Below are 56,988 nucleotides of genomic sequence, written 5' to 3'. Positions count from 1 at the left end.
CTTCGGCGGCGACCCGGGCACCGTGACGATCTTCGGCGAGTCGGCCGGCGGACGCTCGGTCAACATGCTGCTGACCTCGCAGCTGGCGCGCGGCCTGTTCCACAAGGCCATCGCCCAGTCCGGCGGCGGCCAGACCCGGCTGGAGAACGTTGTCGACCCGCTGCCCGGCGGTGGCTTGCCGGAAGTGGAATGCCGGGCGCGGGACTGGGCGCAGGCGCAGGGGGTGGCCAATGACGCCGATGCGGCAGCATTGCGCCGCCTGCCGGCCGACGTGGTGGCCAGGTTCGATCCGCGCGACCCGTTGCCGGAACCGGTGGTGGACGGCCAGGTGCTGCCGATGCAGGTGGACCTGGCCATGGCCAGGGGCCTGCACGCGCAGGTGCCATACCTGGCCGGTTCCAACAGCTACGAGCAGGGGCTTCTGCGCTGGATGCCCCGCGCCGTGCAGGCGCGCCTGCGCCAGGAGGAGGCTTTCGTCCCGCGCATCGAGGCCGCCTACGGCGCGCAGGGCCCGGCACGAGACACGGCGCTGGCGCAGTGGTGGGGCGAGGCCGGATTCAACGGGCCGGCGCGTGCCTTCGCCCGGGCCATGGCCGCCGCCGGCAACCCGGCCTGGCTGTACCGCTTCGCCTACGTGGCCCACGATGCACGCGGCACCTCGCCCGGCGCGGTCCACGGCGCCGAAGAGGGCATGGTCTTCCACAATGAGACCGCGCCGAACCGCTATGGCCACAGTGCCCGCGACAGCAAGATGGCCGCGTTGTTGAACGACTACTGGGCGCAGTTCGCGCGGACCGGCGATCCCAATCGCCCGGGCCTGCCGCCGTGGCCGCGGCTGACACCGGACAGCAATGCCCTGATGTGGTTCGGCAATGACGGCGCGCGTGCCAGGGACGAGCCGGCGGCGGCGCGACTGGATCTACTGGACGAGATTTTCCGCGAACGGTCGGCAGGCTGGTAGCGACCATGCACCGCATCGCGCTTCCGGAGTGGGCAGTGGCACGCGGCCGTCCCGTCCACGCGCTGAGTCAACTGGACCCGGCGCGCACCGCGTTCGTGGGCATCGACATGCAGTGCGCCTTCACGAGCGCCGGCCAGGTCTTCGCCAACCCGCACGCGCTGGACATCCTGGACAACGTCAACCGGTTGGCGCGTGCCTGCCGGGTGGCGGGGGGGAGCGTGTGGTGGACCCGGCAGACGGTGGACGACCACGACCCGCGCCACGCTGATCCGCACTGGCTGCGCCTGGCCGGCGACGCCTCGGTGGCGACGGCCAAGGCGGCGCTGCGCGCCGGTTCGGACGGCCACGCCCTGCACCCGGGCATCAAGGTGCGGCCGGGCGACGCAGTGATCGACAAGTTTCGCTACAGCGCCTTCCTGCCGGGGTTCTGCGACCTGCACACGCGGCTCCAGGAGACAGGTGTGGACACTCTGGTCATCGCCGGGACCCTGACCAATTGCTGCTGCGAGAGCAGCGCACGCGACGCCTTCATGCTCGGCTACCGGGTGCTTTTCGCGGCCGACGCCACCGCCGCGGTTAGCGACGAGGAGCACAACGCGGCGCTGCTGAACCTAGCGGTGATGTTCGCCGACGTGCGCCGCACCGATGACATCGTGGCGCTGCTGGCCCGGTAGGAGCAACTGTGTTGGGTGGGAGCCGCTTCAGCGGCGATGTGGCCTTACCGGGAAAGCCCTTCGCAGCTGAAGCGGCGTCTACGGCCGCATGGCTCGGGTTTGTCCCCTCTCCCCCCGCTTGCGGGGGAGAGGGCCGGGGTGAGGGGGAAAGGGGCGACGGCCATGCTGACGATGGCGCATCGACACCGGAGCCGGCTGCGGTTTGCTGGGCTTCGTTGGTTTCAAGCGAAAAGCCCCCTCATCTGCCCTACGGGCATCTTCTGCCCCGCAAGCGGGGGAGAAGGGGCGGTTCCTGAAAGACAGTTGCTCCTACCAGACGGACGACGGCATGCGCGCGGCCATGGCTCACGAGGCCTGCCCGGGGCGATGGCGACCGCACAGGGCCAACGCGGTCAGCGCGTACCACTGCGTGCACTGGATCATGTCCTCGATGCTCGGCAGCCAGCGCACCGGTCCCATGGTGACGGCGGGGATGCGATTCATGTTGAACACGTTGTGGTCGCGCCACATGCTGGAGAACACCGGGTGCCCCACCTGCACCGGGCCGCCGCGCACCTGCCGGTGGGCCAGGTCGATGGCCTGGCGCAAGGGTTGGACCGCCTGCGGATCGGCTTCGAAACCGGTGCGCACCGCGTAGGGCTCCACCTCGCAGTTGTCGATGCCGGCCGCACGCAGGACCTGCTTGAGTTCACGGTCCACCTGGCCCACTGTCTGGCGCGGCCCGGTGATGATTTCCAGGTACAGCGAGCAGGCTTCGCTGCTGGCGCCGATGGCCTGCGGGTTGCCGCCGCGGATCGCGCCGATCTGGACCTTGGGCACCACCGTGCCGCCGCCGGGACTGTGGTAGGTGTGCTCGGCTTCGTAGCGCTCGGCCCAGGCGGTCACCGCGGCCACGAGCTGGCCCATGCGCACGATGGGGTTGTCGCGCGGGGTCCGGGCGTGGTCCAGGATCGGGGTGAAGATCGCCTCCCCGTACAGGGTGATGCGATAGTAGCAGTAGCCGCAGGCGGCCCAGTTCAGGCCGAAATCGGTGCCCTCGGCGGCGATGGCGAAATCCGGCGCCACCCCGCCATGGGCCAGCATGTATGCCGCGCCCAGTTCGCGGCCGGTGTTGGCGATGCCCTCGTGGCCTTCGGTGGGCTCGGGCTCCGGGCCGATCTCGCCCGGGCAGGCGGTCAGGTACAGGGTGCCGTCCAGGGCGATGCCGGCGCGCTTGAGCGCGCTGGCCGCCAGCAGGAAGCAGGCCATCGGGCCGCGATCGTTGGCGACCGCGTAGCCATGGAAACGCTCGCCTTCCAGCCACGATTCCAGCCATTCACGCTTCTCCGCGCCACCGGGTCGGTAGGTGTGCCGGTCCACGGCCGAATAGAAGGGACTTTCGGTATCCAGGTGGCTGGTGAACAGCAGGCTGGGGCCGTCGCCATGCCCGCCATAGCGGCCGACCACGTTGAAGCGGTCCTCGACCAGGCCGACCTTGCGCGGGTCGAAGCCTTCCTCGCGCATCCAGGCGTGCACGTACTCGCCCGCTGCGCGCTCGCCACGCATCGGGCTGGGGATGTTGCACAGTTGCAGGATGCGCCGGACCAGCTCGTCGCGGTCGATGCTGCGCCGGATCGCCTCGCGCTCCTCGACCGTGACCTGGTGGCAGACAGCGAAGGGTGGCGCGGAGGTCATTCATTCCACTCCGGAGGCCAGGGGCATGCGCTGCGCGGCATCCGGCGTCGCCGGCCGCTCCCCGTGCTGATCCCACGCCTGCTCGCCGCGCGCCTGCGGCGCGCGCAGGAACAGCAAGGTCGAGACGGTGACCATGGCCAGCAACCCGGCGAAGACCACGTACAGCGGCGTGTAGCGGCCCAGATGGTCGGCGACCAGCCCGGCGGCCCACGGCCCGATCACCGCCACGGTGGTCATCATCGTGGCCATGGCCACCATCGTGCCGGAGATGGCGCTGCCGAAGTAGCGCAGGATCAACACGTGCGCGCATAGCCAGCTCAAGCCCCAGCCGATGCCAAACAGCAGCGCGAACACGAACGCGGCCCAGGCGGTAGGCACCGCCGCCAGCAGGACAAAGCCGGCGCACTGCAGGGCCAGACCCAGGATCAGCAGCCCCTTGGCATCCCGGCGCTCGGCGATGCGCCCGGCCACACCCTTGGTGATGGTGCCACTCAGGGCCAGCATGCTCATGGCCAGCGCGCCGGCGGTCTGGCTGGCGTCAACGAAGGTCAGCTGGGTCACCAGGGTCGAGTGCATGGTGGTCACCACCGTCTGCACCACCATCATCGCCAGGGCGATGACCACGAACTGCCGGCTGGTCAGCGCCTGGCGCACGGTCCAGGGCGCCGGCGCGGGCACGGGGCCCTGTGGTTCCAGCAAGGCGCCGACGTTGCGGACTTCCTCGACCGAGCGGATGCGCGCCACATCGCGCACGCAGGCCAGGCAGACCAGCGACAGCAGCACCGAGGCGCCGGCGATGATCTGCCAGTAGGTCTGCCAGTTGCCGCTCAGGGCGACGATGCCACGCACCGCCGGCGGGCCGACGACCCCGCCGAACGCACCGATCATGAAGTAGTAGCCCATCATCCGCGAACAGTGGCGCGGGAACCAGTTGGCCAGCAGGTACACCGCCGGGGCCGGCGCCAGCAGGGTGAAGCCCACGCCCATCAGGCAGGTGCTGAGGAAGAACAGGCCGATGCCCTGGGCCATCGATGCCAGCGCGAATCCCGCCGCCAGCACCAGCGCGCCAATGCACATGGTCCAGCGCGAACCGATCCACTTCATGGTCAAGGCCGGCAGCGGGCTGGACAGGCCGCAGGCCAAGCCCAGCAGCGAGAAGCTGAAACCGGCCGCCGCCTGCGACCAGTGCAGCTCGCCGACCATGGTGTAGAGCACAACCGCCAGCGAGGTGAATGTAGTGGCGGTCGCGAAAAAGAAAGCTAGCGAAACTGCCAGCATGATCGCATGCTTGCGCTGCATCTCAAGACTCCTGCGTAAGGCGTGGGGGCGCCGCCGGGCGGGCAGGCCAAGACACAGTGGCGCCAAGGCCGCTGTCCATCTTGACCTGCGGCGTCCTAAAAGTTGCTTGGGCTCGCGGCGCTGGATCCGGCCGGCCCGCCCCCGCGAAACTGGCTCGTCCTGGCCGATGCTGGTTGCGATCGGGACGGTATATGCGCGCAGGATCCGGGCTGTCGCGTTGCTCAAAATTTTCCGTCTCTATGCAGCGCGCGGCTTCCGACTGTGGTGGTTGGCGACGACCAGGCCGATGCCATGGCCATCAATGGCCATTGACATGACAACGCCGTCAAGAGGAATGTCTATTGCCACGTCGTCCACGCTTCGCGAGCCCGCGCATGCTCTGCACGGCCCCTTTACTTCCCCTTAGTCTCGGCGCTCGCTGTGCGCCAATTTTTTCAGGGGCGACACCATCACGCCAGTCGACATTCTGACCAGCCAGCGGGTGTGGCAGCCGGTGCATCCAAACCTGCGCATGCGCTACTTACGGCGCGCGGATGTTCTGAGCACGCTTTGGTCCACCTGGGACGCCAAGAAGCAGGTGCGCAATCGCGGCGGTAGCACCTTACGGCGGCCGGTACCGCCATGATGCCAGCCGTTCCACGATGTCATCAGCGGAAAGCCTTTCCTCATGCCTGGTCCGCCGGCGCGCATGGACTGCGGGAATGGTTGGCGTACTACTTCCGCATGCCGGCCTGCGGTCGGTGCCGTGCTGGATGGCCCGTTCGTGACGCACGTGGCACCCCTTCCCGGTTCACCGTCAGTGGCATCCGCTACGACGAGCCGGCGCTGGACGCGTTTGCTCTGGCCGCAAAGAACCGGTAGCCGCTTGATCCGCCGGCCCACGAACCTGGGCGGCCGCGGAGGGGCGACACGCTCTAGTGCGCCTGCGGTCAATCTGGCCGGCGGTGTTTTGCCCTACGATCAAAAGTGAAGTGCGCGAGCGACCAGCGCATGCATCCGCCGCCACACACACACGAACATGTCAAGCCGGAGTCCCGCATGAGAAACGGTTTTCGTAACGATGCATTCTTCGACAGCATGGAGAGCTCGATCTTGCCGGTGGAGATGGCCGAGTCGCTGCCGCCGCTGTGCTACACCGACCGGGATTTCTACGAGTTCGAGAAGGAAGCGCTGTTCAACCACGAGTGGCTGTGCGTGGGTCGCGAATCCTGGGCGTCCAGGCCGGGAGACTACTTCACCACCGCCATCGTCGACGAGCCGATCGTGGTGGTGCGCGACCGCAGCGGGCAGCTGCGCGCCATGTCCTCGGTGTGCCAGCACCGGGCCATGCTGGTCGCCGAAGGATCTGGCAACGCTCGAACCTTCACCTGTCCATACCATCATTGGGTCTACGGCCTAGACGGTAGCCTGCGCGGCGCCCCGGCGATGGAGCGCACGTGCCAATTCCAGAAGGAGAGCATCCGCCTGCCCAGCTTCCGCCTGGAGACCTGGCAGGGCTTCATCTTCATCAATTTCGACGACAAAGCTGCTCCCCTGGCGCCGCGCCTGAAGCACCTGGACACGGTGCTGGCCGGCTACGACATCGCCAGCGCCGAAGGCCCGGCGCCGGAGATCGGCACCGCCTATCCGTTCAACTGGAAGGTGATGTTCGAGAACAACAACGACGGTTACCACGCAAACCGCCTGCACCACGGCGAGTTCCACGACTACGTGCCCAGCGAGCTTGCTTGGTTCCCCGACGATTTGCCGGCCGACACCGCAGGCTACTACCGGCTCAACGGCACCTTGCACCGCGACGCCAGCTTTAATCCCACCCAGCGCGCGCTGATGCCGGTGTTCCCGGGGCTGTCGGAGGAAGAGCGCGACCGCATGGCCTTTGCCAACGTGCCGCCGACTCTGTCGTTGGTGCTTACCGCCGATGCGGTGATCTACTTGATGCTGCGCGCAGACGGACCCGAGAGCCATAAGCTGGACTTGGGCCTCCTGTTCGCCCCCGGGGCAATGCAAGATCCGGAGTTCGAACGCAAGATGGAGCAGATCATGAAGCGTGCCCTGCAGATCAACAGCCAGGACGTGCACGTGGACGAACTGGTGCAGGTAGGCATGCGCTCGCGCTTCGCCCCGCGTGGGCGCTATTCTTGGCAGGAGGGCGCGCAGCGCCAGTTCAACACTTGGCTGGTGCCGCGCTACCGCGCTTGCTGGGAGCGCATGAAGCGGTCCGCGGCGGCGGCATGAGCCAGCCGCCGCGCATGCCGATGGTGTTCTTCGGCCACGGCAGCCCGATGAACGCGCTGGAGGACAGTCCGCTGACCCGGGTCTGGCGGGTGCTGGGGCGCGAACTGCCGCGGCCCAGGGCGATCCTCTGCGTGTCGGCGCACTGGCTGACGCGCGGTACCGCGGTGACCTCCACCGAGGCGCCGAAGACCATCCACGACTTCGGCGCGTTCCCACAAGCCTTGTTCGACGTGCGCTACCCGGCGCCGGGCAGCCCGGCGCTGGCCGCGCGGGTCGCCGAACTGCTGGCGCCGCGACCGGTGTTCGCCGACCCGGGGCAGTGGGGGCTGGACCACGGCACCTGGTCGGTGCTCGTGCATGCATATCCCGACGCATCGGTACCGGTGGTGCAGCTGAGCATGGACGCCGGCATCACCCCAGGCGAGCGCTTCGCCATCGGCCAGCAGCTGGCGCCGCTGCGCGAGGAAGGCGTGCTGATGGTCGGCACCGGCAATGTTGTCCACAACCTGTCGCGGATGAACTGGTCGGCCGTCGATGCCCCGGCCTACCCGTGGGCGCAGCGCTTCCATGACTACATCGGCGCTGCCGTGCGCCAGGACCGGCCGCAGGCCGTGATCGACTTCGAATCGCAGGGCGAGGACGCGCGCCTGTCGGCGCCCACCCCCGATCACTTCTGGCCACTGCTGTACGTGCTGGGCGCGCGTGCGGCCGGCGAGCCGGTGCGGTTCGAGAACGACTTCATCCAGCATGCTTCGCTGGGAATGACCTCGATGGTGTTCGGCGGGTGAGGCGAGTCTGGACACGCCATGACGAGGCGCGTTCCGCGCAGGCTCCTACGACCAGGCTTCGATCACCGCCGCGGTATCCACCAGCAGGGCGCAGTTCCTGGCCAGCGCGTCGAGCGAGGACAGGTGCAGGCGCGGGTCGTAGGCGCCGGTGGCATCGGCCACCACGAACACGTTGAAGTCCCGGTGGAAAGCGTCGCGGACGGTGGAATCGACACAGCATTCGGTGGAGAAACCGCAGACCACCAGTGTATCAATGCCGCGCTCGTGCAATTGTCGTTCGAAATCAGTGCCATGGAAGCTGGAATACAGCAGCTTGCTGATTTCGATGTCTCCCGCAGCCGGCGCGATGCGGTAGTAGTCCACGCCGGGCGTGCCGGACCTGCACAGGTCCAGCGCTTCGGAGGGCATGCCCTGGCGTTCGTAGAACAGGCGCAGCGCGCGGCTGTCGGTGGCCCGCTCGGTAACGACCCGGACCATGGCCACGGTGACATTGGCGATGCGCGCCGCGCCGATCAACTGCTGGATACGTGACAGCGGCGCCTGCAGCGGCGCCATGTCCACACCGGCCCGGCCCAGGACGCCATCGGCGGCGACGAAATCGTGCTGCACGTCGATCGCGACGAGCGCGGTATGGGCCGGCTCCAGCATGGGGCGCAGGCGCCCGGAATCGACCAGCGGCGCCGGCCAGGCGGGCGTGTCCGGGGCCGTGCTCATTGCGCGTGCCCGTGGGGGAAACGCTCGCGGATGCGCGGCAGAATACCCTGCGCGAACAACGGGATGCCGCGCAGATAGTCGGGGAAGATCAGCATTAGGCCATCCAGATCGCAATCATCGAGGATCTTCATCAGGTGGGCACCGACGGACTCCGTCGAGCCGGCCACATATTCGCTGATGAAGCCGCTGCGGGCCTTGCGGGTGAAGGCGTTCTCCTTGCCCACTTCGGCATCCAGGACGCCGTAGGCGCGCATCACGCCGCGGAATGCGCCTTCGTCGAAACCCTCGCGGTAGTGCTCGACCATGGCCTGGGCCTGCTCGTCGGTGTCGGCGATGACCAAGTTGATCATGGTGTAGGTCTTGATCTTGCGGCCCGAGGCAACTGCCATCTCCTTGACCATCTGGCTCTTCTTGGCCAGATCGTTTAGATCGCTGGCGCCAAGGAAGATCGCGTCCATGTGGTCAATAGTGAACTGCATGCCCTTGGGCGAGGTCCCGGCACAGACTAGGAACGGCCGCGGCCGTGAGATCGGCTTGGGGTCGGACTGACAATCATCCATGTGGAAGTACCGGCCGTCGAAGTGCACCGCTGGCTCGCTCCACAGCCGCTTGATCACCTCGACCCACTCCGCGCCTAAATCATAGCGGGCATCATGGCCGATTTCGTCACGCCAAGCGCCCATCTGCGCGAACTCGTCCTTGTAGGAGCCGGTGACCACGTTAAGGCCGGCGCGGCCCTGACTGATGTGGTCCAGTGTGGTGATCATCTTGGCGGTCACTGCCGGGTTCTGCAGCAGCGTGTGCACCGTAGCCCACACCTTGACCCGGCTGGTGACGGTGGCCAGCGAGGCCATCAGCATCTGCGACTCCAGTGAATAGCGCCAGTGCTCGGTCACCCCGCCGTAGCCGCGCCACTTGGCCATGGCCATGATGAAGTCCAGCCCGTGCTGCTCGGCGAGCTCGGCGACCTTGCGGTTGTAGGCGTAGGAGCCGTCCAGGGTCGGGGTGTTGGTGGAGATGATCCAGCCGCCGTTGGCCATCGGCATGAACACGCCCAGGTCTTTACCGCCGCGGTCCGACGGCAGGCCGAAGTCGATGGCCGGGGAGAGTGTGTGTTCGATCATGGCAGGCCGTATCCGGATGAAATTGTCCGCCAGGATGCGGACTGCGGCGGGCGTCGGCTTGAGCACCGGCGTCAAATCTGTTGATCGCCCACGGTGCAGATCCCCAGCCGGCGGAGCCACGCCCGTCCAACTATTGATGCGTGGCTGAGCAAGATCGCCGCAATCGCCAGTGGGCAGACTCATTGGCACTGAGGGGCGGGCGTCGGATTTCCCTTTCGTCCCGGCACCGAATCCGAATCCAAGGAGCCAACGTTGAGTAGCACACTGGCAAGCCCCACGGACACCACGCTCCCCGGTGCCCTGCACAAGCTGGAAGCCACCCCTGAGAACGTACACTGGGGCTATTTCGACGCGAGCATCGCGCCGGCGCTTCGGGTCAGGAGCGGTGACCTGATCCAGGCCGAGGCCATCACCCACCACGCTGGCGACGCGCCGGAGCTGATGATGGACGAGAAGATCACCCGGATCTTCCGCGAGATCGACCCCAGCGACCGCAGCCCCGGCGTGCACATCATGACCGGGCCGATCTACGTTAAAGGGGCCAGGCCTGGCGACATGCTTGAGGTGCGCTACTTGCAGATGGAACCGCGGGTGCGCTATGGCTCCAACCTGGCGGCCCACTGGGGCTACCTGTATAAGGAGTTCAGCGAGCAGGAGCGGGTCACCATCTACCAGATCGACTCCAACTCGCAGAACGCCTTTGCCCTCTACGCCTACGATTTCGAGGGCAAGTACGAGATACCTGGCACGATCACGGAGTGCCCAAGATGCAAGCGCCAGAGGGCCCTGGACGGGGTGCGCATCCCGGTGCGCCCGCACCTGGGCACCGCCGGGGTGGCGCCGGATACCAAGGGCCGGGTCAGCACCATCCCGCCGGGCGCACACGGCGGCAACATCGACAACTGGCGCATCGGTGCCGGCAGCACTATGTTCTACCCGGTGCAGGTAGACGGCGCGCTGTTCTCCATCGGCGACCCGCACATCTCCCAGGGCGACGGCGAACTCAGCGGCACGGCGATCGAGTCTTCGCTCAACGTGCTGTTCCAGGTAATCTTGCGCAAGGATTTCCAGTTCCCCTCGCCGCTGCTGGAGGCGCCGGACTGCTGGATCGTCCACGGCTTCGACGATGACCTGAACGTAGCCATGCGCAGCGCCTCGCTAGACATGCTGCAGCTGCTGACCGAGGAGCAGAACCTCTCGCGCAATGACGCCTATTCGCTAATGAGCGTGGCCGCCGACTTCGGCGTGACTCAGGTGGTCGACGGCCGCCAGGGTATCCACGTGCGCATTCCGCGTGGGGTGTTTCCCCCGAAGACGTAGGCCACGCGGGAGCAGCTGCCTGCTCCAACGTAGCATCCGCCTTGTAGAGGGCGGAGTTTGCTCCGCTGGGGCTTTCACTGCGACCTGGCTGGAAAGCAGCGGGAGCAAGCTCCGCTCTACAGGTAGATGGGAGTCCCTGTTCCACGGCGGCTCGGCATATCAACTTTCACAACCCCACACGGGATCCACCACATGAGCAACCAAGCCCTCCAGGTCCTGAGCAAGCGCCGCACCCAGTACGCGCTAGGGCGCAATGTCCAAGCCAGCAAGGAGGAAGTGACTTGGCTGATCAAGGAGGCCATCCGCCAAGCACCTTCGTCGTTCAATTCGCAGAGCTCACGCGCGGTACTGCTGTTCGGCGCACAGAGCGAGAAGTTCTGGTCGCTGACCAAGGAAGCCCTGCGGGCGATGGTGCCGGCGGATCAGTTCGCCTCCACCGAGGCCAAGATGGACGGCTTCGCCGCCGGGGTCGGCACTGTGCTGTTCTACGAGGACCAGGAAGTTATCAAGAGCCTGCAGCAAACCTATCCGCTGTATGCCGACGCGTTCCCGGGGTTCTCGGCGCACTCGGCCGGTATGGCCCAGTACGCGGTGTGGACGGTGCTGGCCGACGCCGGCATCGGCGCCAGCCTGCAGCACTACAGCCAGGTAATCGAGGCTGCCGCGGCCGGTGCGTGGAACGTGCCGGCCTCATGGGTGGCCACCGCGCAGATGCCGTTCGGCTCCAACGAGGCTCCCATCGGCGAGAAAAGCTTCATTGACGACACTACCCGGTTCATCGTTGCTGGCTGATAGGACTGGCCCAGGCATCCGCACGGCTCGGCCCTTGGCCAGCAGCCATACGCTGCGCGACATGCTGAACCACTAAGGCGCCGGCGGCGGGCGCAAGCACGGGCGATGCTGATGCGGCGAATGGGTATCGAGACGATCTCTCGAAAGCCAAACAGCAACCTCCGCCACCGGAAGCCCAGGCTTCCCGCGCTCGCGGCTGGAGGATCGTGCCAGTCAGGTCCGTGAAAGCTATGCTACCCACTCGGACGGTGAAACGCCCTGAAACGTAAAATCACGTCTGCCCGATGAGGTCGTGAACTCAGGTGGTAGTCATCATGAAACCCGTTGTGCAAACCAACTTCGCGAAAATCCTGGGCCGGAAGGCGGGTTGGGCATGGCGAGGTTGCGTGGGTTTGGATCGCCTGGCGAATGGATGGCTGGTGGCTCAAGGATGGACGCCGAACGTTGCCAAGGTCGTTCTCGCGGTACTCAAGCTCGCGGCGCTCGGGATACTGCTCTATGTCGCGTTCTGGCTGGCGTTGCTGATTGGCGGCATCTTGGCTGCGGCTTGGATCGCAAGGCAAGACAACACGGAAAGCGATCCCGATTTTCTCGGTCGCAAGGCAGAGGAGCGCGATCATCGCGAAGGTCTGTTCTATCACCCAACGATGCACAACGACGGTTCAGACCCGCGGTTTGAAGACGACTGATGTACGGCAAGCTACTTTTTGGCAGCGCTGATCACTAAATTCGATCCCTTGCCACCTGCTTGCCCCGCGTCCCTGGTCCCGTTTGCCAAACCTTGAAGCATGCCGCCAGCACGAACACCTACCCAGCCCAGTGCGGTAACCCACAAGCTCGGCAGTACGAGGAACATTGTCGCTATGACGAAGTTCAGCAGCATGTCCCCGAAGGCGTTGTTCAGGCCGATCAGGGGATCGAAGTTTGTGTGCGGCCTGTCGGCGCCAAACCCCCAGCCGTAGAGCGCGTCCAGGATCGTGCTGTCGATCCAGCGCGCGAGCTGGAACCAGAAGTCAACGAAGAACAGCGCGAACTGGACGCAGCTCACCGTCACCACCGTCTTCAGGTCGTAGGTGCCGATCAGCAGCACCAGCGGGATGCAGATGACCAGCGCCATCTTGAGCAGTGACAGCACCATCGGCAGCGCCTGGCGCACCACGTCCATCGCCGGAAAGAAGCCCAGCGAGCCGACGGTCAGCCCCAGGTCGCCCGCGCCGCGCGTGACGATGTTCGGCAGCGTCTTCTCGATCTGCCCGCCGTAGTCGGTGTAGACGGCGCCCTGGTTCATCTTCTGCTGTCGCGGCGAGATCACGGCGCGGATCACCGAGTCATTGACCTCGCTCTGCGACAGGAAGCCCGCCCAGTGCCCGATGCGGGTCAGCAAGTCCGGGTCGACCTGTGCCAGCAGCCGGCTGCGCAGTCCCTGGCCGCCATCGGCCCACCACTGTCGGCAGGACGGATAGCCGCCGCCACTGTCCACCTGTGCCAGTCCGGCATCGCGGGTTGCGTCGTAGGGCCAAGCCGCGCGCGGCGTGCGGGAGTGGTAGGTGTCATAGAAGCCGGGCGTATCGAGGAAGTAACTCGACCCGATCCAGGTGACGTCGTTCATCTGCTCGTCGGAGAGCGTCGGCCGGTTCATGAACAGCTTGGCACGCGACGGCCCATAGCAGTCGTGCGTGAAATCGGCGACCTCCTGTGCCAGCACCGGATCGTCGATGCGCGTGGCATCCACATCCATGCGCATCTGACGTAGGTCCGTGCCGCAGGGAATCGCCGCCGCCGCGGCGCCAGTGACCGCCTTCGAGATGGCATGCATGAAGAACCACCACACCGGCACCAGCGCGCTCTGGTTGTCGAGCATGGTGTAGGCGTTGGCCCAGCCCGTGTCGTTGGGCAGCGGGACGTTGACCTGGCATTGCGCGGAGCGTGTGGTGTCGAACTTGATCGTGGCGAGATCCACCGGGATGAACGGGATGCCGGCGAACATGATGACCACGATCGCCACCCACACCCGGTTCTCGATGCGCATCGACGAAAGCACGCCTTTGTTGCCCTCGTCCGCACCTTCGCTGCGGGCCTTGAGCCATTCCTGGATCACGATGGCCACGAACGGCAGCGCGAACACGCCGCTGGCCACGAGGATGCTCCAGATGCCGTTGTTGACGACCCAAGCCACCAGGGTCAGGTAATACTCCAGGTAGTCCGTGGTGTAGAGCGTCATGCCTGCCCCCGGTCTCAGCCGTGCCGCGACAGTTGGCTGGCTTCCAGCACGACCACGGCAATCACGGCCGCGACCTCCGTGCGCAGCAGGCGCTGATGCGTCTCGCGTGACGGCTCCCGCCGCAACAGGCGCCGACGCATCCACCACCAGCCGTAAGCCGTCGCTCCGTAGAGGCACAGCCGCCACACGAGGAAGTGGCCGGCGTGCGCCTGCAGCCAGTGCTGCCAGCCCTCGACGCCGCCGACCACGTGGATGCCCGCGATGTTCACTACCGCCGCGGCGGCCACCACCAGCAAGATCCACAGCAGCGCCACGCCGACGCGGCGGTTGAACAGCCATGGCAGCCGCAGCCAGGCCAGCCGGCTCATGGCGTACCGCTCCGCGGCTTCTGGACTTCCCGCAGACGGTCGCGCGTGGTGTCGCCCTCGAAGACGCCGCGCGAACCGGCCGCGCGGGTGCTGTGGCGCTGGATGATCGCCATCGCCGAGTTTCCGGCCAGCGTGCGGCGCAGCTCCAGTTCGGTCTTGAGGTTGTTGATCTCCTGCTCCAGCGCGCTGTTCTCCTGGTCGACCGCCCGCACGGCCAGTTCGTTGGCGGCGACGTTCGGCTCCTTCTTGCCGGTCAGCAACGTACGTTGCAGCAGCAGAGCCTTCTCCAACACGCTGGACAGCGCCGCCTCCGATGCCAGGCGCTTGCCGAGCACGTCCTGGTCGGGTTCGTCACGCAGGGCCTCGATCACGCCGCGGGTGATCGGCAGCGAGTTGCTGCCGGCTGCGTCGAGATTGGTCGGCGTCGTCGACCGGGTGCCCGTCACCAGCTCCTGCAGCACCTGCAGCTTGGTCTCGTACTCTTCCTGGATCACTGGCGTGAGCCCGACGCCGGGCGTGGTCTGGGTTTTCGTGCAGTTCTCGCAGGTGCGTTGCTCGCGTTCGCCCAGCACGCGGTTCGCAAAGGCCGCGGCCGCGCCAGGCGACGACCATGTCTGGCAGGTCAGGCGGTTGCCGCAGGCGCTGCGAGCGATCGATGAGGTATCGGTGACGCTGCGCCCGTTGAGCAGGTTATAGCCCGCGCGTGTCACGTCGCCGACCACCTTGATCGAACTCTGGCCAGAGCCACCCGCATTGCCGCCGCCGACCCAGGGCACGCCGTTGTTCCCTTTGTTGGACTCGGCCTGCTCGATGGCGGAGACGGCATCGGTGCTGCTGACCGCATCCCGCAGCGCCATCCCCTCGGCGAGCTGGTCCCAGCCGGCCTGGCCGCCGGCCATGTCCGCCATCCGATTGGCGATGGCCCGGCAGGTCATCTTCGAGCGGTCGAAGTCCAGGCGCGCCTGCAGGATGCCGTTGGTCAGCAGGTTGTAGAGCCCGGGATCGGCGCGCTGGATGATCAGCGCCGGGAGCGAGGCCACGGCGCTGGTGGCGTTCTGGATCACGTTGCTCATGATCGTCTGGAAGCCGTTGCTGATGCCGTTGAGCTGATTCTGCAGCGTCGTGGTGATGCTCATGTCGCCGCAGATCAGGTTGCTGTTCCAGCCGACCCCCACGCCGATGCTCTGCATGTTGCCGGCACCGCCCATCGACACGGCCCGGCCGCCGCCGATGCTGTAGAGCACGTCGTCGCCGATCACGCTGCCGCCGACGTTCACGCCATTGGGGTCGATGCGCGTCTGCGCCCAGGCGACGCCGAAGGCCAGCGTGATGGCCACCACGAGCAGCGCGGCTCGCAGGTGCGGCTTCGCGCGGCGCAGGAAGCCAGGGAGGGAGGCGTTCATCGGGTTCCTCACATGAAATCGACGCTGCCGAGGAAGACCTCGCCACGGCGCTGGCAGCAGGAGTACGGTCGCCACAAGACCCAGGCGTAGTCGCCTTGCTGGGCCTGCACGCGGGTGCGGCTGTGCGGGAAGACCACGCAACTGTTCGAGAGCGTGGGCGTCAGCTCCTGCCACTTGCCCGTCGAGGCGTCGGTCTCCATCAGCGCGCCGGCTGGCCAGTAGCCGTCGCGGGCGTTGGCCAGCAGCGGCTGGTACACATGAATCTGGTTGCGGCGCGTCACGATGTCGCCCGCGCGCTGCGCGACCACGGCGCCGCTCTTGTGGTCGTCGGTCTGGTGCAGGAAGCCACCGCGGGGATACACGTTGCCCCAGAGGTTCAGGCCGGTGCGCGTACCGATTTCGCGCCGGCCGGGGATGAGTGCTTCGGGGTAGAACGCTTCCGGGATGTTGTAGCGCCAGGCGATCGTGTCGAGGGTGCTCAGCAAATACGGCATGAAGGCCGTGCCGGCGCCCTCGCAGGTGTAGCCGGAGGCGCTGGCGAACTTGCTGAACACCTTCCCGGCCGGATGGCCGATGACATCGGCGTTCTTGAACTTGGCGAGGTTGTTCTCGTTGTCGTGATTGGTCGTGCCGTCACCGCCAGCCTTGGCGGTCTGGTTGGGCACGCTCATCGCCCTGACTTCCTGCCACGGGTTTTCTCCAGTGTTCGAGTAGCTCGATACCACCGCATCGGGGACGTAGTGGCGCACCTTGACGGAGGTGCGAACCGAGCAGCCAAAGGGCGTGCAGGACAGCCAGTAGCAGATTCCGACCACCCGGTATTGGAGGCAGTCGGGCGACAGGGCCGAGGAGACGATGGTGGCGGTGTCCAGGGCGAACGTCGACGTGGCCGCGCCCAGCAGCAGCGAGGCGATGGTGGCGCGCAGGCGCCGGGATGCCAGCAGGGGGCTCATGGCCGGGCGCTCCGGTAGGCATCGATGCGCGCGACGGCGCGGGGCACGTCGGGCTCGCCGTAGACCACGTAGCTTCGATCGACCACCACGGCGGGAATCTTGGCGATGCCCAGCCCCCAAGCATCCGCGACACCTTGGTAGGCCTGGCCGATGCGGCGCTGCAGGGCCTGGCCGCCGTCATGCAACCGCTGCCGCACCAGGGCCGCGGCCTGTTGCGGGTCGGCCGGCAGGTGCGCGGCGAGTTCGAGCTCGATGCGCGTGGCTTGGTCCAGCTCGATGACCCGCACGCCGGCCGGAGCCTGCACCGGATGATGGCCGTCGGTGACCACGAGCACATCGGCGGCGGCCGCGATGGGAGCGAGCAGTGCGGCGCACAGCCCAGCGGTCAGCCTGGCAGTCAGGAAGTGCCGCGAGGCAGCAGGAAGGTCGAGGGAATGAGCCGGCATGTCGCGCCTCCGCAGAGTCGATGCAAGCTCGTAGTCGAGTGCAACGCAGATCAGGAAACGACAAAGAAACCGAAACCAGTCAGTCCCGATTTCCTGCGGATCGGTGAAAAAGGAACGGGAGCCAAGGGCTCCCGTGGTGATGAATTGAGTGCGCTACAGCAAGCCGGCTTCGGCGAACGAGTACGGGCTGCCCTTGCCGACGATGAAGTGATCCAGTACCCGGACATCGACGGTGGCCAGGGCGCTCTTCAGCCGCTCGGTGATCGCACGATCAGCGGCCGAGGGCTCGGTGTTCCCCGAGGGGTGCTGATGCGCCAGGATCAGCGCCGAAGCGTTGAGCGCCAGCGCACGCTGGACCACCACCCTCGGATACACCGAAGTCTGGTCGACCGTGCCCTTGAACAGCGGCTCAAAGGCGAGCACCTGGTGCTGGCTGTCGAGAAACACGACGGCGAAGATTTCGTTCGGCTCCGCGACCAGTTTCAGGCGCAGGTAGTCGCGCACGGCGGCGGGACTGCCCAGCGCTGGACCGGTCTTGAACACGCGGTTCTCCAGCAGAGTGATGGCCTGCCGGATGATCCAGTCTTCGTGCTGGGCGGCGATCAGGGTGAGCGCCTCCGGGTGGGAGTCGGCGATGACGACAGACATGACGAACCTCCAATGGATGAGATCGGAGGGCGCCTGCCCCTGGAGGACAAACCCTCCTGGGGACGATGGGGATGGAACAGGTGACGAGCGGGCATCCACCACCGCGGATGCAGTGGCTGTTCGCGTCAAGGGATGCGATGCGAACGGGTTTCGATCAACGCGGACGAGCCGCGCCGCAGCCTTGAAGATCGATGGCTACCTGGGCATGTCACCGGCGACGCCGGCGGGCATGTCTGGGGAATGTGCGGGTTCGGCTGCGGTCGTGCTGCCGGCGGCGAGCAGGTCGATGGCCGACAGCAAGGCATCGCCTTCGACGGGACCGTGCAGCAGCAGGGTCTTGCCGGACTGGTGGTCGCGCAGTTGCAGCGTCGGCGTTGCCGCGATGCCCTGCTGTGCCGCTTCCGCCGCGTGGGAACGGATGATGGCGTCGGGGCGATCGCTGTCGAGACAATCCTGCACGGCAGGCGTGAGGTCGGGATAGCGCAGGCCCTCCGGCAGGCCCTGGCCGTCGCCACGAGTGTGCGCGTAGAGCCATGCCACCGCCTGCCAGAACGAGGCATGTCCGCCCGTCTCGCCCGCGCATTCGGCCAGGCGTGCCTCGGCAGTCGCGGCCGGCTCGTGCATGGACAGCGGCAGGTGGTGCCATTGCCAGTTCACCTCGGGATGGGCGTCGATCCAACGCTTGAGCACAGGGAAGTAGGCGCGGCAGTACGGACACTCCAGGTCGGCGTACCCGACCACCGTGAAGCGCGCATCGGCACGGCCATGCAGCCAGGGCGGGCCGGCCGGTTTCGATGCTTCGGACCCGGCGACGGCCAGGGATACGGGCTCGGTTGCCGGATGCGGTACGCGCAGCAGCATCCACGAGGCCACCGCAATCGTCATCACGATCAGCAGACCGATCCAGGGTTGAGGGCGGGCGAATGAAGGCATGCGCATCGAGTCGATCCCCTCAGGCCGACGTGTCCAGCGCCAGAGGTTCGATGCCCCGCGCACGGTCGATCTTCTCAGCCACGCGCAAGGCGGCATCGAGCTCGCTGATGCCGTGCTGCTGCATCAACTGGAAGCGTTCGGCCTTCTCCTCGGGTTCGGTCATCGCCATCGCCAGGTAGAGGCTGGGCGGCACGGCCCGGAACAGCACCTCCATCGACTTGGACAGGATGACGCCCTCGCTGAACTTTCCGGTCTCCTTGCGTGCCGAGAGCATCAGCGCCTTCTGCGACGCGTTGAGTTCCCGGAAGCGCGCGATCTTCTCGACTTCGTCGGGAGGCATCGACAGGCAGATCCACCACTCGATCATGTTGAGCATGGGCTCGGCCGCTTTTGGCAGGTCGTCCAGGTTCTGCGTGGCGAGCCAGAACCAGGCGCCGAGCTTGCGCCACATCTTGGTGATCTTGACCACGTAGGGCGCGAGCAGTGGGTTCTTGGTGATGATGTGGCCTTCGTCCGTCACGTTGATGATCGGGCGGCCCAGGAACTGGTCGCGCTCGGCGATGTTGTTGACCGTGTTGATGAGCGAGATGTAGGCAATCGAGAGTTGGGCGTTGTAGCCCTCGCGCGCGAAGGTGGCCAGGTCCACGATGGTGATGTCCGCCTCGGGCCACGGCGTGCCGAACCGGTCGAACATCTCGCCGTCCACGCCCTGGCAGAACATGTCCATGGCGTCGGCCATCTCCAGCAGCCGTGCGCGCCGCATCTCCGGCAGCGTGGCGTCGCGGGCGCGCGCTCGCAGCGCGTCGCGTACATCGCGGGTCAGTACCGTGCGCTTCTCCGCTACGCAGTGCTGTGCCGCATCGAGAATGCACTGGCGGATCAGGCTGCGGTCGGCGCGGGTCATGCGCGCTTCTTCCTTGTCCTCGCCGCCGGTGATCATCAGTCGCGCCGTGATCTCCAGCTCGCCGAGCACGTCGCGCTGCTCATCGCCTTCCACGGCCATGTCGGCATCGGTCCGGTCTTCGTCGAGCGCATCGGCGTCCAGCGTCTGTACCTGGCTCGGCGTATTGACCAGGCGCCAGGCGTCGGCGAACGGAGCCAGACTGACACCCGCGCCGGGCGCGAGCTTCACCCGATGCACGCTGAGGCCCAACCGCGCCGCGAAGTCGCCGAACAGGCCGAAGCTGTTGCCCGCCTCGACGATGAACAGGCGCGGCCGATAGATCGCCGTCACCTGATTCAGGATGTTGTTGAGCGTTGCGCTCTTGCCCGAACCGGTGGGGCCGAACAGGAATAGATGCGCGTTCATCTGCCGGTCCAGGCGGTTCAATGGATCGAAGGTGATCGGACCGCCGCCGCGGTTGAAGAACGTGATGCCCGGATGCCCCGTGCCCTGGCTGCGGCCCCAGACCGGCGCCAGATTCGCCGCATGTTGCGCGAACATGAGCTGGGTGTACCACTGGCGCTTGTCGGCCGCCGGATCGAACACGCACGGCAGCCAACGCAGATAGCTGTTCAGCGGCGCCACCTCGTCCTCTTCGCGCACCGGTTGCAGGCCGGCGTTGAGCATCACGTTGATGAGCTGCAGGCTGCGCGCATCGAGCTGGGCCAGATCGCGGCCGCGCAGGTAGAACGCCAGCGCGCCGCGGTAGAGCTTGTGCGCGCTGCCGATCAGGCCGCGCGCCTGTTGCACGTCCTGCCGAGTCTGCTCCGAAGCCAGGGTCTCGCCGACGGCCTTCCTGGCGAGGTGGTTGAGGTGCGCCTCCAGCACGTCCTGCGGCGTGGCGACCACGGTCAGGCACATCACCGTGTCCTCGGGCATCCGGTCGAAGAGTGCGTTCATGGCATCGCCGCCCTTGCGCGTCTCGCCCGTCAGATGACCCGTCACCGGTGGCGTGCGCAGGCGATCCATCACGATCACCCGATGCGGCATGCCGTCGAAGAACCAAAGACCATTGGGCACGTCCGAACGGGGCTGGCCGAAGAACAGGCGCTGCGCGAAGTCGGTGCCGCTGGCGAGTTCGATCTCACCCTCCTCCCGCTCTTCCGGGTAGCGGGTCAGCGCGTAGAAGCGCTCCCGATCTTCGGCAGTGGCACCGAGCAGGGTCGGATTCGGGTTGAACCAGCGCAGCAGCCAGGCGTGAATGTCCGCCGCGCCAAGACGGCGGGCTTTCACGCCTGCATTGGCCAGCCCGCCGACGAGGCGGTCGCAGATCGTGGTCAGCGCCTGCTCGGGCGACTGACCGCGCCGCGTGGCCGCGGCCGTGGGCGTGCGGCGGTAGACCACCATGCGCACGCGCCGGACCTGGCCGCGCCACGGCAGGCGCGTCACCGTGGTGTCCTCGAACAGGCCACCCGGCTTGGCGATGGCCCGCAGGTGGTGGGCAAAGAAGCGCAGGTAGAAGTCGCTGAACGCGCTGCCCTGCGCACGCGGCTGCAGATAGTTCCCCAGGGAGCGCAGATAGTTGTCCCAGTCGGCCTCGTCCTGGGCATAGAGCTGCACCACCCAGGGGTTGTCGTCAAACTCGTCGAAGGAGTCCTGCAGGGCGTTCTCAAGCGCGTCGCGCGCCTGCCATAGCCAGGCCATCTCGCGGCCCTCGGTGCCGACTGCCGTCAGCTCGAAGAAGGCCGCCACCGACAGGCCATCTTCAAGCAGCATGCACTTGCTACCGGGCAGGTACTCGACCCAGGGCAGCAAGTCCGCGAACGACGGCGCGACGTCGTAGAGTGCATCGTGGTCGGCCTGGGTGGCCGGCCTGCGCCGGGTCCGGCCGAGCGCGCTGCCCGGCTCGGCGACACCCTGTGCCGCCAACGCCGTTACGTGCCGTGCCCAGGCATCATCAGTCGTATCCGCGGCGGCAACAGGTGACGCGTCGAACTTGCTTGACCATGGCAGCAACCAGGCCATCAGTAGTCCTCCAAGCGCTCGACCGGCATCGCGTACTGCACGCGCTGGTAGAGCGGGAACACCGTGCTGTAGCCGGGCACCGGCACCGGGTCGGTGCCCGCCAGGTGCGGGAACACGTACATCACCAGGTCAGGATTCGGAAGACGGTGAAACTGGCGGTAGATCTCGTTCTGCGCGGTACGGGTGTAGTGCGCCTGCACGTCGGGCGCCACCTGCACATCGGCCTCGGTCAGCGGCCGTCGCAGGCCCTGGCGCGCATCGAGCAGTTGCCGCGCGGCCTGGCCGCCGCCCGCACCGTTGCCGCCGGTCTCCTGTTGCCAGATGTCGAGCATGGTGCTGTCGCCGCGCGGCAGCAGCTTCTCCTTGCTGGTAGCGCAGCCGCCAAGGAGGGTGGCCGCCAGCAGCACAGCGGCCGCGTCAATCCAGAGCCGAGGCATGGGTTTCTCCGGTGCGGTGGTGGACCCGACGCCCCTTGGCGTCGTAGTCGATGTCGAGCGGCTGCTCCAGATGCACGGCCACTTTGGCACCGGGCTGCACGTAGACCGCCGCGAAGGCCTGGCCGTAGAGTTTGTTGACCCAATCGGCCATGTCGCGCACGCCGCCGGCAAGGATGCGGCCCATCGCTTCGTTGCCGCTGATGCCGACGGTGCCCAGCGAGCCGTTGTTATTGGCCACCACGGCCACGCTGCCGTTGTCGGACTCGATGAGCGAGGCTGCGCCGGCGCCGGCAGCGGTGATGAGCGCCTGGCTGCCCAGGTACTGCTGGGCGTTGCTGCGCCGCTCGCCGCTGACGCAGGGGATGCCATAGGCGTCGCTGATCCAGCCCAGGCCGTTTTGGGTGCTGGCGCCATTGTGGTCCTGGGCGTGGCCATTACCGTCCCCGGCACTGTTCTCCGGCACCGTGCGAATGGTGCCGTCCTGAAAAACGAACGTGACCGAGCGGATCTGCCCGCGCACGCACGAGAGGGTCCAGTCGCCCGAGGCCGTGCCGCTGACCACGGCGCCGGCCACATCGGGAATGTCGATGCCGTTGGCCGTGAGGTTGTCCGGGCCGACCAGCACCTTGAACGGATAGGGATCGTTGACGGTTCCATCGATCGGCACGCGCCCGATCAGCGCCGTCATGGCAATCGACCCCATGAGCGTCGAGTTCGACGGCACGGTGTAGACGGCCTTCGTGGATGCGCCCACGGCACTGCTGCCAACGTCGGCGACGGATTCCACTGCGGCCGACAGGCTCTTCTGGGCTGGCCCGAAGCCCAGGGGAACGCTCTGCTCCTTGGTGGCGTTGCTGGCGTCGACCGTGGCATCGTCGGGCTCGACCCACTGCGTGCCACTGGTGTCGTGGTCGAGGCGCTTGCCGTCACCCTCTTCCAGCCCCAGCCCGACGGGCAGGTCGGAGGGGCCACCCTTGCCGGAAAGGCTGTCAAGTTGCCGCTGCAGATCCTGCAGCAGCCCCTGGGTCTGCTGTCTGTCGCTGGTCACCTGGTTGCGCTCCTGCTCCAGGCGGTTGCGCTCGTTTTCCAGCGCGCTCTGGATGCGTTGGTCGATCGCGCTCTCTCGCGCGCGCAGGCGCTCGTTCTCGGCCTTCTGCTGTTTGTTGTCGCCGAGCGCGCTCTGCAGCTCGGTGCGCAACTGCTTCACCTGGGCCACCAGCGTGGCGACGGTATCGCGCGGTGTGTCGCCTGCGATGCCCAGGGCCTTCATCTCATCGGGCGTGAGCGTACCGGCCGCGCCCTCGGTGGCGGGCCGGCCGCCGGGGACGCCGGAGAACAGCTTGATTCCGACGAACACCAGCAGAAGTGCCATGGGGATCAGCAGCCACTTGAGCAGCGGATTACTCTTCATCGCGCGCTCCTCCGGTCGAGCCCGCCGCGGCGGCCGGTGGCAGGTTCGCGGTGGCGTCGATCGGGCTCAGCGCCGGCAGCAGCGACTCGGCCAGGCCGTGGCCGCGCGTGACCAGGTAGAGCATCGTGGTGTCGGACGGGGTGCCGGCCGGCCCCAGGTTCGGATGCTGGAAGGTCGCCGCCACGAAGTTCCCCTGCAGGGCGCGCGGGTCGAGGTCGAGCCAGCGCGCCGCGGTATTGGTCAGTCGCACGGCCGTCACCCACTGGTCTTCCAGGCGCCATGCCGCCAATGCCCGCGCGCGCACTGGCAGCGTCGGCAGCAAGGTGTCCAGCGCGAGGTCGCGGCGCAGGTTCACGCGCCCGATGCCGGCGAGCGGCTCGACGGTGCGCAGCGGCGCGTACAGATTCTGTGCGGCATGGCGCGTCAGCACGACCGATACCGGTGTTTCGCGCCCGGGGGCGGATTCGTCTGTGGGCGCGTCGGCCTGCTCGTCCGCGCCGCTTGCTGTACCGCCGCCGTAGCGCTTCGCGGGGGCCTCCGCTTCCACGATGCGCACCGGCTCCAGCGGCGCCTGGCCGTCCTTCGCTGGCTCGGCGGCGATGTCGAGCAGGATCAGCGCGCCGGATTCCACATCCTGCAGTTGCAGCCGCGTGGGCGGAATCGGCTCGCTCGCCCGCAGGTAGATCGCGCCACCCGCACTCTGCACGCGCAGGTGGTCGCCGACGCCGGCCGGCACGCCGACGCGCACATTGCGGTCGATGAAGACCACGCGCTCCTGGCCGACCACCAGCGGCACCGGCAGGGGCAGGCGCTCCCAGCGCAGGATTTCCACGGCCTGGCTGGCCGGTACGAAGCCGAGGATCAGCAGGACGCCGGCCAGGGCCGACAAGGCAACGGGCTTCATGGGGAGTCTCTCTGCACGTGGCCGGAGGCGTTGGCGGGCGCGCCGGCCTGGGTCGGCGCCGGCGGCGGCTCGATGCGCTGGGGTGCGCTGGCGTAGCAGTCCAGCGCCAGGCCAAAAGGGTTGCGCTGGGGATCGATGTCCAGCCGGACGACCTTGATGGGGTAGCGCACCAGGGCGCGCTTGACCTGCTCTGAGCCGTAGTATTCGTCGGCGCTCACGTCGAGCGTGACGATCCAATCGCGGTCGGAGACCACCTTGACCCGCGTGGCCGGATCATCCCCGTAGCCGCGGCCGGGAATCTCGTAGATGCCGCGCACGCGCTGACGCAGCTCGCCGCTGGCCCGCCGGTACTCGTAGTCCTGTTGCAGGAAGGCCCGGCAGCTCGGCGTCAGATAGGCCGACAGCGCGCGCAGGTTGCGTGGATAGTCCTCTTCGCCGTTGGTCGGCCAGCGCTGCACCTGCTGCCAGATGTAGAACGAGAAGGCATACACGCTCTCGGGCGGCACATCCCACCACTTGCGCGTGCTGCCCGAGCGCAGGTCCGGCGGCACATGGATGGTCAGACTCTTCGGCGCACTCCACCAACCGAAGCCGAGCAGCAGCGCCACCACGAACAACGCGCCGGCCCCCAGGCGCAGCGTCTTCACGTGCGCCTGCAGGTGCGCAACCTCGTTCCTGAAACGGCTCATGGCGCACCTCGATGGGCATTGCGCCGGGTCGTCCAGTAGCCCGATCGGGTGATGAGGCGTTGGCCGCCCAGGTATGCCGCCAGCGCCGGCTGCCGCAGGGCCAGCCGCCACTGGAGCTGCCGATACAGCCAGGTGTCGGGCCGACCCCGCTTCTGCGCACGCAGGAAGCCACCGCCGACGAAGACGCCCAGCGCGATGCCGGCGACGATCAGCGTGGGCACCATGGCGATGCTGTGCGTGAGCCAGGCCAGCGGCAGGCCGAGCGCGAACCCGGCTGCGGCCGACAGGCCAGCGCAGATCCACAACTCGTCGGCGGTCAGCCCGCGCACGACCACCGGCTGGCGGTTCAGCCGGTGCGGCAGGAAGGTCACCAACGTGTCGCGCGGGCTTTCCGAAGGAACGGCCATCGCTTGCCGCCCTCACAGCACGCCGGTGGCCTTGGTGAGCAGCCAGATGCCGACCACCAGCAGGATCGCGCCCACGGCGACCGTCAGGCCGAACTGACCCCAGGTGGCGCGGCCGGTGTGGATCTCCGAGTAGCGTGTGTAGGCGTGATAGCAGACACCGACGAACATCGAGGCGACCACGAGCAGCGCGACCAGCAGCACGATGTCATAGCCATAGTTCTGCAAGGTCTGCAGGATGCCGCTGCCCTGGCCGCGCGATGGATCTTCCATGGTCGGCAGGCCCTGCGCGAACGCGGAAGGCGGCAGCCCCAGGAGCACCAGCGGTGCCAGCGGCGCGGCGATGCGCGAGGGAACGCGAAAAGTAGTCGGAGCTATGTGCATGATCGATGGCCCTTCGTGGTGATCAGGAGAGGAGGAAGAAGGTCAGCACCAGGTACATCGCCACGAAGCGGATACAGACGCCCAGGAACTGACGTTGGTTGATGCGGTTCTCGGCCCAGCCCACGTAGGCCGTGCGCATGGCCCACACGCCCCACAGCAGCAACACGGCGAACACGAAGCCCAGCACCACGGCAGCGACGGCCGAAGGCGCAAAGCCGCCGTTGGCCTGGAAGGCGGCGACCTGATCGGCAGAGGGCGTCATGGCGATGGCTCCTCGTCGTCGGTGCGGTCGCGGCGGACGTAATCGCCGGCCAGCGGGACGGGATCGCGCGGCTGGGCGCGCTGGGGCACGAGGTAGTCCTGCAGGCCGGCGCGAACGCGCTTCAGGTCGGCACGCAATCGGGCGTAGTCGAAGTGATGGCGGGCGCGTGACTGCGGAGCGGTGTTGGCGGCGTGCTCGGCCAATCGGTCGATCAGGTCGAGCTGGTGGGCGAGGGCGGCGAGCTGTTCACTCTCCAAGGCGAGGCCGTCGGTGGCGGATGCGGGCGATGCTCCGGCCAGCGCAATGGCCAGCGCCAAGGCCAGGGCCGGCACACGGCGGAAGGGGGGCGCCAGGTTGCCAAGGGGTGTCATCACGCCGTTCCGCAGTCATCTGGATGGTGGGATGCTGCGGTGGTCGGCTGGAACCTGCTGCAAACAATCGGAATCGGCAGGGTGCCGGATTTATGTTCGTGGTTGGCGTGGCGCGGTTGGGGTGCGGGAGCAGGAGAGCCGCACCCCGTCCGTAAATGGGTTCCAGGAGGGGGCTGAAGTGCCTAACTCACTCCCACAGGAGGGGAGTTCTCATTTGGTGGAGGTCGCCTTCGCTTTGTTCAGATTGGTGAGGCCTGCTCGCATTGCTATTGCTGGTTAGCAACTGCTGTCTTTGTGCTGCCGCCATGCTGGGTGATGCGTGGACGGCATTTGATTCTCACTGCGCCGCGGGTGAACGAGTCATCTGAGGCCTTGCTTGACCAAACATAGGCTTCGCCTGCACCGAGGTGACTCATTTTCTCGGAAGTCAACTCTCCGAGGGCGGCATTGGCCTTCTGGATATGCTTAAGCCAGGCTGGTGAGTTGAACTTGTGCATGATGATCTGTGAGGACAGCTCAATTAGAGAAACGGGAACCGATGGCGGGTCTTGGGACGCGACCATGATGCTGGTGCCTTTATGTCGCATTTCCCGAACCACTTCAACCAATCCGGAAACTAGATCATCGTTCTCTATGTACTTGTGGGCTTCGTCAAATACCACGAGCTTGTTAAAGGCGCCTCCTTGGTAAGTGGCTTCCGAGAAAATCTGCAACATCACCACGAACAGACCGAGCGCTTCATCCTTTTCAATGTACTCGTCACGCAGATCCACAATGATCAAGCGGCCCGGACGAATCAGGTCTTGAAGCCGTTGGTTATCGTTGATGTATTCACTGGCGAACAGCAGGCGCGTCTGGGCCAGCTCCTTCAGGTGATCGGACAGGCCAGAGTTATCAATGCCTGCTCGTAGGGCGTCCAAGGTCAGGTTGTCGCGCAGTCCCCTCATGATGAGATTGATTTGGCGCATGTACATGCTCTGGCTGCCAATCGCACCCATCAGGAATTTCCAGTGGGCGGCCTTAAGCTCGGAGGCAGAGAAAGCAATCGGCTTAACCTCGATATCCGGGTATTCGGCCCGGCGATCATCCACCTTGTTCGCAGGCGTAAGAATCAGCACATCTTTCAGCGCTTCTGGGTTGGCCTTGTAACGTTCGCGAAGGACGCGAATCTCCTCATCCACCGAGTTCGAATTGATCATCGAGGTAAACTCCGGCGCATAATCCTGCGTCGGGCTGTAATGGAAGATGACCGTGGCAAGCGGGCTTGGCAGCACGTTGATATGCTGGAACGGCATGGAGGCCATCTCGATCACCGTTCCAAGGGTGTAGCTCTTGCCGCCGCCTTGAACCCCAAAGAGACTAATCGTGTGGGTGTGGTTGAGATCTAGCGCGACCTTTCTACCGGAGACCTCTCCGAGTAATCCGTACTGAGGCGAGTCGCCATTGACGCCGAGCATGATGTCATAGCAGGCCTCTGCTTGAGGCACAGGCTCGGACGCCAGGTGCCCTCCATGCTCTGGTTCAGCATGCGCTTCCGGTACGGCAGCCACGGCAGGTTGTTCGTCATCCTTTTCTACTTCCGAAGCGATAGAAGACGGAGGGGTTGGCTCGACAGGGCTCGCCTGTTCTTCTGCCTCTTGGTGAGCAGGCGCAGGTGCTCCCTCTGCGGTCGGGGGTGCTGGCGCGGTGATTGGTACCTCCGGATCATCGTCCCAGAGCTCATCCACCGTCCAGGACGTTGACCGCGCTCTCTTGGGTGCGATAAAGGCCGCTGTCTCAAGTTTTGGCACGTTCGGTATGAACTGCTCGCTAAGAAGGTGCGTGGTCGGTTCTTCCTCAATCTCGACGGAAACAGGCTTGCGGCAGTTCTCCAGTAAGGCGCGAATGAGATCCTTACCGATGCGGTGGAATTCAATGCCAACCTCGTTGTCGGGGGCCTCGGTTCCGGTCTTATCGAAGTCGAAGATCAGGGCGCAGCGTCTGAACTGAAGCGAGTAGCCCTGCTCGATGGATTCAAGTAGCCCTCGTGCTTCCTGCGCAACAGTCGCATCAAAGATCCCGTAACGCAGTGAGCGCTCTAGATAGAAACGAAGGATCTGAGCCAACTCCCGGCTCTTGAGCAACCTATCCGGCCGGTCGGGCTTCTTCAAGGCCGGGTCAAAGTGGCGCTGGAGGATGCGCTCGCTTTGATTGATCTGGGCGGAAATCCGTTCCTTCAGTTGGTTGAAGGCCGCAAAGTCGCCCACTTGCGAATAGCATTTCACCTCGACCAGGTTGCAAGTGATCGTTCTGGTGTTCAAATCCAAGTCGAACAATCCCAAGTCGGTGCGTTGCAGGCTGATTGCATCATTGACATCGTCTGACTCACCGCTTGAGCGGTACAGGTCCGTGTGCGCATCCAACGGCACAATGACCTGATTGCTCAATGCGCCCTGATATTCGAGGTAGAACCGAGCCAAAGCCAGACCAAGTGCTTCCGCCTGTTGTGTGCGAGCAGAAATCAGCTTGAGCGCTAGTTGACCGGACAGTGACCGCAGATTTGCCAGGATCTGAACCGACTGCTCGCCGTCGGCGGACAAGCCATGCTCAAGCAGCACCGGCTTCAGCATCGCCTCCAGTTCATCGTTCGAGCGCGACGAGATGATCAGGTTGTGTGTCGCCTGGGAGCTGGCTCCCGGCACATAGTCAATCAGATAGTCCGGTCTGTTCTTCCGGCCGCCATGGTCGAAGAACTCAATCCCCATATTTCGGTCGATGGTGAACACCCAATCGCTGATCTGGTGAACCTCGTAGATCAGTTCTCGTTGGGCCACATCGAGGCCAAGGGTCACCACAGGCACAGCTTTGAAGCTGGCACCAGAAGCAGCAACCGCTGAGGTAGCAAAGCAGAGGTGTCGGCTCAGGGACGACAGCAAATCGAAGCACGCCGCATGGTTGTCCGCGCCGAGGGAGCGCCCGACAATCGGCCGCTTGTTCCAGAAGGTTCCCGAATCGTCATCGACGAATTCAGTGTCGAAGTCCTGTATCAGCCCATGCAGTGGGGTCACGCCCATCGGCTTCTCTGCAATGGAAAGCTCCTCGGCGGGAAACACATCCAGAAGAACACTGATGTGGGCCGGGAACTCCTTGGAATTTGCATGGAATTCATTCAGGGGGTGCTTGGCCAAGTTCAGTTTGGAGAACAGATGGCTGCCCGTTGAGGTCGCAAATGCGTCGGCGGCCTCGTTTACCGTGGCTCCGGGACGGACCATCGACTCAAGAGCCTCGCCCAAAACAGGTGAGTCGGGATCGGTGGTAAAGAGCCGCACGTCATAGCGCAAATCGGCATGCTCACGCTTCTGCTGGAGCGATATCAGGGCCTCCGCTATCACCGAACCGGCCCCGGGATTGAAGATGTTCAGGGATAGCTCCCTCACATAGGGATGCTGGGAGAGGTAGCGCTCGATCTTGTCCGCAATGACCTTTCCGGAAATATCGGTCCCCGCCGCAGAGGGCTCGGCCAATCCGAGGGCCGAACAGATCTCCGCCATCAGGCCACGGGAATTCTCCTCGGTGGTCGGGGCGTAGAGCGCCCAAAACGCATTCAGGTTGTCCACCGGAGTGAAGATGCGACCATCCTCGACGGGAATAGCGACCGGATAGGCAGAGGGCACAAGGCCATCCAACAGGGCGGAACGGACGTGAGGGATGTGATCTTTCCCACCTGACTTGATCTTCTCGATCCAATCCTTGCCCAGGATGACCCAACTGCTCAGCCACAAGGCGCGGAGCGGATGGGTTGGTGAGACCAAAACAGCCTCGCGATGCCTTCCACGGAAGTCGGTCAAGATGACATGAATGGAATCAACGGCCAGCACATTTCTGAGCGCTTGCAGGTGTTGCTGACGCTCGGCACCGGAAGTCGTCTCGGCCTGACGGATGAGGCTCCTTACCAAGTCAAGGTAGCTTTCAGCATAGGCGAGGCATTCCTTTTCCGAGTCCCGGAACGACAGCCCCTGCATGATCAGCTCGGCAGTGTCTTTGCGCACCGCTGCAAAAAACTCTTCGCGAGCAGCCAGGAAGGAAGCCATCGCGGCAGAAGATGGCAACGTGAGTCCGACCTCGGAGGGCGGCTCGGCGGTATCCAGGTTGATCTGCATTCGCCAGCCCGACGGGTGCTTGGGCTCCGCCAAGATGCGCTGCTCGATGGTTTTGAGCATACGCGAAAGCGGGATCTGAACAGCGCCCTCACGGCCGAATTTTGCGTGCAGGGTTTCCTGGCGGGAGGTCTTTTTGGAACGACCGCCCTCGGCCCAGGCGACACCACTGATGGCGATATCATCGGGATCGCGTTCGTCGCCCAGGGCAGTCAGTTGCAGCCGGAAACGTGCATGCTCCAAACTTTGCTCAATTGGGATGGCGCGTTGCGGCGGTTCTTCCTCAATGTTGCCACCGGGCAGGACGTAGAAAGGTTCACTCTCGTAAGAGCGTTTAGCTCCCTCGGAGGCGGAATCTGCTTCGAGCGGAATCGGATCGCCATCGGCCGTCCAAGGCATTACACGGATGAAATGCCATCCTTCCTCGAATTCGATTTTATTGAGTTTGGCCAGGTTGGTCGTGCATTGCAGGCGGTTGGGCGTCCAGGCTTTGACCTTTTTGGATTTTCCTACCGGGCCGTCATTCTGTGAAATGATTTGCACCGTAAAATGGTCAAGCCCGCTGACCTTGCCGGGGTGAGGGTTAACCTCGAACACCACGTTCATTTTGCGGCGGTCGTTCGGGACCAGAACCTGTTGTCCGATGAGGCCGGAGAGTTGGTCGTCGGTCTCATCCTCCGCAACGACCGGCAAGTCGGTCTCCAGCACCGTCAGAAGAACCTTGTCCAGCGAAAGCTCTTCCTGGAAGGTCCATTTGTCGAAAGATATGCTCCACCAGCTCTTGTCGGTCGCGATGGGCGGCGTCCAGGATTCGGGCTCCTGGACATCGTATTTTTCAAAGTAGGCGAATAGGCGCGACTCCAATGCCTTGTCGCTGAGCCCCAGATCGGCAATACGGCCACGCACCGACTTGTGCGAGGTCATCAGACTGCGGACGCTGCCGAGGTTACGGCGAATCTTGCCATTGAGCATGCCGGGATCGGCAAAGAGCTTGAAGTCAGGAATCAACGTCAATTCGTAGAGGCTGGCTCCAAGGGTTTCTCCATCAATCCCGTTTTCGAGCGCGGTGAGCAGATACCCCACGCGGGAAACATCGTCGGCAAACAGCCATTCCTCCTCGGTGAGGATGCCCAAAAGATCACGGACATGGCCGACCAGCGTTGCCGGGAGCCGGTCAAGCAGCGAGTCGATCAGGTCCTCGTAGATGCCGGTGAAAGCCAACTCCTCGAAGGTGGCCACGCCAAAGGAATCCTCGGCGCTGGTACGGAGCGAGGTCGGAATGAAGACCAGCAAAGGCTGGCGCAGCTCGCCGTTCGCGTCAGGGTTACGAAGTTCCACCAGCTTGGTGGAGGTCACCCGGAAAGGCATGCCCTCCTGGTCATGGCTGCCGAGGATAAAGATGTTTCCGTCGGGCCGGGTTCGCCGCAGTTCCTTGCAGACCGACTCCATGACATCGTCATCAAGATCGGTGACCCGCATGCAGTGGCCTGGGCCACGATCACCCAGGATCGCTTCGATACGAGGGCACAGCAGACCAGCTACCGCCGCGTTCAGTTTATCCTGGGAAAGCTTGGTGAACGCGTTACTCATGCGTGCCTCCCGTTGTTATCAGTTCCGTCATTTCTCTCAATCGCATAGCGGGGCGATACCTTCTGGGTCACGTAGGCATCCGACAGGTCTTCGTAGAATCCGATTTCACGCAGGCGGCGCTTGAAGGCTTCGAGGTTGAGGCGCAGGGCGCGTCTATCCAGGATGCTGCTGTTGCCCTGAGCTCCTTCCGGCAGCCGGTCGATGTGAAGGCCGTAGCGGTTTCTCAAAAAGGCCAGCAATTCCTCGATGCGGACCTCGCGGGTCACGAAACGCCCGCCGTCCTGGGTGAGCACGGCCACCTGAAGGAGCACTTCGAGCAGTTTGCTTCCCAGCACAAATCGCCGAGGACTTCCCTTGGTCCGGGATTGGGCCAGCAGGCCATTCTCTTTGTTCTTCAGCATCAGCGAGTCCAGACACTCGGTGATGTACTGGCGGTGATACTTGCCGCGATACGCCATCAGTATTTCGATGAAGGATTCGAACTCGCCCAGGCCCATGCCAGTGACTTCCCGGATCTCCGGATCGACGTCCTCGTTCCCGGAGGTCGATTCCTCGATCAGGCTCGCCAGGCGGAATTTGAAGTAGGCTTGACGCTCGGCGTCGTGCTCGGGCTTCAGCAGGGATACCAGATCACCAACGGTGAACACGCCGCCACCAGGGGTAGCCAGCTTGCCCGTCTTCTTGCTCAGGTATTCCGCCATCTCATCGAGCTTCTTGACGACGAAGTTGGCCTGCACAAAGGCCGGTATCTGACGATAGAGCCGGTCAGTGGACTTGCGAGCCAACTCGCCCATATGCGGATTGTTGACGTCGCCCATGTCCACGACCAGCGCCACGCGGTAAGGACAGCCTTCCAGCGCATTGTCGAGGCCTGGGTTGATCGGGCATTCCTTGGCAGTGCAGAGATCGTTGCCGGAGCGCTGTTTCACCAGCCTGGGCAGCATCTGCAGCAGCTTGAGGTGGTAGAGCGCCAGATGGAATGCCATCAGGGTTTTGAGGTAATCCACCAGCACCGAACGCGGAACGTAGGGCTCATAGGCCAGTAGCCGCAGAATATCGTCGGCCATAATATCAGCCTGGCCGATACAGAGCGGCTGGAAGCGCGACGGTTCCTTGGAGTCCTTCATGTCCTGGGTAACCTGATGATCCAGACGCAGGACGGCCTGCGTTTCCACATCCACAGATGCGTTGGGATCGTAGCGGTCCGTCACCAGGTCGATTCCCGGGAAGAAGAAACGCTTCAACGCATCGCGCGCCGCTTGGCCTTTGCCTTTGCGGGCATAGAAAAGCATCCAGTAGGTCTGCTCGGCCGCGCCGTAATCACGTGTATGCTTGGCGTTGCGGAACTTATAGGTGTTGCCATGCAACGGCCTGGGCGCCGCAAGCGCCTGGTTGCTCTTGCCGCGATTGACCAAATCCATAAGGTCGGTTTCAATCCATGCGCGAGTGATATCGGGGTGTTTATCGAAGCCAGCAAACCACTCTGGATGCTCTAGAAAGTCCTCCAGAAACTCATCTACAGAAAGGTCTCCGCCTCTGGGGGGCCTGCGACTGGCGTACCCCTCATACTTGAGGCGAGGAAAGAGCATCGTTAATACACGGTCCATCTCGATATGTTTAAAGTCGAGATAAGAAACCTTTGGGATTCTGAACTCCTTGTCGCGCCCCTTAATTGACATGATATTCAGCCCCCTTCTCCGACACTTCCATCACCAGTCGGCCACCATCCTCCCGGCGAATCTCGTAAAATTTGTGTCCAGCCTTCGTTAACAGCACTTCCTTGTATGGCACTGAAGCGAGCAGGTTCTTGAATACCGCCAGACTCAGGTAGAAACCTTCCTGCTCCTCAATGCTGGGGCGATAGCCGCTGTTTAGCCGCATCAGCATTTCATAGATGTCGAGATTGATGCGCAGGCTGGCCTTGTGCCCGTCGCCGGAGTCATAAAGCAGCACCAGCGCCTGAGACAGGCACTCGAGGAAAGGATGGGCCGCCGTTTCCTGCTCGGTGCGGAGCATGAAATGGTCGCCGTCAAAGAGGCGGTAACTGCGGACCGTGCCCTTCTCCACCTGGCGGACACGCAACGCCAACTGGTTGCCCAGCCGCGCCGGATCGCTCAGACCTTCGCCCCGGTTGATGGCCCGAAGAATGGCGGTCACTTCATCGGCGCTTTTCGCTCCCGGCTGCTCAATGGCATCGAGGAAGGGATCGATGCTTCCGTAAGGCAGCATCTCCTTCCAGCCGATGTCGCGTCGTTCAAAGAAATGGCGGCGGCGCATGTGTGAGAGGTAATTCCGGTGCTTGGCGATCAATCGGGCACGGTTCTTCGACGAGTAATCGCGAGGCAGATTGCGGAACAGCGTCTCCACCAGTTCATTGTCATACCCGGCCCGCTCCGCGAACGAGAAGCGGCTCATGGCCTTGGTCTTGGGATTGAGGAAACCAAGCTCGCGGTCCAGATCGGGGTTGCTGACTTCGGCCACATCAATCTCGCGCAGCAGCGAAATCAAGCGGTCGTTCGAGCCTTCGCCACCGCCGAGCCAGGAATTGAAATAGAAGCCATCAAGAATGCGGTTCTGATTTTCCTCGCCGCCGTTCTGGTAAAGCTGGTGAATGCCATCACAATCACGCGTGCCGACCAGCATGAAGGCCAGCGCCGAACGCAGGTCGCGCATGGTGATGTGCAGTCGCCCGCGCAGGTGGGTAATGGTGTAGAGCATCTTCAGACGCTCGATCACCTTGGGTCCGGCAACCGGGTCCTGGAAGGTCCGGGCGTTATGGTAGGCGAAACACTTGCCCTTCAGGTCGCACTTCTCGCAGGCCTGCCAGTATTCCTGCTGCGTCATGCGGGCGATCAGCCGCTCCAGAATCGAAGGCTGGCCTTCCTCGGGTTCGGCGACCACCGAGCGCAGGTTGAGGTTGATGACCGCGATACCGCCGTCCGGAGCGGCTCCGGCCAACCCCTGCTGAATCTGCTTGGCGAGCAGCGGGAACTCCTCTTCATGCTCCAGGAAGAAATCGACCAGACGACCCTCGTTGATGGCGATCAAACGGGTTTGGTTTTCTGCCCAGCCGGATTTGTCCTTGCCCGCGAAGGGCGCAAAGAACCTTTGCAGCACAGCGTCATTGCGCTCGTCACCTTCATCCTGGCTGCCGTCGTAGTTGCTCTGGTAGGTGTGCCCCTTGAGCTGGAACACAGCCCCGTTCGCGCCGCGCTGTATCTGTGCGCCTTTGCTCTCGGCAAAGGCCTCGAACTGCTGGATGAAGGCCGTCTTGCCGTCGCCGGCGTTACCGCTGATGATCACCAGCCGGAACTCGCCCTTGAGCAGAGCGGGCTTGAGCTTCTCGTCCAGATAGGTCGGCACGTAGGTGGCCTTGCCAACCTCGTCGAGGCCACGGGTGCCTGCGTTGGACACCTGGCTCTGGCTATAGAGCGTCAGCAGGTGGGTTACAAAGGGGTTGGTGTTGGGCTTGGTCGGCTCGAAACCCAGATTGGACACCACCTTGGGTCCGGTACCAATCTCGCCGGTCGTCAGCACCGAGCGCAGGCGCTTGACCTCGGCCAGGGCGATCAGGAGCTCTTCAGCCGAAGCAAAGCGATCCTTTCTCTCGGGAGCAACCATCTTCACCAGCACATTGACCAGTGAGCTGCTCAAATCAGCGCAGCCCTTGAACTGTTTCGGGTCCTTGGGCTGGGTCTTGATCGGCGGTGTGGGCTCGTCGAAAGGATATTTGCCGGTCAGGCACTCATAGAAGGAGATGCCCAGGGCATAGAGGTCACGGTCCATGCGATCCGAAGCATCCGGCTCGGACGAGTAGTCGTAGTCCGGGGGCAGATAGCGGCGTGTCCCGCCACCGCCCTGAACCTCGTCATTCTCAGTGACCGCAACGTTAAAGTCGATGATGCGAACACCCTTGTCTGTCCAGAGCAGGTTGGAAGGCTTGACGTCCTGATGGTAAACCCCGTGTTTGTGCAGGTGGCCAAGCCCCTCGGCGGATTCACGCACGATGCACACCGAATCTTCCAGGGACAACGCCTCGGCATCGATCAAATCCGAGACATCCAGGCCTTCCACATACTCAAACACGATGTACGGCGTCTGCTTGGCGTCGGCCATGCGATCCGCCCAGACCACTTTCACCACGTGCGGATGGTCCGGCAGATTGGTCAGGGTCTTGTATTCCCTGCGCAGGCGCTCATAAACGCTGCGGCGATCCTTGGTCACCAGCTTGATGACCCGCACCACATCGCCCAGGGAGTCGAACACCTTGTAGGCAACCCCAAAACCACCACTACCCAATTTCTTCTGGATGCGGAAGCGATCCGCCAGAATAAAATCCTGCGGCAGGTTGGTCAGGTTGTCAGGGAGTTGCGGCAGCGCCACGGCGGGGCCGCCGATATCCGCTGCGGATTCATCCCTGGCCTCGGGCAAAATCAAGTCGTCGAGCGCCTTACGGGCAATGGCCGCACTGGCATGACGCTCTTCCGGATCAAACTCACAGAACTTTTGCAGCCATTCGTCGATGCCCTTGGGGAGATCCAGCTTGTGCTCGGAGGGCTTCATCGGGAATTTGCCGTCGGCCTCCATCATCTGGTCGACGCTTTCAAATGGCAGTTCGCCGGTCAGCAGCTCATAGAGAATCAGCCCAGTTGCGTACAAATCGGAGGCGATACTGGCCTGAGTCGGGTCCTTGAAACACTCCGGAGCCTGGTAGGCGGTTTCCAGGTCATCAATGATCTGATCGGCGATGGTGGAGGTGCGGCTCTTGCCCACCCGGGCAAAGTCGAAACCGGTCACACGCGCCTGGCCGCCCTTGGTCACCAGGATGGCGTCCGGGGTGAGATTGCGATGGATCACCTCGTGCCGGTGCGCATGGTCCAGGGCCGACAGCACGTCACGCATCACCTGAAGCTTTTGGTCAAAAGTCAGCGCCAGGGAGGCCTTGTTGATGTGCAGGCGCAGGGCCTGCCCGGGCAGGTCCTCGGTGACCAGCACCACCTTATCTTCATCGTCGGAGACGAACAGATCCTTCACCGCCAGCACGTTGGCGTGGGTCGGCATGTGCGCCACGGCACGATAGGCGTTGCTGATCTTTTTGAACTCTTCCTTGCGGGCGGCCTCGTCCTGGTAGGGGTCGGCCTGATAGACCCGCAAACGAGCCATGCCGCCGCTCTTGCCTAGCAGGTTGTGCTTGGCGCGGTACTCGGTGTAGCGGTCGGTGCCGCCAAGCTTCTCTTCGACCTGCCAGTCACGGAACACCAGCGCCGCGCTCTTGGGCTTGGCGTTACCGGTAATCGCCTTGGCGATCTGGGAGTGGAAACGGGTGATGTTACCCAGCCGGTTATCCGGGATACGGCTTTGGTCACGGAAGTATTTCAGGCAGTGCTTGAAGTCGGTCACGTCCGGGCTGTCGATACCTGCCTGGTCGAACACGGCGGCATCATCGGCGGTCAGCAGCACCGTGGCATGTACGTGGGCCTTGCGCAATTCGATCAGGCCGGTGTTGCTCTCGCGGATGATGGTGGCCATGGTCTTGGCGTGGCTGCGCAGTTTGGCCAGCGGTGAGAAAAACGGCTGCCGCCCCTCGGGGTACCACTTGGAGCCATACACATCGATGTTGCCCCGCGTCCCTTTGACATCCACCAGATACACCGCGTGAGGCGCGAGGATGGCGATGTCGATTTCGAACACCTCCTGCCCCTGGCGCATCTCGAAGTTGTGGAAGATCAGCCAGCCATCGGGCAGATGGTCCCGAAGGAAACCAATGGCCTGGCGTTCAGATTCGTTCGCGGGTTGCCCGATGGGTATGACCTTCGCCATTAGCGGTCGCCCTCCTCGATGGTGCGTTCGACGAGGGCGACCGCTTCCATTTCGAGTTCTTGCGACTGCTTGCGCAGCTCACCAGCACGCTTCACTAACGCATCGATTTGTTGGCGCTGCTGCAGTGAAGGAGTGGTTGGAATTTTAATCTCAAGCACGGCATCCAGCGGCAGGAATGGGATGGAGCTACCTGCGGCCGTTCTCGCCAGTAATTGGTAACCAACATCGGTCAGACATAGGAAGGCATAGACGTATCCAGGAGGAAATTCCTCGCTTGTAGGGCGCAGTCTCAGAATGTGCGGAGACGCGGCTAAACCATCCAAGCGGGTGTCCGCCCAGACGCCACGACCAATAATCCCTCCTACCTGACCGCTGCGAGCAATAAGCGTATCGTATTCATTGATGCGCCAGGACTCATCTTTCCCAAGGAGCTGATTTCGTAAATAGCGCTCTGGCATGATGGTTTTCGAGAAAATGCCACCACTTGTAATGAATGGCGTTCCGTAGCCTTCTTCGACGAAAACCTGCTTCATGCGGTTTGATTCGAAGCCAAAGACACCGGCGGCTGAAAGGGCAATACCGTTTGCAGCTTTCGCTAATTCTTCTGCTTTCTGCGCTATTGGGTTGTGATATGTCGCATCAAGCCTTCTTAATACAGAACTCGAATTTGCCGATGAATAGGCAAACATACGTGCCGCAGGAGCCAATTTTTTAGGAAAACCACAAATCTCATTTACGAGAGCACCAGCTTTTTTCCTAAGCTCAATTGACTCTACATGCGCAATTGCGGCCTGACGAATTAAATCATGAGCCTTATGCTCTACCTCTCCGAGACGCGGCACTGGAAGATCTGCTATGTGATGAGGCTCAATGTGCTGGATGATCGCACCATATGTCCCTGACATAACGATGGGCACACCGAAGCGACTGGAGAGATATGCGTATAGATAACCTGGATGAATTTCCTCAACCTCTGGTACAACTCGCATGAAGTGTTGAGATCCAGCCATACCTTTCATATCCGAACGAGCGTAAGCCATCCGCCCGATGGTTCCCGAACAAGTAATAAGGGTCCATCCTTCATCAAGGACTAAAGCCGGGTTTCCACCAACTTGCTTCTTGGATAACAGAGAAACATACGACAAATCTGCGTCGAGAATGTCGGTGCTTCCGAGGAATGGAACACCATTCGTTATGTCGTCAACGTATGTCCTCGGAAACCGAGGGCCATTAAAAATGCCGCCATTGTGCCCGGCTGTTAAATCCCTCAGAGGCTCAGTACGGTGCTTTTTTAGCAGTTCTTTTGCTTCAACAGCTCCCGACATATACGGCCCGCAGTCGAGGCGACGACCATTATTTTCCAGCCAGGTGCTTGGAATCGCTTTGCATTGAAATTTTCTACTCATAACGTCACCTCACCGGTTGCGCGGAACTCCTTGTATTTCTTTGCCACCAGCGGCAGCTCGTCATGAATGCGGCGGTTGCGGCGCGTGGTCCGGCGGATTTCCACTTCGCCGCCTTCACGAACCCGCTCGATCACTTCCTCATCGAAAACCAGTTCCTCGCCATCGGGGGCTCGCTGAAACAGGAGATTGCCCCGGGCATCGACACCGGCCCGATCCACCACAGCCATGAAGACCTTGTATTCCGGGTGCTCGGTATTGAACAGTTCCTCCTGGCTGCGGCGGCGCAGAACCAGCAGGCTGGGTAAGGCGGGCGTCAGGCCATACTCCTTGACGGTGAATTTGAACGGCTCCACCGGCAGGTCAACCGAGGCCATGACCTCGCAGTGGCGCAGAATCCACCAGCGCACGTACTCATCGCTGGGATTGCCCAGCAAGCCATCGGGCAGCAGGATGCCCACTCGGCCGGTGCCGGGCTTCACCCATTGCAGGGCGCGTTCGATGAACAGCACCTCGGGCGGCACGCCACCGGTGCTCAGATTGCCGGTGTTGCGGAATCCACCTTCTTCGTCGCGCTCCCAGTTGTTGCCCAGGTCATAGCGCTCCAGGATGGAGGTGTCGCTCACCGTGTCTTGGGTGGAGAACCAGGGGTTGAGCAGAACCATATCCATGCTGCCCAGCGGCATGGCCGGGCGGGCGGCTTCGGTGCCATCCAGATCGCCATCCGGGAAGGTGCGGGCGTCGATGCGGAACACGCGGCCAGGATTGCCGGTGGTGAACAGCAGGTTCATGCGGCTGGCGACGGCCAGGAAGGGATCGATGTCGCAGCCCAAGGCATTGCTGGCCGCCCAGGCGGCGGTTTCGTTTTGCGCCTGACGGATCTGTTCGTTGGTGGCCTCTTCCGGTGTGGTGCCGAGACCTGCCAGTTTCTTCTTGAAGATGTGCGCGGCGGTCATGGCCAGGAAAGTGCCGGTACCGCTGGAGCAGTCCATGATGCGTTCGCCGGGTTGCGGGTCGAGCATCTCCACCGCCATTTCGGCCACGTTGAGCGGCGTTGGGTAGCGGCCCTCGCGCCCGTCCATCACGCTGCGGGCGACCGCACGGAAGGCCCCGGTGCGGTATCTGGGCTGGGTTTCACTCAGGGAGTAGCGAGCCAGCTCCATGACCACGCGGGCGGTCTCGTGGGGTTCCAGCGTCAGATCCCAACCACGGGTCAGCAGGTTCGGCTGCCAGGCTTTGGCGGCGGTAATGGATTCGTTGATGCGCTGGGCAATGGCCTGTTGACCCGCCTCGGTGAAAGGCTCGTCGCCCCTGATCCAGAATCTGCGTTCACCGGTGGGCAGGGTCTCGTCGTGGATCTTGGCCAGCATCAGCACGGCCAACTGCTTGAAGGAATCCTTGTGGTCGAGGCCCAGGTTGCGGTTCAGATACTGGCGGCAGCGCATCAGGGCGTCTTCCAGGTCTTCCGCCTCGGCGCTGACCTGAATGACACCGCCGGTGCGGTCGAGATCGGTGGTGCGTTCGCCAGGAACCGGCCAGACACCCAGCGGCTTGGCTCGGACCTCGAAGCGGGTGCGCTCGACCTGGAACAGGAACTCCTCCTGGCCATTGGTCCACATGCCCAGCGTCGCGCCGGGGATCAGCTCCAGCAGCTCCTTGAGCTCGCGCAGGTCGGCGTCGGCCTCGGCAATGGAACGGAGCTTGTCGCGCTTCTTCTGAGTCTTGCAGACGATGATCCGCTGCAGGTTTTCATTGTTATGCTCGGCATCGGGGCGGAAAATCGCGATGTCGATGCGCTTGCGCCCCTGGCCGGGGATCTGGGGGTTGTAGTTGACCTCCAGGTCGTTCCGATCAAAGCCGTAGCTCTCGATGAGCTGGCGCAGAACTTTCTGCACCAGCAGCTTCTTGGCCGAGGCGCTCTCTTTGTTGCCGGTCAGGATGTCGATGAAAAAGTTATCCGGGCCGCTCTCTTCGGCAGCATCCTGCGGGGCTTCAATGATGTCGTCTTGATCGCTCATCCGTTCTGCTCCTTGAGAAATTCGCGGTACTTCTCAGCGATGACCGGCAGATCGTTGTCCTCGATCTTTTCACTGCGGGTCAGGGTCCGTTCCACGAAGCGCCCGCCGATGCGGATGCGCTCGATATGCTGTTTGGGCTCGACGATCTCTTCGCCATCCGGGGTGCGCTTGTAGAGCTTGTTGCCACGACGGTCGAAGCCAACCTTGTCGGCCACGGCCATGAAGACCGGATATTCATCGATGCCGCCCAGGGCTTCGGCGCGTTTTTCCTCTTCACTCTTGCGGCGCAGGAACAGCAGGCTGGTAAGGATGTTGACGTTGGCCTCGGCGATGAAGGCCTCCACCGGCAGGTCGACGGAGGCGAGCACCTGTGTTTCGCGCATGATCCACCAGCGAATGTACTCGGCCGCCGGGTTGCCGAGAACCCCGTCGGGCAGGACGATGCCCATGCGGCCGGTGCCAGGCTTCAGCCACTTGATGCAGCGCTCGATAAAGAGAATCTCGGGCGCGACGCTACCCTTGGCGTTGCCGGTGTTGCGGAAACCGCCTTCGCCATCCGACTCCCAGTTATGGGCCAGCTCGTATTGCTCCAGGATATGCTTATCGGTAATCGGGATGTCGGAGCCGAACGGAGGATTGGTGGCGATGATATCCACCGACCCCAGCGGGATCTCCTTCTTGGCGGAGGGCAGATCGGCCAGATGTCCCAGCGGGAATTCCAGGGAGTTGATGTTGTAAATGTGTCCCCGGCCGTCACCCGCCAGCACCATGTTCATCTGGGCGGCGCGGATCAGGAATGGGTCAAAGTCGGCCCCGAACACGTTGGCGGCGGCGTATTCTTTCAGCCGCTCGTGGACGTTCAGAAGCTCGGTGGTGTTCTCGTTTCCGACCTGGGTATTCTGCTCCTCGCGGAATTTCTTCAGCATGTGTCCCAGGGTGGCGACCAGGAAGCCGCCGGTTCCGCAGGCCGGGTCCAGCAGCGTCTCGCTCTCCTTGGGATCGAGCATTTCCACGACCAGCTTCACCACGCCCCTGGGAGTGAAATATTGACCACGGTCGCCGCGCAGATTGACGCCCACCAGCTCTTGGTAGGCCACGCCCTTGGCATCGACATCCGTGCGGGTGAAATCGTATTTGGCTAATTCAGAAACGATAAAGGCCAGCGCCCGGTCGGAGAGGGTGATCTCCTCGTTGCCCCGGAAAATGTTCTTGTACTGCTTCTTGACCTCGGTGAAGAGCTCCTCGATACGGGCACGGATGGCCTTGCGGCCCTGTGGCTCGAACTGCTCCTTCGGGCCAGCCCAGAACCGGCGTTTCCAGGCCTGGCGCTGCTTGCCGCGAAGATTCTCATCGTGCATCTTGCAGAAGATTAGATAGAGGAACTGCCAGAAGGCGGCATCCTTGGGCATGCCCTCGTTGCCATGGATGTAGTTGTGGCAGCGGCGGAAGGTGATCTTGAGCATCTCGTTGTCGGCGATGCGGGTATGGGCATCGGAGATGACCTCCTTGGTGCCGACCGACTCTTCGGCCATCGGCCAGTCGCCGATGGGGTTGCACTTGGTTTCGAAGCGCTTCTGTTCCTTCTCGACAAAGAAGAACTCCAGGCCGTTGGTCCACAGGCCGTACTGAACCGCGTCGACCTCACGCATGATGGTCTCGATCTCATCGAGGTCCTTGGCGGCCTGCTCGAAGTCGCGGATACGCACGGCATTCTTGCCGACGTTCGGCTCCTGGCGGCAGAGCACTGCGCGGCCCAGGTTTTCGATGGTGTGTTCCTTGCCATGGTGGAAGATGGCCACGTCCACCTTCTTGCGGCCGCCAATGGAAAAATCCAGCTCCATGTCTTCCGGCGAGAATCCGTATTCGTGGATCAAAGCGCGAACGACCCGCTGCCGGACCAGCTCCTTCTTCGTTTCCTTGACCTGTTTGCCGGAAACGTAGTCGAGCGTGTATCCCGCCGGGATGGTGTTCTCGGCCTGCTTGTTCTTCTTTCTGCTCATATAAAAACTCCGCTCACCGAGGCTGGGGTCATTTCTGGTCTTCCTCGCCGAAATCATGGGTTGTGTGTTTCTGCTGCTCTATCCATGTATCGATGTCCTTTCGGGCGAATCGCCACTGACCTCGCACCTTGAACGCAGGTAGTTCTCCAGCCTGGGCCATGGAGTAGACCGTCTTCTCGCCGACCTTTAAGAGCGTGGCGACCTCTTTAACCGTGAACACTTCTTCCCCAAGCATCTGTTCGCTCCTGAAAAGTGACGACCTGGGCAGGTTGGCCGGCATGGTCCTGGCCCAAGATCGGCAGGAAAGAGCAAACTTTACCAAACAACGGAGTAGTCTACTAAGTGTGTTAAATGTTGCACAACACTAAACACCTGAGGTAGGATGCGCGGCATGAGTAGCTTTGGAGAGACGATTCGCGACCTTCGGGTGGCACAGAGCCTTGGCTTACGCGAGGCGGCAGGCTTAGTCGGCATTTCGCCGGCCTACCTGAGCCGTATCGAGCGTGGCAAGGAGTCTCCGCCTAGGCCTGAGGTCATCAAAGCTCTAGCGAAGGTGCTGGCGGCAGATCCCGACGTGTTGTTCCGCCTATCGCCTTCGACTGACCCTGAAGTCGTCGACTACTTGCACACGCAGCCTGAAGCGATGGCTTTAGTGCGATACCTCAAGGAGGCGTCATTGCCCGCAGAGGACGTCGCAAAGTTGTTGGAGCTTGCCGAGTCGCTGTCTCGCCCTACCAAGTAGAGAACTGGGCAGGAGGCCTGCAGCAGGCGGCCCGAGTGGATAGTGAGGTGTTGCGATTTCAGTGGGAGCGGCTTCAATGCGCGGGGGATAGGCATGGCACGAATCAGAAAAATCCAGATCGCCAACTTCCGCGGCATCCAGCTGCTGACCTGGTGCCCGACGCCTGGCATCAACTGCCTGATCGGCCCGGGCGACAGCGGCAAGTCCACGGTGCTGGACGCGATCGACCTATGCCTGGGGGCCAGACGCTATGTCCAGTTCTCGGATGCGGACTTCTTCGGCCTGGACATCACAACCCCAATCAGCATCACGCTGACGCTCGGCGACCTCGATGACAGCATGAGGACGCTGGAGGGCTTTGGTGCATTCCTGCGCGGATACCACGCCAACACTGGCGTCGTCGAAGACGAGCCCTCTGCCGGCGCGGAGGTTGTGCTCTGCCTGAACCTGACGGTCGCCAGTGACCTGGAGCCCTCGTGGACCCTCGTCTCCGACCGCGCCGCACAGCAAGGCATCGTCAAGACGCTCGCATGGAAGGATCGCGTCGCCCTGGCGCCCACTCGTATCGGCGCGCTGGCGGACTTCAACCTGGGATGGCAGCGCGGCTCGGTACTGAACCGCATCTCGGAAGAGCGAGCCGACGCTTCGGCCGCCCTCGTCAAGGCCGCCAGAGATGCGCGGAGTGCCTTCGGAGACCAGGCCGAACAACAGTTGGGAGAAGCGCTGGGGATCGTCACCGCCACTGCTCAGGAGCTGGGCGTCAACATCGGCGCTAAGGCCAAGGCGCTGCTGGATTCGCATTCGGTGTCGTTCGGTGGCGGCACCATCTCCCTGCACAACGAAAGCGGCATCCCGCTTCGCAGCCTGGGCGTCGGGTCCACGCGTCTGCTTGTCGCTGGCCTACAGCGCAAGGCGGCCGGTCAGGCGTCGATCGTGCTCTCGGACGAACTGGAGTACGGGCTGGAGCCGCACCGCATCGCGAGGTTCTTGGGCTCCCTCGGCGCCAAGGAGGCCGCTGCTCCGCTGCAGGTGTTCCTCACCACCCACTCACCCGTGGCGCTGAGAGAACTGTCTGGCGGCCAGCTCTTCGTGTTGCGCCGCGGCCCCCTCGGCCATGAGGCTCGCCTGGTCGGCGCCGACAATGACATCCAGAGCACGATCCGCCTCTACCCCGAGGCCTTCCTGGCTGGCTCCGTGGTCGTGTGCGAGGGAGCCAGCGAGATAGGCCTGCTGCGCGGGCTGGACTTATACAGGCTTGACCAGGGGAATGCGTCACTGGCTGCATTGGGCGTGGCCCTCGTCGACTGCGGTGGCGGGGAGCCGGATCGACCGTATGCCCGCGCCGCAGCGTTCCAGTCTCTCGGCTACCGGGTGATGGTGCTGCGCGACGACGACAAGAAGCCCACTCCTGCGGTCGAGCAGACTTTTGTCGAGAACGGTGGCACCGTCGTCGCCTACCGCGCGGGCCGGGCGCTGGAGGACGAGCTGTTCGGCAGTCTCACGCCGGCTGCCTGCCAGAGGCTGATCGGCTACGCCAACGAATTGCATGGCGACCTGATCGTCGAACACCTGCGCACTGTCTCGAACAACACGCTCACCTTCCAGCAGATCTGGGACGAAATCCAGAACACCGGCCTCCTGTCGGCCGGACGCAGGGCCATCCTTGGTCAGGCGGCGCGCATCCGAAAGGCTGGCTGGTTCAAGCAAATCTCGTGGATGGAGGACGTGGCGAGGACCATCGTTGCACCGGACCTGCATCTTTGCGATCAGGGATTCCGCGCTCTGATGGACCAGGTATTCGGGTGGGCCACTGATGGACCACGTTGAAATCGACCTTCGTGCAATCCAACGCGGAACCGTCACCGCACCGGCCGGCTGCGGCAAGACACAGCTGATTGCCGACGCGCTTGCCGGTCATCGGGGCAACAAGCCCATTCTCGTGCTGACACACACGAATGCCGGGGTCGCGGCCTTGCGTGGCCGGCTGGACCGCGCCGGTGTGCCAGCCAGCGCCTATCGATTGAGCACGATCGATGGCTGGGCCATCCGGCTCATCTCGACCTTTCCGGGCCGCAGCGCCCACGATCCGGAGATTCTGCGGCTGACTGCACCTGCGCGGGACTACCCGGCAATCCGCGACGCCGCCTGGAAGCTCCTGCAGGCCGGGCACGTCAGTGAGGTGCTGAAAGCCTCGTATGCGCACCTGATCGTGGATGAGTACCAGGATTGTTCGGTGCCTCAGCACTACATCGTCTATTTCCTCTCGTTGATCTTGCCGACCTGCGTGCTGGGCGACCCCATGCAGGCGATCTTCGGGTTCCGGGGCAATGCACTGGCCGATTGGAACCAGCACGTGTGCGCGCATTTTCCTGTCGTCGGGGAACTGGCAACGCCCTGGCGATGGCGCAACGCCGGCGCGGAAGCGCTGGGACAATGGTTGCTGGAGGCTCGCCGGTTGTTGGCGGCGGGGCAGTCGGTGGACCTGCGTAGTGGGCCACCGGAGCATGTGACCTGGATGCAGGCCTTACCACCCAACGACCATGCCCAGCGCCTAGCCGCTGCGAGGACGGCATCGCCAACCGCTGACGGGCGCGTGCTCATCATCGCCGATAGCCGCAACCGAGCAGCACAGCAGAACTTTGCGAGCCAGACGCCGGGCGCTTCGACGGTCGAGGCCGTCGATCTGCAAGACCTCATCGCCTTCGCTAGCAACTTTGATGCGGGGGCACCGAATGCTCTCGCGCAGTTACTGGCGCTGGCGCAGAGCGTCATGACCAATGTGGGCGTGGCGGAGTTGACGCGGCGCCTGGAGTCGTTGGCAAAGGGAACTGCAAGGAATCCTCCGAACGAGGCAGAAAGCCGCGCACTGGCGTTCGGGCGCGCGCCCTCTCTCGCTGCGGCCGCCGCGCTGTTGTCGGAACTGCGGGCACTGCCGAACGTACGTGTGCATAGGCCGGCCATCCTCTACGGGGTGCTTAAGGCGCTCCGGGAAGCCTCGTCGGGGGCCGTCCCTCTGGCAGAAGCGGCCCGGCGCGTGCGGGAAGAGAACCGGCTGTTGGGGCGCCCGCTACCAAAACGCGCCGTCGGCAGCACGCTGTTGCTCAAGGGGCTGGAAGCCGAAGTCGCGGTGCTGCTAAATATCGAGGGTATGAGCGCACAGAACCTTTACGTCGCCATGACCCGTGGGTCGATGAAGGTCGTAGTGTGTAGCGCCAGTCCAGTCATCGGCTAGAGATACTTCTTGAACGTCGCCGCCGCAATGCATACCGCCGCGCCGAGCAGTGCGGCGCTGGGCAGCAGGATCAGCAGCGGGTTCACGCTGACCGGCAGGGCCAGGTAAGTCACCCACGGCAGTACGGCCAGCGGGATCAGGCTGGCCCTGGCGCGGTGATAGATGAACCCCGATTCGCGTCCCGCGCCGAAGCGGCGGATGTCCCGGCGCACCAGGCCGTCCACCAGTCCGACGAAGGCGGCCATCAGGAACAGCGGCAGGGTCAGGCACAGCACCAGCAGCCGTACGAGGAAGACTAGCGTCGTGTAGGCCGAGGCGATCAGGTAGCTCTCCAGATGCACGTAGACCAGGCCGATGTAGTAGCGGAAATCCTTGGTCGGGCGATGGCTGCCGGCGCTGGCCTGCGCCGAGGCGTCGCGTATCCAGTCCAGCAGGCCGCTCTTCATGAACAGCCAGTCGTAGCCCTGCTCGACCAGCCGGTGCGCGGTGCGCCCCGGCTCCTGTACCAGCGCGCTGCGCGTGAAATGCGTGGAGAGCTGATCCAGCTCGTAGTGCAGCATGCCCTGCGCGTGGCGCCAGCCCTGATCGGGCCAGAAGAAGTGCATGCCGACGCACTCGATCAGGATGCACAGCAGCAGCGCGCCGCACAGCACGCCGAAGAAGCGGAACGGCAGCGTGACCAGACCCGCGATCAGGCCTTGCTGTCGTTGCTGCTGACGCTGGGCCGCGACGGCCGGATCGCTCATGTTTCGGACTCTTCGGCCGCGGCCATCTGCTTGAAGTCGTCCAGCAGGTCGTCGGGCAGCGCCTTGTCCTGCAGGCCGGGGATGCCTTGGTTCGCCCACCAGTCTCCTGCCTCGACGTAGTGCTGCCGCATATAGCCGGCCAGCTCCTGCAGATCCTTCGGCATGGCTTCGTCGGGGTCGGGTGCCGGCAGCGGCATGCGGACTTTCCAGAGGTTGCCGCCCTCGATCAGCGCGAAGCACTGCCCCTTCGGTAGCGCCACGACATGCGCGGGCTCGATCAATGGCACGCTGGTCGTGCTGATGCGGTCCTGGGTATTGGACGTGAATGCGGTATTGCCGTGCGGGTCGGAGCTGTCGGTGGCGCCGCTCATCAGTGCCGTGGCGTACACCTCGACCTTGGGCAGTTGTCGCGTCAGCAGCTCGGCGGTGGCGGTCTCGCGCACGCGCAGCATGAACAGGTTGTTGAAGTTGCCGACCACCTGGCCGGCCTTGGCACGATTGCCGATGCGTGCCTCGATGTCGCTCAAGGTCTGCGTGTAGGCCGTCACCTGCACGCCGGCACCGCCGCCCTTGTTGACCATCGGGATGAACTCGTCGCCCATGAGTTCATTGAATTCGTCGGCGTGGACGTTGATCGGAATCTTGGCGCCCGCCGCGGCGCCGGGCAGCCCGTCGTCGATGCCGAACTTGTAGATGTGGCCGGCGACCGAGACCAGGTCGCTGAACATCGAGTTGCCCACCGCCGCCGCGACTTCGGCGTCGGACAGCGCATCCAGCCCCACGTAGACCACCGCGCGTTTTCGGATGACCTGCATCCAGTCGAAGATCGGCCGCGGGTCGGACAGGTCGGAATAATCCGGTGCGAGCAGTTGCGCGATCTTGCCGGTGGTGAGCTTCTCCAGCAGCGGCAGCAGCGAAGCGACGATCTTGTCGAAGTACGTCCGGTCGTAGCGCACGGCGCTGCGCAGGCCATCGAGCACCGGGTCGTAGACGCGCGCCAGGGACAGGTACTGTTCGAGGGCTACCACGCGCTTCTCGCGCCCGATCATGTTGCGCGGGATGTTCCTGTCGTTCAGCTTGGCTTCGAGTTGGACGATGACCTCCCAGGCCTTCGGCTCGTTCCTGGCGAAGTAGTGCTGGGCGTACTCGATGAACAGCGCGTCGATGTTGATGACGTGGCGCTGGATCAGCAGGTAGTCCGGCCGCTGCCCCAGCTCGACCAGGGCGCGCGCGATGATGTTGACGAAGCGCCAGGCGAATTCGCGGAACGCGGCGCTGTTGCCTTCGCCCGAGAGCTGTCCGGCGATGCGCGTGGCCACCTCGGAGATCCGCCCGAAGCGGCCGACGGCGTTGTAGCGCGCCGAGATGTCCGGCCAGCCCAGATGGAACACGTAGAACTCGCCTTCGCGTCCGGCGCGCTTGGCCTCGACGTACATGCGCTTCAACAGGTCCGCATCGCCCTTGGGGTCGAAGGCGATCACCACCTCGTGCTCGCCGCGGACCTTGCGGCGGATGTCCTGGGTGATGAACAGCTCGGCCAGCCGCGTCTTGCCCACGCGCGTGGTGCCCAGCACCAGGCTGTGGCCGACGCGCTCGCCCAGCGGCAGGGTGACATCGACCTCGGCCGGTTCGATGCCATGCAGGCGCGGCAGTCCGCCGACCGGCGGCAGCGGCCGCGCCGGGTTGAGAGGGCTGTCCCAGGCCAGCGCACGCGCCAGCTTCGAGACGGGAAACGGCGCGAACTCAAGCCGCTCCTCCAGCCGCCGGGCGGCCCGATGGATCGCCGTCGGCTCGACATAGCGACGGAACTCCGGCCGGTAGGTCTGCATCAGCCGGTGCGTGTGTCGCTGCTCCCAGCGAAAGCCCCGGCCGACGAACAGCCGTTGCTGGCTCACCGGCACGTCGCGGCTGGTCATCACGTAGCGCGGCAGGCGGCGGATGTTGCGGCGATAGCGCAGGATCGTCCAGGCATCGCGCAGACGAATCGCGCCGAAGGCCAGGAAGGCCAGCGCCGAGCCCCGGCCGAGCAGCGGGTTCAGCGCGAGCGACCACGGTGCCAGCAGGCACAGAAGCGTGGCGGCGGCGCACACCGCCACGGTGTAAAGCTCCACCGCTGGCCGCAGCAGAACCTCGACCGCATGCGGCTGGGCCATTTGCGCACCTACTGCTCGACGCCGGTGGACGTGATGAGCACCGGGTAGTGGCGCAGGCCCAGGCGCTGGGCCAGGTCGTCGCCGGAGGCCGGCGAGAGGGTCAGGCCAGGAGCCAGCCTGCGCAGCGCCGTCAGCGCGGCCATCGACTCCACGTTGACTACCAGACCCACGGCCTGCAGCTCTCGCAGCGCCGCCTGCCGCTGCCGCAGCCAGGCGCGCGAGCGCTCATCGTCGCCGATCACGAACAGCGCCGTCAGGCCCGGCGCCCGGATGACGCGGCGCTGCACCTGGCCCGGCGAGAGTTGTGTCGAGCGCACCGGCAGCATGGCGGCTTCGGCGTCGGTCGCGTTGCCCAGGCGAGGGGCCGGCATCGGGGCCGGCGGCGTAGTTTGATCCGGCTGAGGATTCAGCGGCTGGTAGTACGGCAGCGCGGAGGCGCCGCCCCGGTCTTCGACGACGATCAGCGGCGCGGAGCCGGTCTGCGCGAACACCGTGGTCGTGGACAGTAGCCCGATGGCGGCGATGAGGACGATGTGGTTCATGGCGTGGCTGCCTGGAGGGTTGGAACGGGAACGCCGGCGTCGAGCACGCGGGTCAGGTGTCGATGCACGCTGCGCCGGTAGCGCGCCGCCGGTGCCCCGCCGGCGGGCCGGTGGTAGCGGCCGATGGCAAGAAGCCAGTCCTCGCCCGGCGTGTGCTGTTCGCGCAGGATTTCTGCGGCGATGGCGAGGTTGCGGTACGGGTCCAGCAGCTCGCAGGGGCGCGTGTAGCGATGCGTGTGGTAGCCGAGATTGACCTGGCCGAGACCGGCATCGATGCGATTGGCCGGCGTGCGGGCGAGTGCCCGGCGCAGCCCTGCGCAGACCTCGGCGCGGGTGGCGTAGCGCTGCGGCGTGCCGGCGACGTTGAGCGTCCACGGCCAGGGGATCAGGCGCCCGCGCAGCATGGCGCCGCTCTCCTGCAATGCCACCGCGTACAACACCGCCGCCGGCACATCTGCACGATGCGCCGCCAGTCGATAGGCCGGCGGTGGCACTTCCCGCGCCGGGGCGGCCAATGCCCAGCCGCCGGTGGCGAGCAGCAGCGCGGCGCTGGTGCAGCGGATGGCGACGCGGCATGGCCGGCGCTCCCGGCCGGGAGTACCTATTGCCGCTGCCATTGACCGTTCACCTCGCGCACCACAGCCGGCAGCTCGCCGGGCAGGCCCAGCGAAAGCCAGCGCCCCGCATCGTGGTTGAGCGTAATGGCGCGGGCGCGCACCCTGGCCGGGTCGATGCCCGCCTGGGTGGCCCACTGCCGGATGCGTGCGTCGTCCTGGCGGCTGCCGACCATGTAGAGGTCGAAGGCCGTGCCTGCCGCCTGCAACTGCTGCACGCGCTGCGCGCACGGTGCGCAGTCGGCCTTGACGAAGACCGCCAGGCGCCCGGAGCCGGTGTTGCCGGCACCCTGCGCCCTGGCACCGGGTAGGCTCACGCGCGGCTGGCCGGGAAACAGGCGCTGCCACGCCGCATCGTAGGCTCGCTGGTAGGCCAGTGTCTTGCCGACTCGCCGGGCCTCGGCCCGCACCTGCAGCTCCGCGTAGCGCCTGCGCTCCTCCTCGCTACGGGCCTCGATGCCCAGCGCCGTGAGCGGATCGAGCGCTGGCGAATACACCCCGAGCGGCCCCTGCATCAGTTGCCGGTAGCGGGCCCACTCCTCGGGGTGAAGCCCCCAATCCCGCGCCTGTCTCTCGTCGAGCACGGCATCCGCGCTCGGCTGCACCTGGGCGGGCACCATGCGCGAGTTCGTCACCGAGGCCGGCTGGGCCGATGCGCCGAAAGCGACGAAGAGGACGACGGCAGCAGGCATAGGCCGCAGGTTCATGGAGGACTCCTACGGCACCGCAACGCGCTGGGTCTGGCCGTTCACCTGGAACACGCCCGCCTGCGCCTCGATGGATTGCAGTCGCCAGCCGCCCTCGGCATCGCCCTCGCGCAGCAGACGGGCGCCCGCGAGCGAGGGCGCGGCAGTGGAGGTGATCGACAGAAAGCGCTCGCCTCCCCGCAGCTCTACGCCGAGCACCCGGAACGGCGGCTCCGGCACCTTGGGCTTCGTCGCAACCGGAGCGCGCGGGCGAGCGGCGGATGCCACCTGTCGGTTCTTTTCCAGCCGGGTTTCGAGTCCGTTCACGCGCGCCTGCAGCATCTGCAGGTCGATGATCAGGGCCTTTGCCTCCTCGGCCTCTTCGAGGCGCGCCATCCGTTCGGCCAGCGCCTGCCGCGCGTTGGCGAATTCGGCTTGGCTGATCGGCGCCGGTCGGCGCTTGTCAGTATCGGCCTGTCGTTCGAGATCGGCCACGCGCAGGCCCAGCGCCTTGACCTGCGCATCCTGTGCGCTGCTCTGGGTCTGTTCGGCGAGCCGAGACAGGCCGACGCTGTTGATGAGTGCCACGGCACTGATGAGCAGCAGCCAGCAGGCTGCGGCGATCCCGAGCCAGCGCGCGCGGGAATCGCGTTCGGATGGCGCCTGGGGAAAGGTCATGGCTTCCGCTCCTCGGGCCGATCGACGTCCGGCACGGGCGGGGCGGTGCCGGGCGGGTTGGCGGAAAGTAAGATGGGAGCGCCGTGCCGGCTGAAGCAGACCTGGCGGGTCACGTCATCGACCGACAGCTCCCAGGCGGGGCCGGCGAGGGTCAGCAAGGCATCGCGCAGCATCATCGGGCCCAGGCGCAGGTGTGCGGCGGGCAGCGGCAGCGCGTAGAGCGTGGCAGCCTCGGCCGTATCGCAGAGCCGGTAGCCCGAGCGCAGCAACACGTGGCGCATGGCATCGCCCACGCTGGCATCGAGCATGGGCGGAATGGAGACCTCCGCCACCTGCTGCAAGAGATCACGCTGCGCAGGTTCCGGTACCAGCTCGACCAGGGTGTAGCGGCCGTAGCGGGCGACGGGCACCAGTCCCTGCTCCGAAGCTGTCTCCTCGGGCGCTTCTATAGGGTCAGGGATGGCCGGTGTTGTCGTGCAACCGGACAGCAGGCCGCCGAGCACGGAAAAGATGCAGAGGAAACGAGGCAGAGACCACAGCATGTGGCACCCCACGGTGACGGGATGCCTTCACCATTGCCGAACCTTGCTGCGCGGGCTGCCAAAAATCCGAAACGCGCGGTGTCCATTTTTTCCCAAGTAGGGGGCACACCGGCCCGGCGATAGCAGGTGCACTGCAGGGTGGGTCCGCGACCCGCCGCGTGCCGAGGTATCGGGACCAGGAGTTCGTGGCCTTGCTGCGTGATATCGACAACGCAATGCCGGCCGCGCTCGGCATCCACTGCATCGTCGACGTGGCCGTGGCCGACCGTGCGCTGGTACCCATGGCGCTGTGCAGCTTCGCCGAGCGGGATGCGACACCCCAAGGCCAGACCATGGCCGCTCAGCCGCTGATGAAGATCGCCCGGTTCGATGATGCGCCGTTGCCCACATGTTCTCGCAAGGCTACCGCCCAGGCTGATTGACCGACATCGGCTTCTCGCCTGAGGCATTGGCCGCGTGCCGTCCCGGTATCGTCACCCCTCGCTCACCGCATATGTCACCCAAGGCCATGGCCCGGCAGGCGCGGCTTCGACTCTCTGGTGCAAACGGCCATGGGCTTCAACCACGCCGAAGGCCAAGCGGCGGGCGATTCCTCAACCAGGCTCGCGGCTTCCTGATGGCCTTTGGTGTGGGGGCGCGCCTTGTGGTGCCAACGACGCGAAGACGGCAGCTGGCGCGTGCAGGTGTCGCTCGGACGGACCGGGCCTGGCTGTATGGGCCGGAATGCCTCGACGGCGGTCTGCGGGCCAATCCGTCCGATCTTTCTCCTGGCTCACGGAGAAGATGTCCGGCTTCGGTCTGGTCAGGCCATCGGTGCCGGTGCGCAACTGGCACGAAACGCCCGCTTGCTACACGCGGTCCTCTGTCCCCGGTACGAATGCGCCGAATTGGTAACCGTATGAGGCGCGCCGCGGAGGTCGGCAGACAAGCGGCCCATCTTGCGAATCCAGTCCGTTAGGTCGGTTCCGTGAGGACCTCACCCAACGGCAGAAAAGCCACAAGCCCACAAGGACTCTGACTCACCAATGCAAGTAGGTTACCAATCTGGAACAGCCGTGCAGCCGGCTGTCTTGCACTCTCACCCGAGTCTCGCGGCAGCGCTTGCGCAGACAGCGCCATCGCCTGCGGCCTGGAGGCCCGCAGCACGGCGACCAGCCCGGCCGGATCGCGCTGCGCTACTGCCAATTGGCATAGCGCGAGCAGATCGCAAGAGTCGTCCATTGGATCATCCAGATCGTCACGGCGCAGGCGATGCAGCGCGCGGCGTAGGTGCTGCCGCGATGCAGCCTCGCTGCGCCCCGACAGTTCGCCGAGTTCCGTGTGACTGAAACCGAATACCTCGTACAGCAGCACCATAGCAACGTCGCCCGGCGGAAGAGTACGAGTCAGCTGGCACAGCGCCAGCCCCACGCGCTGCGCCTGTTCAGCCAGCTGTTCGGGACTCTCAACACCGGATGCCGAATTGTTCTCCGAAAGCTGGCCAAGGACGACTCGATAGCGGCTCTGCCGCCGCCAAGCATCTATGCACAGGTTGCGCAGCACTGTGATCAACCAGGCCTCACGGCTGTTGGCTGCGGCAGGTAGTGCGCCATCGGCCGTGCGCAGCCATGTGTCCTGCACCAGATCTTCGGCTTCCTCGCTCTGGTCAAACCAATGCCGGGCCAATGCAACCAAACGCCGACGCAGGGCTTCGTCATCTACCAAGGGATGGGGGTGTGCTGGCGATGTCACGGAACTACCTCTTCGTTCGTCTACTGAATGAAATTAACACAATGGAGTTATCGAGATGATTGCACAAGAAGCTGATGCGCCGCCCAAGCTGGCACCTGCACAGGACAGCACTTTTCTTGAAGAAAAAGCGTTCCGCTCCCGCATGGTTCTGGTATTCGGCACCATTACCGACACGCTGGCATCGGAGACGGTGCGCAAGTTGCTGACGCTGGATGCTGAATCAAGCGCTCCCATCACCATGATCATCTCGTCCCCAGGCGGCCATCTCGAATCGGGCGATGCAATCCACGACGTGGCGCGCTTTGTCTCCTCTCCGGTCAACATGGTCGGCACCGGCTGGGTGGGCAGTGCAGCCACTCACCTATACCTGGGAGCACCCTGCGAGCGCCGGTTTTGCCTGCCGCAGACGCGCTTTCTGATCCATCAGCCCAGTGGCGGCGCCGGCGGTCCTGCCAGCGACATGGCAATCCAGGCTGCCGAAATCATCAAGGCTCGCGAACGCATCGCCCAGGTCATCGCGCGCGAAAGTGGTCAGCCGGTCGAGCGCGTGCGCGAGGACATCGAGCGTGACCTATGGATGCCCGCTGAAGAGGCCGTTACCTACGGCTTGGTTTCTCGCATCATCAGCCGGCGAGAAGAACTGCCCGCAGCCTGAAATCTGAAGAAGCCGCACCATGCTTAGAATTCTGGGAAAACGATCCTCCATCAACGTGCGCAAAGTCCTATGGGCGTGCGCCGAGCTAGACCTGCCTTTTCAGCAGGAAGACTGGGGCAGCGGATACCGCGAAGTGAACATCTCCGCGTTCAAAGCGCTCAATCCCAATGCGATGGTGCCAGTACTGCTCGATGACGACTTCGTGCTGTGGCAATCCAACACCATCCTGCGCTACCTCGCCAATCGTTACGGCGGGGGTTCGCTTTATCCGCATGAGGCCGTGGCCCGTGCTCGGGTCGATCAATGGCTGGACTGGCAGGCTTCCGATCTCAATCCCGCGTGGAGCTATGCCTTCATGTCCCTCGTCCGCCATTCTCCCGGGCATTCGGACCCTTCGCAAACCCAAACATCCCTGGCTGCCTGGACGAGGCTCATGTCCATTCTCGAAGGACGGCTGTCGGAAACCAAGGCTTATGTGGCGGGCGCTGAGTTCTCTCTGGCCGACATCGCCATGGGCCTGTCGGTGGATCGCTGGTTCGAGACGCCGTTTGATCACCCACGGCTTGATGCCGTGAAGTCCTACTACCAGCGGCTCGGGCAACGCCCCGGATTCGCTGCCCATTGCACCTCCAAGGCAGCCTGAGCACCACCAGCTGCAACGCCCACCGTTTCTTTCAGCCATAGGTATTGCATGCCATCACAACTCCTGCTTGCCTTCATCACCTATGCGTTCGTGACCTCGATCACTCCGGGACCCAACAATACGATGCTGCTGGCCTCGGGACTGAACTACGGATTCATACGCAGCCTGCCACATGTCTTGGGCATCAGCATTGGCTTCGCATTGATGGTCATAGGTGTGGGTGCCGGCCTGGGGCGCCTGTTCGCCGCCTATCCGCCGCTGTATGCCGTGCTGCGCATCGGGGGAGCAGCCTATTTGCTGTATCTCGCCTGGCAGATCGCCACAGCACGCCAGATGCAGGATCCGATCACGCCAGGCCGTCCCTTCGGTTTCTGGAAGGCGGCCGCCTTTCAATGGGTCAATCCGAAAGCGTGGATCATGGCCATCGGTGCCATCACCACCTATGTACCAGAAGGCGGCGGCCTGCGGGCCGTGGTCATTGCCTCCCTCATTTTCGCTATCGTGAATGCGCCCAGCATCGCGGTCTGGGTAACTTTCGGCACCGCACTGCGCCGCTGGTTGACCGATGCGCGCCATCTGCGCGTTTTCAATATCTCGATGGCCATTCTTTTGGTGCTTTCTCTGCATCCGATTCTGTTTGGTCATGGCCCTAGATAAGGAGACTGATCAGCACGATCTTTGCGCGCGGCCGCAGATGGTGAGAGGACGGCGGTGGATGCTGAGCCGTCGTTTCC

At 64.2% G+C, this 56,988-nt stretch carries 49 protein-coding genes (1 of these 49 only partly in view); 14 read left to right on the top strand and 35 right to left on the bottom strand.

What is annotated here, in order from left to right; translation table 11 throughout:
• Together D9R12_RS04955 and D9R12_RS04950 are read left to right on the top strand one after the other, a co-directional pair.
• Positions 1-961: the 3' portion of a carboxylesterase/lipase family protein gene (locus tag D9R12_RS04955; protein ID WP_170159145.1), read on the top strand. The gene continues 584 nt to the left of window position 1, outside the view; 961 of the gene's 1,545 nt are visible here — the last part of the coding sequence; the start codon falls outside the window, past its left edge; it ends in the stop codon at positions 959-961.
• A gap of 35 nt (positions 962-996) precedes the next feature.
• On the top strand, positions 997-1,635 hold the full coding sequence (locus tag D9R12_RS04950; protein ID WP_211327650.1) for an isochorismatase family protein: 639 nt from the start codon (positions 997-999) through the stop codon (positions 1,633-1,635).
• A gap of 345 nt (positions 1,636-1,980) precedes the next feature.
• Here the strand turns inward: D9R12_RS04950 and D9R12_RS04945 are convergent, their stop codons facing one another.
• Positions 1,981-3,309 (bottom strand): zinc-binding metallopeptidase family protein, encoded by a 1,329-nt coding sequence (locus tag D9R12_RS04945; protein ID WP_122228677.1) that lies wholly within the window; start codon positions 3,307-3,309, stop codon positions 1,981-1,983.
• A complete protein-coding gene (locus D9R12_RS04940; RefSeq protein ID WP_210538909.1) occupies positions 3,310-4,608 on the bottom strand; it encodes an MFS transporter in 1,299 nt (432 codons plus the stop codon).
• Positions 4,609-5,646: 1,038 nt separating this feature from the next.
• Here D9R12_RS04940 and D9R12_RS04935 point away from each other — a divergent pair.
• Entirely contained in the window at positions 5,647-6,843 is a 1,197-nt protein-coding gene (locus D9R12_RS04935) for an aromatic ring-hydroxylating oxygenase subunit alpha (RefSeq protein WP_122228675.1), read from the top strand.
• Positions 6,840-7,631, top strand: a complete 792-nt coding sequence (gene ygiD, locus D9R12_RS04930; protein WP_170159144.1) for a 4,5-DOPA-extradiol-dioxygenase — start codon at positions 6,840-6,842, stop codon at positions 7,629-7,631. The genes D9R12_RS04935 and ygiD overlap by 4 nt, the downstream gene beginning before the upstream one ends.
• Positions 7,632-7,676: 45 nt before the next feature.
• Here ygiD and D9R12_RS04925 read toward each other — a convergent pair whose 3' ends face one another.
• On the bottom strand, positions 7,677-8,345 hold the full coding sequence (locus D9R12_RS04925) for a cysteine hydrolase family protein (protein WP_210538912.1): 669 nt from the start codon (positions 8,343-8,345) through the stop codon (positions 7,677-7,679).
• A complete protein-coding gene (locus D9R12_RS04920) occupies positions 8,342-9,652 on the bottom strand; it encodes an LLM class flavin-dependent oxidoreductase (RefSeq protein WP_210538913.1) in 1,311 nt (436 codons plus the stop codon). Before D9R12_RS04920 ends, D9R12_RS04925 begins: the two co-directional genes overlap by 4 nt.
• Before the next feature lie 69 nt (positions 9,653-9,721).
• Here D9R12_RS04920 and D9R12_RS04915 point away from each other — a divergent pair, with 69 nt between their 5' ends.
• From D9R12_RS04915 to D9R12_RS04905, 3 genes are all read left to right on the top strand, one after another.
• The gene (locus tag D9R12_RS04915; RefSeq protein WP_122228671.1) at positions 9,722-10,789 is read left to right on the top strand and encodes an acetamidase/formamidase family protein; all 1,068 of its coding nucleotides are present in this window, start codon (positions 9,722-9,724) and stop codon (positions 10,787-10,789) included.
• Positions 10,790-10,981: 192 nt separating this feature from the next.
• On the top strand, positions 10,982-11,581 hold the full coding sequence (locus D9R12_RS04910) for a nitroreductase family protein (RefSeq protein ID WP_122228669.1): 600 nt from the start codon (positions 10,982-10,984) through the stop codon (positions 11,579-11,581).
• A gap of 314 nt (positions 11,582-11,895) precedes the next feature.
• A complete protein-coding gene (locus tag D9R12_RS04905) occupies positions 11,896-12,270 on the top strand; it encodes a DUF3742 family protein (RefSeq protein WP_122228817.1) in 375 nt (124 codons plus the stop codon).
• A gap of 11 nt (positions 12,271-12,281) precedes the next feature.
• On the opposite strand, the gene D9R12_RS04900 is transcribed toward D9R12_RS04905, so the two are convergent.
• From D9R12_RS04900 to mads1, 23 genes are all read right to left on the bottom strand, one after another.
• The gene (locus D9R12_RS04900; protein WP_122228667.1) at positions 12,282-13,802 is read right to left on the bottom strand and encodes a conjugal transfer protein TraG N-terminal domain-containing protein; all 1,521 of its coding nucleotides are present in this window, start codon (positions 13,800-13,802) and stop codon (positions 12,282-12,284) included.
• 14 nt (positions 13,803-13,816) lie between these two features.
• Positions 13,817-14,170, bottom strand: coding sequence for a hypothetical protein (locus tag D9R12_RS04895; protein WP_122228665.1), 354 nt, complete (start codon positions 14,168-14,170; stop codon positions 13,817-13,819).
• Positions 14,167-15,573 (bottom strand): integrating conjugative element protein, encoded by a 1,407-nt coding sequence (locus D9R12_RS04890; protein ID WP_122228663.1) that lies wholly within the window; start codon positions 15,571-15,573, stop codon positions 14,167-14,169. Before D9R12_RS04890 ends, D9R12_RS04895 begins: the two co-directional genes overlap by 4 nt.
• An 8-nt stretch (positions 15,574-15,581) precedes the next feature.
• Complete coding sequence (locus D9R12_RS04885; RefSeq protein WP_122228661.1) at positions 15,582-16,526, bottom strand: TIGR03756 family integrating conjugative element protein; 945 nt, start codon at positions 16,524-16,526, stop codon at positions 15,582-15,584.
• Complete coding sequence (locus tag D9R12_RS04880) at positions 16,523-16,972, bottom strand: TIGR03757 family integrating conjugative element protein (protein ID WP_122228659.1); 450 nt, start codon at positions 16,970-16,972, stop codon at positions 16,523-16,525. Before D9R12_RS04880 ends, D9R12_RS04885 begins: the two co-directional genes overlap by 4 nt.
• 153 nt (positions 16,973-17,125) lie before the next feature.
• Complete coding sequence (gene radC, locus D9R12_RS04875) at positions 17,126-17,620, bottom strand: RadC family protein (protein WP_122228656.1); 495 nt, start codon at positions 17,618-17,620, stop codon at positions 17,126-17,128.
• 195 nt (positions 17,621-17,815) lie between these two features.
• Positions 17,816-18,559, bottom strand: coding sequence for a DsbA family protein (locus D9R12_RS04870; protein ID WP_122228653.1), 744 nt, complete (start codon positions 18,557-18,559; stop codon positions 17,816-17,818).
• A 13-nt stretch (positions 18,560-18,572) separates the two neighbouring features.
• Positions 18,573-21,461, bottom strand: a complete 2,889-nt coding sequence (locus D9R12_RS04865) for a conjugative transfer ATPase (RefSeq protein WP_122228650.1) — start codon at positions 21,459-21,461, stop codon at positions 18,573-18,575.
• Positions 21,461-21,898: a TIGR03751 family conjugal transfer lipoprotein gene (locus D9R12_RS04860; protein ID WP_122228647.1), complete on the bottom strand. Its 438-nt coding sequence runs from the start codon at positions 21,896-21,898 to the stop codon at positions 21,461-21,463. The genes D9R12_RS04865 and D9R12_RS04860 overlap by 1 nt, the downstream gene beginning before the upstream one ends.
• On the bottom strand, positions 21,879-23,309 hold the full coding sequence (locus D9R12_RS04855) for a TIGR03752 family integrating conjugative element protein (RefSeq protein ID WP_122228643.1): 1,431 nt from the start codon (positions 23,307-23,309) through the stop codon (positions 21,879-21,881). Before D9R12_RS04855 ends, D9R12_RS04860 begins: the two co-directional genes overlap by 20 nt.
• Positions 23,299-24,213 carry a TIGR03749 family integrating conjugative element protein gene (locus D9R12_RS04850; RefSeq protein ID WP_122228640.1) on the bottom strand — a complete coding sequence of 305 codons (915 nt, stop codon included), beginning with the start codon at positions 24,211-24,213 and terminating at the stop codon, positions 23,299-23,301. Before D9R12_RS04850 ends, D9R12_RS04855 begins: the two co-directional genes overlap by 11 nt.
• A complete protein-coding gene (locus D9R12_RS04845; protein ID WP_122228637.1) occupies positions 24,210-24,902 on the bottom strand; it encodes a PFL_4703 family integrating conjugative element protein in 693 nt (230 codons plus the stop codon). Before D9R12_RS04845 ends, D9R12_RS04850 begins: the two co-directional genes overlap by 4 nt.
• Positions 24,899-25,309 carry a TIGR03750 family conjugal transfer protein gene (locus tag D9R12_RS04840; protein WP_122228635.1) on the bottom strand — a complete coding sequence of 137 codons (411 nt, stop codon included), beginning with the start codon at positions 25,307-25,309 and terminating at the stop codon, positions 24,899-24,901. The genes D9R12_RS04845 and D9R12_RS04840 overlap by 4 nt, the downstream gene beginning before the upstream one ends.
• Before the next feature lie 12 nt (positions 25,310-25,321).
• Positions 25,322-25,690, bottom strand: coding sequence for a TIGR03745 family integrating conjugative element membrane protein (locus D9R12_RS04835; RefSeq protein WP_122228632.1), 369 nt, complete (start codon positions 25,688-25,690; stop codon positions 25,322-25,324).
• A 22-nt stretch (positions 25,691-25,712) separates the two neighbouring features.
• On the bottom strand, positions 25,713-25,952 hold the full coding sequence (locus tag D9R12_RS04830) for a TIGR03758 family integrating conjugative element protein (protein WP_122228629.1): 240 nt from the start codon (positions 25,950-25,952) through the stop codon (positions 25,713-25,715).
• Positions 25,949-26,323, bottom strand: coding sequence for an integrative conjugative element protein, RAQPRD family (locus tag D9R12_RS04825; RefSeq protein WP_122228626.1), 375 nt, complete (start codon positions 26,321-26,323; stop codon positions 25,949-25,951). The genes D9R12_RS04830 and D9R12_RS04825 overlap by 4 nt, the downstream gene beginning before the upstream one ends.
• Positions 26,324-26,589: 266 nt before the next feature.
• Positions 26,590-32,049, bottom strand: a complete 5,460-nt coding sequence (mads8, locus tag D9R12_RS04820; protein ID WP_122228622.1) for a methylation-associated defense system ATP-binding protein MAD8 — start codon at positions 32,047-32,049, stop codon at positions 26,590-26,592.
• Positions 32,046-33,728 (bottom strand): methylation-associated defense system protein MAD7, encoded by a 1,683-nt coding sequence (gene mads7 / locus D9R12_RS04815; protein ID WP_122228619.1) that lies wholly within the window; start codon positions 33,726-33,728, stop codon positions 32,046-32,048. The genes mads8 and mads7 overlap by 4 nt, the downstream gene beginning before the upstream one ends.
• Positions 33,718-37,869, bottom strand: coding sequence for a methylation-associated defense system protein kinase MAD6 (gene mads6, locus D9R12_RS04810; RefSeq protein ID WP_122228616.1), 4,152 nt, complete (start codon positions 37,867-37,869; stop codon positions 33,718-33,720). The genes mads7 and mads6 overlap by 11 nt, the downstream gene beginning before the upstream one ends.
• On the bottom strand, positions 37,869-39,275 hold the full coding sequence (gene mads5, locus D9R12_RS04805) for a methylation-associated defense system restriction endonuclease subunit S MAD5 (protein ID WP_122228613.1): 1,407 nt from the start codon (positions 39,273-39,275) through the stop codon (positions 37,869-37,871). Before mads5 ends, mads6 begins: the two co-directional genes overlap by 1 nt.
• Entirely contained in the window at positions 39,272-41,290 is a 2,019-nt protein-coding gene (mads2, locus tag D9R12_RS04800) for a methylation-associated defense system DNA methyltransferase MAD2 (protein WP_122228610.1), read from the bottom strand. The genes mads5 and mads2 (D9R12_RS04800) overlap by 4 nt, the downstream gene beginning before the upstream one ends.
• Positions 41,287-43,290 (bottom strand): methylation-associated defense system DNA methyltransferase MAD2, encoded by a 2,004-nt coding sequence (gene mads2, locus D9R12_RS04795; RefSeq protein WP_122228607.1) that lies wholly within the window; start codon positions 43,288-43,290, stop codon positions 41,287-41,289. The genes mads2 (D9R12_RS04800) and mads2 (D9R12_RS04795) overlap by 4 nt, the downstream gene beginning before the upstream one ends.
• 28 nt (positions 43,291-43,318) lie before the next feature.
• Positions 43,319-43,525 carry a methylation-associated defense system helix-turn-helix domain-containing protein MAD1 gene (gene mads1, locus D9R12_RS04790; RefSeq protein ID WP_024889608.1) on the bottom strand — a complete coding sequence of 69 codons (207 nt, stop codon included), beginning with the start codon at positions 43,523-43,525 and terminating at the stop codon, positions 43,319-43,321.
• 156 nt (positions 43,526-43,681) lie between these two features.
• Here mads1 and D9R12_RS04785 point away from each other — a divergent pair, with 156 nt between their 5' ends.
• The 3 genes from D9R12_RS04785 (at position 43,682) to D9R12_RS04775 (ending at position 47,264) form a co-directional block, all read left to right on the top strand.
• The gene (locus D9R12_RS04785; protein WP_024889609.1) at positions 43,682-44,032 is read left to right on the top strand and encodes a helix-turn-helix domain-containing protein; all 351 of its coding nucleotides are present in this window, start codon (positions 43,682-43,684) and stop codon (positions 44,030-44,032) included.
• A gap of 93 nt (positions 44,033-44,125) precedes the next feature.
• Positions 44,126-45,859: an ATP-dependent nuclease gene (locus D9R12_RS04780; RefSeq protein ID WP_122228603.1), complete on the top strand. Its 1,734-nt coding sequence runs from the start codon at positions 44,126-44,128 to the stop codon at positions 45,857-45,859.
• Positions 45,846-47,264 carry a UvrD-helicase domain-containing protein gene (locus D9R12_RS04775; RefSeq protein ID WP_122228600.1) on the top strand — a complete coding sequence of 473 codons (1,419 nt, stop codon included), beginning with the start codon at positions 45,846-45,848 and terminating at the stop codon, positions 47,262-47,264. The genes D9R12_RS04780 and D9R12_RS04775 overlap by 14 nt, the downstream gene beginning before the upstream one ends.
• On the opposite strand, the gene D9R12_RS04770 is transcribed toward D9R12_RS04775, so the two are convergent.
• Genes D9R12_RS04770 through pilL2 form a run of 7 tightly spaced genes read right to left on the bottom strand, consistent with a single transcriptional unit; the run spans position 47,261 to position 53,225 of the window.
• The gene (locus tag D9R12_RS04770; RefSeq protein ID WP_122228597.1) at positions 47,261-48,010 is read right to left on the bottom strand and encodes a TIGR03747 family integrating conjugative element membrane protein; all 750 of its coding nucleotides are present in this window, start codon (positions 48,008-48,010) and stop codon (positions 47,261-47,263) included. The genes D9R12_RS04775 and D9R12_RS04770 overlap by 4 nt on opposite strands.
• Positions 48,007-50,163, bottom strand: a complete 2,157-nt coding sequence (gene traD / locus D9R12_RS04765) for a type IV conjugative transfer system coupling protein TraD (protein WP_122228594.1) — start codon at positions 50,161-50,163, stop codon at positions 48,007-48,009. The genes D9R12_RS04770 and traD overlap by 4 nt, the downstream gene beginning before the upstream one ends.
• 8 nt (positions 50,164-50,171) lie before the next feature.
• The gene (locus D9R12_RS04760; protein WP_122228591.1) at positions 50,172-50,705 is read right to left on the bottom strand and encodes an integrating conjugative element protein; all 534 of its coding nucleotides are present in this window, start codon (positions 50,703-50,705) and stop codon (positions 50,172-50,174) included.
• Complete coding sequence (locus D9R12_RS04755; RefSeq protein ID WP_122228589.1) at positions 50,702-51,322, bottom strand: lysozyme family protein; 621 nt, start codon at positions 51,320-51,322, stop codon at positions 50,702-50,704. The genes D9R12_RS04760 and D9R12_RS04755 overlap by 4 nt, the downstream gene beginning before the upstream one ends.
• Positions 51,307-52,026, bottom strand: a complete 720-nt coding sequence (locus D9R12_RS04750; RefSeq protein ID WP_122228586.1) for a TIGR03759 family integrating conjugative element protein — start codon at positions 52,024-52,026, stop codon at positions 51,307-51,309. The genes D9R12_RS04755 and D9R12_RS04750 overlap by 16 nt, the downstream gene beginning before the upstream one ends.
• Positions 52,027-52,035: 9 nt before the next feature.
• Positions 52,036-52,683 (bottom strand): hypothetical protein, encoded by a 648-nt coding sequence (locus tag D9R12_RS04745; RefSeq protein WP_122228583.1) that lies wholly within the window; start codon positions 52,681-52,683, stop codon positions 52,036-52,038.
• The gene (gene pilL2 / locus D9R12_RS04740) at positions 52,680-53,225 is read right to left on the bottom strand and encodes a PFGI-1 class ICE element type IV pilus protein PilL2 (protein ID WP_122228580.1); all 546 of its coding nucleotides are present in this window, start codon (positions 53,223-53,225) and stop codon (positions 52,680-52,682) included. The genes D9R12_RS04745 and pilL2 overlap by 4 nt, the downstream gene beginning before the upstream one ends.
• Before the next feature lie 191 nt (positions 53,226-53,416).
• Between pilL2 and D9R12_RS04735 the strand changes: the two genes are divergently transcribed.
• Positions 53,417-53,647, top strand: a complete 231-nt coding sequence (locus D9R12_RS04735) for a hypothetical protein (RefSeq protein WP_147475048.1) — start codon at positions 53,417-53,419, stop codon at positions 53,645-53,647.
• A 532-nt stretch (positions 53,648-54,179) separates the two neighbouring features.
• On the opposite strand, the gene D9R12_RS04730 is transcribed toward D9R12_RS04735, so the two are convergent.
• On the bottom strand, positions 54,180-54,929 hold the full coding sequence (locus D9R12_RS04730; protein ID WP_244671914.1) for a sigma-70 family RNA polymerase sigma factor: 750 nt from the start codon (positions 54,927-54,929) through the stop codon (positions 54,180-54,182).
• Positions 54,930-55,011: 82 nt separating this feature from the next.
• On the opposite strand from D9R12_RS04730, the gene D9R12_RS04725 reads away from it, so the two are divergent.
• From D9R12_RS04725 to D9R12_RS04715, 3 genes are read left to right on the top strand one after another with little or no spacing between them, the layout of a single operon-like run.
• Positions 55,012-55,611 carry an ATP-dependent Clp protease proteolytic subunit gene (locus D9R12_RS04725; RefSeq protein WP_122228571.1) on the top strand — a complete coding sequence of 200 codons (600 nt, stop codon included), beginning with the start codon at positions 55,012-55,014 and terminating at the stop codon, positions 55,609-55,611.
• 19 nt (positions 55,612-55,630) lie between these two features.
• Positions 55,631-56,254, top strand: a complete 624-nt coding sequence (locus D9R12_RS04720; RefSeq protein ID WP_122228568.1) for a glutathione S-transferase family protein — start codon at positions 55,631-55,633, stop codon at positions 56,252-56,254.
• Between the two features lie 48 nt (positions 56,255-56,302).
• On the top strand, positions 56,303-56,911 hold the full coding sequence (locus D9R12_RS04715; RefSeq protein ID WP_122228565.1) for a LysE family translocator: 609 nt from the start codon (positions 56,303-56,305) through the stop codon (positions 56,909-56,911).
• Positions 56,912-56,988 lie beyond the last annotated feature (77 nt).

The organism is Pseudoxanthomonas spadix (assembly GCF_003703395.1).
Lineage (GTDB): Bacteria > Pseudomonadota > Gammaproteobacteria > Xanthomonadales > Xanthomonadaceae > Pseudoxanthomonas_A > Pseudoxanthomonas_A spadix.
This window is presented reverse-complemented; position numbering and strand designations above follow the sequence as displayed.

Bases quoted from the DNA above. Each gene is read 5' to 3' on its own strand.
- D9R12_RS04785 (WP_024889609.1), top strand. From the start codon at position 43,682: ATGAGTAGCTTTGGAGAGACGATTCGCGACCTTCGGGTGGCACAGAGC.
- D9R12_RS04835 (WP_122228632.1), bottom strand. From the start codon at position 25,690: ATGCACATAGCTCCGACTACTTTTCGCGTTCCCTCGCGCATCGCCGCG.
- D9R12_RS04830 (WP_122228629.1), bottom strand. From the start codon at position 25,952: ATGACGCCCTCTGCCGATCAGGTCGCCGCCTTCCAGGCCAACGGCGGC.
- D9R12_RS04715 (WP_122228565.1), top strand. From the start codon at position 56,303: ATGCCATCACAACTCCTGCTTGCCTTCATCACCTATGCGTTCGTGACC.
- D9R12_RS04720 (WP_122228568.1), top strand. From the start codon at position 55,631: ATGCTTAGAATTCTGGGAAAACGATCCTCCATCAACGTGCGCAAAGTC.
- mads7 (WP_122228619.1), bottom strand. From the start codon at position 33,728: ATGTCAATTAAGGGGCGCGACAAGGAGTTCAGAATCCCAAAGGTTTCT.
- D9R12_RS04870 (WP_122228653.1), bottom strand. From the start codon at position 18,559: ATGCGCATGCCTTCATTCGCCCGCCCTCAACCCTGGATCGGTCTGCTG.
- D9R12_RS04780 (WP_122228603.1), top strand. From the start codon at position 44,126: ATGGCACGAATCAGAAAAATCCAGATCGCCAACTTCCGCGGCATCCAG.
- D9R12_RS04775 (WP_122228600.1), top strand. From the start codon at position 45,846: ATGGACCACGTTGAAATCGACCTTCGTGCAATCCAACGCGGAACCGTC.
- D9R12_RS04840 (WP_122228635.1), bottom strand. From the start codon at position 25,309: ATGGCCGTTCCTTCGGAAAGCCCGCGCGACACGTTGGTGACCTTCCTG.
- ygiD (WP_170159144.1), top strand. From the start codon at position 6,840: ATGAGCCAGCCGCCGCGCATGCCGATGGTGTTCTTCGGCCACGGCAGC.
- mads2 (WP_122228607.1), bottom strand. From the start codon at position 43,290: ATGAGCAGAAAGAAGAACAAGCAGGCCGAGAACACCATCCCGGCGGGA.
- D9R12_RS04845 (WP_122228637.1), bottom strand. From the start codon at position 24,902: ATGAGCCGTTTCAGGAACGAGGTTGCGCACCTGCAGGCGCACGTGAAG.
- mads6 (WP_122228616.1), bottom strand. From the start codon at position 37,869: ATGGCGAAGGTCATACCCATCGGGCAACCCGCGAACGAATCTGAACGC.
- D9R12_RS04750 (WP_122228586.1), bottom strand. From the start codon at position 52,026: ATGAACCTGCGGCCTATGCCTGCTGCCGTCGTCCTCTTCGTCGCTTTC.
- D9R12_RS04945 (WP_122228677.1), bottom strand. From the start codon at position 3,309: ATGACCTCCGCGCCACCCTTCGCTGTCTGCCACCAGGTCACGGTCGAG.
- D9R12_RS04910 (WP_122228669.1), top strand. From the start codon at position 10,982: ATGAGCAACCAAGCCCTCCAGGTCCTGAGCAAGCGCCGCACCCAGTAC.
- mads1 (WP_024889608.1), bottom strand. From the start codon at position 43,525: ATGCTTGGGGAAGAAGTGTTCACGGTTAAAGAGGTCGCCACGCTCTTA.
- D9R12_RS04900 (WP_122228667.1), bottom strand. From the start codon at position 13,802: ATGACGCTCTACACCACGGACTACCTGGAGTATTACCTGACCCTGGTG.
- D9R12_RS04925 (WP_210538912.1), bottom strand. From the start codon at position 8,345: ATGAGCACGGCCCCGGACACGCCCGCCTGGCCGGCGCCGCTGGTCGAT.
- traD (WP_122228594.1), bottom strand. From the start codon at position 50,163: ATGGCCCAGCCGCATGCGGTCGAGGTTCTGCTGCGGCCAGCGGTGGAG.
- mads5 (WP_122228613.1), bottom strand. From the start codon at position 39,275: ATGAGTAGAAAATTTCAATGCAAAGCGATTCCAAGCACCTGGCTGGAA.
- D9R12_RS04850 (WP_122228640.1), bottom strand. From the start codon at position 24,213: ATGAAGCCCGTTGCCTTGTCGGCCCTGGCCGGCGTCCTGCTGATCCTC.
- D9R12_RS04885 (WP_122228661.1), bottom strand. From the start codon at position 16,526: ATGAGCCCCCTGCTGGCATCCCGGCGCCTGCGCGCCACCATCGCCTCG.
- mads8 (WP_122228622.1), bottom strand. From the start codon at position 32,049: ATGAGTAACGCGTTCACCAAGCTTTCCCAGGATAAACTGAACGCGGCG.
- D9R12_RS04895 (WP_122228665.1), bottom strand. From the start codon at position 14,170: ATGAGCCGGCTGGCCTGGCTGCGGCTGCCATGGCTGTTCAACCGCCGC.
- D9R12_RS04880 (WP_122228659.1), bottom strand. From the start codon at position 16,972: ATGCCGGCTCATTCCCTCGACCTTCCTGCTGCCTCGCGGCACTTCCTG.
- D9R12_RS04905 (WP_122228817.1), top strand. From the start codon at position 11,896: ATGAAACCCGTTGTGCAAACCAACTTCGCGAAAATCCTGGGCCGGAAG.
- mads2 (WP_122228610.1), bottom strand. From the start codon at position 41,290: ATGAGCGATCAAGACGACATCATTGAAGCCCCGCAGGATGCTGCCGAA.
- D9R12_RS04935 (WP_122228675.1), top strand. From the start codon at position 5,647: ATGAGAAACGGTTTTCGTAACGATGCATTCTTCGACAGCATGGAGAGC.
- D9R12_RS04890 (WP_122228663.1), bottom strand. From the start codon at position 15,573: ATGAACGCCTCCCTCCCTGGCTTCCTGCGCCGCGCGAAGCCGCACCTG.
- D9R12_RS04725 (WP_122228571.1), top strand. From the start codon at position 55,012: ATGATTGCACAAGAAGCTGATGCGCCGCCCAAGCTGGCACCTGCACAG.
- D9R12_RS04755 (WP_122228589.1), bottom strand. From the start codon at position 51,322: ATGGCAGCGGCAATAGGTACTCCCGGCCGGGAGCGCCGGCCATGCCGC.
- D9R12_RS04855 (WP_122228643.1), bottom strand. From the start codon at position 23,309: ATGAAGAGTAATCCGCTGCTCAAGTGGCTGCTGATCCCCATGGCACTT.
- D9R12_RS04920 (WP_210538913.1), bottom strand. From the start codon at position 9,652: ATGAGTCTGCCCACTGGCGATTGCGGCGATCTTGCTCAGCCACGCATC.
- D9R12_RS04865 (WP_122228650.1), bottom strand. From the start codon at position 21,461: ATGGCCTGGTTGCTGCCATGGTCAAGCAAGTTCGACGCGTCACCTGTT.
- D9R12_RS04770 (WP_122228597.1), bottom strand. From the start codon at position 48,010: ATGAGCGATCCGGCCGTCGCGGCCCAGCGTCAGCAGCAACGACAGCAA.
- D9R12_RS04940 (WP_210538909.1), bottom strand. From the start codon at position 4,608: ATGCAGCGCAAGCATGCGATCATGCTGGCAGTTTCGCTAGCTTTCTTT.
- D9R12_RS04760 (WP_122228591.1), bottom strand. From the start codon at position 50,705: ATGAACCACATCGTCCTCATCGCCGCCATCGGGCTACTGTCCACGACC.
- D9R12_RS04745 (WP_122228583.1), bottom strand. From the start codon at position 52,683: ATGACCTTTCCCCAGGCGCCATCCGAACGCGATTCCCGCGCGCGCTGG.
- D9R12_RS04825 (WP_122228626.1), bottom strand. From the start codon at position 26,323: ATGACACCCCTTGGCAACCTGGCGCCCCCCTTCCGCCGTGTGCCGGCC.
- D9R12_RS04860 (WP_122228647.1), bottom strand. From the start codon at position 21,898: ATGCCTCGGCTCTGGATTGACGCGGCCGCTGTGCTGCTGGCGGCCACC.
- pilL2 (WP_122228580.1), bottom strand. From the start codon at position 53,225: ATGCTGTGGTCTCTGCCTCGTTTCCTCTGCATCTTTTCCGTGCTCGGC.
- radC (WP_122228656.1), bottom strand. From the start codon at position 17,620: ATGTCTGTCGTCATCGCCGACTCCCACCCGGAGGCGCTCACCCTGATC.